General features: G+C 71.6%; 47 protein-coding genes and 1 tRNA gene (1 of these 48 only partly in view). 17 read left to right on the top strand and 31 right to left on the bottom strand.

The features are described 5' to 3' along the window. From FLP10_RS17330 to FLP10_RS17310, 5 genes are all read right to left on the bottom strand, one after another. Positions 1–285, bottom strand: a 285-nt coding sequence (locus FLP10_RS17330) for a ferritin family protein (protein WP_483923594.1), incomplete at its 3' end; no start/stop codon positions are given. Positions 286–500: 215 nt separating this feature from the next. Continuing rightward, the gene (locus FLP10_RS17325) at positions 501–977 is read right to left on the bottom strand and encodes an Lrp/AsnC family transcriptional regulator (protein ID WP_246150074.1); all 477 of its coding nucleotides are present in this window, start codon (positions 975–977) and stop codon (positions 501–503) included. Positions 978–1,118: 141 nt separating this feature from the next. Then, positions 1,119–2,594 (bottom strand): APC family permease, encoded by a 1,476-nt coding sequence (locus tag FLP10_RS17320; protein ID WP_149161991.1) that lies wholly within the window; start codon positions 2,592–2,594, stop codon positions 1,119–1,121. A gap of 96 nt (positions 2,595–2,690) precedes the next feature. Next, a complete protein-coding gene (locus tag FLP10_RS17315) occupies positions 2,691–3,881 on the bottom strand; it encodes an acyl-CoA dehydrogenase family protein (RefSeq protein ID WP_149161990.1) in 1,191 nt (396 codons plus the stop codon). Further along, a complete protein-coding gene (locus FLP10_RS17310) occupies positions 3,878–5,122 on the bottom strand; it encodes an acyl-CoA dehydrogenase family protein (RefSeq protein ID WP_149161989.1) in 1,245 nt (414 codons plus the stop codon). The genes FLP10_RS17315 and FLP10_RS17310 overlap by 4 nt, the downstream gene beginning before the upstream one ends. A 140-nt stretch (positions 5,123–5,262) precedes the next feature. Between FLP10_RS17310 and FLP10_RS17305 the strand changes: the two genes are divergently transcribed. Further along, positions 5,263–6,654, top strand: coding sequence for an LLM class flavin-dependent oxidoreductase (locus FLP10_RS17305; protein ID WP_149161988.1), 1,392 nt, complete (start codon positions 5,263–5,265; stop codon positions 6,652–6,654). Positions 6,655–6,685: 31 nt separating this feature from the next. Here FLP10_RS17305 and FLP10_RS17300 read toward each other — a convergent pair whose 3' ends face one another. Further along, positions 6,686–8,485, bottom strand: coding sequence for a DEAD/DEAH box helicase (locus tag FLP10_RS17300; protein ID WP_246150073.1), 1,800 nt, complete (start codon positions 8,483–8,485; stop codon positions 6,686–6,688). Between the two features lie 91 nt (positions 8,486–8,576). Between FLP10_RS17300 and FLP10_RS17295 the strand changes: the two genes are divergently transcribed. Further along, positions 8,577–9,395, top strand: coding sequence for an SGNH/GDSL hydrolase family protein (locus FLP10_RS17295; RefSeq protein ID WP_149161987.1), 819 nt, complete (start codon positions 8,577–8,579; stop codon positions 9,393–9,395). Here FLP10_RS17295 and FLP10_RS17290 read toward each other — a convergent pair. Further along, a complete protein-coding gene (locus tag FLP10_RS17290; protein ID WP_149161986.1) occupies positions 9,389–10,795 on the bottom strand; it encodes a D-alanyl-D-alanine carboxypeptidase family protein in 1,407 nt (468 codons plus the stop codon). The genes FLP10_RS17295 and FLP10_RS17290 overlap by 7 nt on opposite strands. A 10-nt stretch (positions 10,796–10,805) precedes the next feature. Next, on the bottom strand, positions 10,806–11,612 hold the full coding sequence (locus FLP10_RS17285; RefSeq protein WP_149161985.1) for a TrmH family RNA methyltransferase: 807 nt from the start codon (positions 11,610–11,612) through the stop codon (positions 10,806–10,808). A 156-nt stretch (positions 11,613–11,768) separates the two neighbouring features. Between FLP10_RS17285 and FLP10_RS17280 the strand changes: the two genes are divergently transcribed. Next, positions 11,769–12,551 carry a Sir2 family NAD-dependent protein deacetylase gene (locus FLP10_RS17280; RefSeq protein ID WP_149162338.1) on the top strand — a complete coding sequence of 261 codons (783 nt, stop codon included), beginning with the start codon at positions 11,769–11,771 and terminating at the stop codon, positions 12,549–12,551. Between the two features lie 4 nt (positions 12,552–12,555). On the opposite strand, the gene FLP10_RS17275 is transcribed toward FLP10_RS17280, so the two are convergent. Together FLP10_RS17275 and FLP10_RS17270 are read right to left on the bottom strand one after the other, a co-directional pair. Further along, entirely contained in the window at positions 12,556–13,644 is a 1,089-nt protein-coding gene (locus tag FLP10_RS17275) for a glycosyltransferase family 4 protein (RefSeq protein WP_149161984.1), read from the bottom strand. Continuing rightward, the gene (locus FLP10_RS17270; RefSeq protein WP_149161983.1) at positions 13,641–14,531 is read right to left on the bottom strand and encodes an alpha/beta fold hydrolase; all 891 of its coding nucleotides are present in this window, start codon (positions 14,529–14,531) and stop codon (positions 13,641–13,643) included. The genes FLP10_RS17275 and FLP10_RS17270 overlap by 4 nt, the downstream gene beginning before the upstream one ends. A gap of 88 nt (positions 14,532–14,619) precedes the next feature. Here FLP10_RS17270 and FLP10_RS17265 point away from each other — a divergent pair, with 88 nt between their 5' ends. Continuing rightward, positions 14,620–15,318, top strand: coding sequence for an exonuclease domain-containing protein (locus tag FLP10_RS17265; protein ID WP_149161982.1), 699 nt, complete (start codon positions 14,620–14,622; stop codon positions 15,316–15,318). Between the two features lie 128 nt (positions 15,319–15,446). On the opposite strand, the gene FLP10_RS17260 is transcribed toward FLP10_RS17265, so the two are convergent. From FLP10_RS17260 to glgA, 3 genes are all read right to left on the bottom strand, one after another. Then, positions 15,447–15,701, bottom strand: a complete 255-nt coding sequence (locus FLP10_RS17260) for a type B 50S ribosomal protein L31 (RefSeq protein WP_149161981.1) — start codon at positions 15,699–15,701, stop codon at positions 15,447–15,449. Positions 15,702–15,827: 126 nt separating this feature from the next. Beyond that, entirely contained in the window at positions 15,828–16,613 is a 786-nt protein-coding gene (locus FLP10_RS17255) for an ABC transporter ATP-binding protein (RefSeq protein ID WP_149161980.1), read from the bottom strand. A gap of 44 nt (positions 16,614–16,657) precedes the next feature. Beyond that, positions 16,658–17,854 carry a glycogen synthase gene (gene glgA / locus FLP10_RS17250; protein WP_149161979.1) on the bottom strand — a complete coding sequence of 399 codons (1,197 nt, stop codon included), beginning with the start codon at positions 17,852–17,854 and terminating at the stop codon, positions 16,658–16,660. A gap of 79 nt (positions 17,855–17,933) precedes the next feature. Between glgA and glgC the strand changes: the two genes are divergently transcribed. From glgC to FLP10_RS17235, 3 genes are all read left to right on the top strand, one after another. Continuing rightward, positions 17,934–19,181, top strand: coding sequence for a glucose-1-phosphate adenylyltransferase (gene glgC, locus FLP10_RS17245; RefSeq protein ID WP_149161978.1), 1,248 nt, complete (start codon positions 17,934–17,936; stop codon positions 19,179–19,181). Continuing rightward, complete coding sequence (gene serB, locus FLP10_RS17240; RefSeq protein WP_149161977.1) at positions 19,178–19,843, top strand: phosphoserine phosphatase SerB; 666 nt, start codon at positions 19,178–19,180, stop codon at positions 19,841–19,843. The genes glgC and serB overlap by 4 nt, the downstream gene beginning before the upstream one ends. Before the next feature lie 136 nt (positions 19,844–19,979). Then, on the top strand, positions 19,980–20,960 hold the full coding sequence (locus FLP10_RS17235) for an aldo/keto reductase (RefSeq protein ID WP_149161976.1): 981 nt from the start codon (positions 19,980–19,982) through the stop codon (positions 20,958–20,960). A 101-nt stretch (positions 20,961–21,061) separates the two neighbouring features. On the opposite strand, the gene FLP10_RS17230 is transcribed toward FLP10_RS17235, so the two are convergent. Further along, complete coding sequence (locus FLP10_RS17230; protein WP_149161975.1) at positions 21,062–21,772, bottom strand: beta-ketoacyl-ACP reductase; 711 nt, start codon at positions 21,770–21,772, stop codon at positions 21,062–21,064. Positions 21,773–21,904: 132 nt separating this feature from the next. On the opposite strand from FLP10_RS17230, the gene FLP10_RS17225 reads away from it, so the two are divergent. From FLP10_RS17225 to FLP10_RS17215, 3 genes are read left to right on the top strand one after another with little or no spacing between them, the layout of a single operon-like run. Next, positions 21,905–22,243 carry a DUF3099 domain-containing protein gene (locus FLP10_RS17225; RefSeq protein ID WP_149161974.1) on the top strand — a complete coding sequence of 113 codons (339 nt, stop codon included), beginning with the start codon at positions 21,905–21,907 and terminating at the stop codon, positions 22,241–22,243. Next, positions 22,240–22,470 (top strand): hypothetical protein, encoded by a 231-nt coding sequence (locus FLP10_RS17220; RefSeq protein ID WP_246150072.1) that lies wholly within the window; start codon positions 22,240–22,242, stop codon positions 22,468–22,470. Before FLP10_RS17225 ends, FLP10_RS17220 begins: the two co-directional genes overlap by 4 nt. Continuing rightward, positions 22,467–23,312 carry an SURF1 family cytochrome oxidase biogenesis protein gene (locus tag FLP10_RS17215; protein WP_149161973.1) on the top strand — a complete coding sequence of 282 codons (846 nt, stop codon included), beginning with the start codon at positions 22,467–22,469 and terminating at the stop codon, positions 23,310–23,312. The genes FLP10_RS17220 and FLP10_RS17215 overlap by 4 nt, the downstream gene beginning before the upstream one ends. 22 nt (positions 23,313–23,334) lie before the next feature. Here FLP10_RS17215 and FLP10_RS17210 read toward each other — a convergent pair whose 3' ends face one another. Then, the gene (locus tag FLP10_RS17210; RefSeq protein WP_149161972.1) at positions 23,335–24,933 is read right to left on the bottom strand and encodes an ABC-F family ATP-binding cassette domain-containing protein; all 1,599 of its coding nucleotides are present in this window, start codon (positions 24,931–24,933) and stop codon (positions 23,335–23,337) included. A gap of 128 nt (positions 24,934–25,061) precedes the next feature. On the opposite strand from FLP10_RS17210, the gene FLP10_RS17205 reads away from it, so the two are divergent. Further along, positions 25,062–26,195 carry a winged helix DNA-binding domain-containing protein gene (locus FLP10_RS17205; RefSeq protein ID WP_149161971.1) on the top strand — a complete coding sequence of 378 codons (1,134 nt, stop codon included), beginning with the start codon at positions 25,062–25,064 and terminating at the stop codon, positions 26,193–26,195. A 115-nt stretch (positions 26,196–26,310) separates the two neighbouring features. Here the strand turns inward: FLP10_RS17205 and FLP10_RS17200 are convergent, their stop codons facing one another. Beyond that, positions 26,311–26,874 (bottom strand): YceI family protein, encoded by a 564-nt coding sequence (locus tag FLP10_RS17200; RefSeq protein WP_149161970.1) that lies wholly within the window; start codon positions 26,872–26,874, stop codon positions 26,311–26,313. Positions 26,875–27,018: 144 nt separating this feature from the next. After that, entirely contained in the window at positions 27,019–28,197 is a 1,179-nt protein-coding gene (locus FLP10_RS17195) for a glycoside hydrolase family 3 N-terminal domain-containing protein (protein ID WP_246150071.1), read from the bottom strand. Between the two features lie 124 nt (positions 28,198–28,321). Here FLP10_RS17195 and FLP10_RS17800 point away from each other — a divergent pair, with 124 nt between their 5' ends. Genes FLP10_RS17800 through FLP10_RS17180 form a run of 3 tightly spaced genes read left to right on the top strand, consistent with a single transcriptional unit; the run spans position 28,322 to position 30,905 of the window. Then, positions 28,322–29,476: an aggregation-promoting factor C-terminal-like domain-containing protein gene (locus FLP10_RS17800; protein WP_246150070.1), complete on the top strand. Its 1,155-nt coding sequence runs from the start codon at positions 28,322–28,324 to the stop codon at positions 29,474–29,476. A gap of 55 nt (positions 29,477–29,531) precedes the next feature. Beyond that, positions 29,532–30,389, top strand: coding sequence for an oxygenase MpaB family protein (locus FLP10_RS17185; RefSeq protein WP_168209227.1), 858 nt, complete (start codon positions 29,532–29,534; stop codon positions 30,387–30,389). Between the two features lie 21 nt (positions 30,390–30,410). After that, positions 30,411–30,905: an Lrp/AsnC family transcriptional regulator gene (locus tag FLP10_RS17180; RefSeq protein ID WP_246150069.1), complete on the top strand. Its 495-nt coding sequence runs from the start codon at positions 30,411–30,413 to the stop codon at positions 30,903–30,905. On the opposite strand, the gene FLP10_RS17175 is transcribed toward FLP10_RS17180, so the two are convergent. From FLP10_RS17175 to FLP10_RS17165, 3 genes are all read right to left on the bottom strand, one after another. After that, complete coding sequence (locus FLP10_RS17175) at positions 30,902–31,477, bottom strand: hypothetical protein (RefSeq protein WP_149161967.1); 576 nt, start codon at positions 31,475–31,477, stop codon at positions 30,902–30,904. The two genes, FLP10_RS17180 and FLP10_RS17175, sit on opposite strands and share 4 nt — an antisense overlap. A 131-nt stretch (positions 31,478–31,608) precedes the next feature. Next, the gene (locus FLP10_RS17170) at positions 31,609–32,262 is read right to left on the bottom strand and encodes a TetR/AcrR family transcriptional regulator (RefSeq protein WP_210418441.1); all 654 of its coding nucleotides are present in this window, start codon (positions 32,260–32,262) and stop codon (positions 31,609–31,611) included. Between the two features lie 28 nt (positions 32,263–32,290). Next, positions 32,291–32,830 (bottom strand): GNAT family N-acetyltransferase, encoded by a 540-nt coding sequence (locus FLP10_RS17165; RefSeq protein WP_210418440.1) that lies wholly within the window; start codon positions 32,828–32,830, stop codon positions 32,291–32,293. A gap of 90 nt (positions 32,831–32,920) precedes the next feature. On the opposite strand from FLP10_RS17165, the gene FLP10_RS17160 reads away from it, so the two are divergent. Continuing rightward, entirely contained in the window at positions 32,921–33,496 is a 576-nt protein-coding gene (locus FLP10_RS17160; RefSeq protein ID WP_210418439.1) for a hypothetical protein, read from the top strand. 96 nt (positions 33,497–33,592) lie between these two features. Here the strand turns inward: FLP10_RS17160 and FLP10_RS17155 are convergent. From FLP10_RS17155 to rplU, 10 genes are all read right to left on the bottom strand, one after another. Then, a tRNA-Ala gene (locus FLP10_RS17155) sits at positions 33,593–33,665 on the bottom strand. Between the two features lie 80 nt (positions 33,666–33,745). After that, positions 33,746–34,132, bottom strand: a complete 387-nt coding sequence (rsfS, locus tag FLP10_RS17150) for a ribosome silencing factor (RefSeq protein WP_149161966.1) — start codon at positions 34,130–34,132, stop codon at positions 33,746–33,748. Between the two features lie 31 nt (positions 34,133–34,163). Next, entirely contained in the window at positions 34,164–34,847 is a 684-nt protein-coding gene (locus FLP10_RS17145; RefSeq protein WP_149161965.1) for a hypothetical protein, read from the bottom strand. A 725-nt stretch (positions 34,848–35,572) separates the two neighbouring features. Then, entirely contained in the window at positions 35,573–36,172 is a 600-nt protein-coding gene (gene nadD, locus FLP10_RS17140; protein WP_149161964.1) for a nicotinate-nucleotide adenylyltransferase, read from the bottom strand. A gap of 16 nt (positions 36,173–36,188) precedes the next feature. After that, positions 36,189–36,398, bottom strand: coding sequence for a hypothetical protein (locus tag FLP10_RS17135; protein ID WP_149161963.1), 210 nt, complete (start codon positions 36,396–36,398; stop codon positions 36,189–36,191). A gap of 66 nt (positions 36,399–36,464) precedes the next feature. Next, positions 36,465–37,727 carry a glutamate-5-semialdehyde dehydrogenase gene (locus FLP10_RS17130; RefSeq protein WP_149161962.1) on the bottom strand — a complete coding sequence of 421 codons (1,263 nt, stop codon included), beginning with the start codon at positions 37,725–37,727 and terminating at the stop codon, positions 36,465–36,467. Between the two features lie 9 nt (positions 37,728–37,736). Beyond that, a complete protein-coding gene (proB, locus tag FLP10_RS17125) occupies positions 37,737–38,555 on the bottom strand; it encodes a glutamate 5-kinase (protein ID WP_149161961.1) in 819 nt (272 codons plus the stop codon). Then, positions 38,552–40,081, bottom strand: coding sequence for a GTPase ObgE (gene obgE / locus FLP10_RS17120; protein ID WP_149161960.1), 1,530 nt, complete (start codon positions 40,079–40,081; stop codon positions 38,552–38,554). The genes proB and obgE overlap by 4 nt, the downstream gene beginning before the upstream one ends. 71 nt (positions 40,082–40,152) lie before the next feature. Continuing rightward, positions 40,153–40,410, bottom strand: coding sequence for a 50S ribosomal protein L27 (gene rpmA / locus FLP10_RS17115; RefSeq protein WP_149161959.1), 258 nt, complete (start codon positions 40,408–40,410; stop codon positions 40,153–40,155). Positions 40,411–40,431: 21 nt separating this feature from the next. Continuing rightward, complete coding sequence (rplU, locus tag FLP10_RS17110; RefSeq protein WP_149161958.1) at positions 40,432–40,740, bottom strand: 50S ribosomal protein L21; 309 nt, start codon at positions 40,738–40,740, stop codon at positions 40,432–40,434. A gap of 219 nt (positions 40,741–40,959) precedes the next feature. Between rplU and FLP10_RS17105 the strand changes: the two genes are divergently transcribed. Beyond that, positions 40,960–41,244, top strand: coding sequence for a DUF4031 domain-containing protein (locus tag FLP10_RS17105; protein ID WP_149161957.1), 285 nt, complete (start codon positions 40,960–40,962; stop codon positions 41,242–41,244). On the opposite strand, the gene FLP10_RS17100 is transcribed toward FLP10_RS17105, so the two are convergent. Then, positions 41,233–43,899: an Rne/Rng family ribonuclease gene (locus FLP10_RS17100; RefSeq protein WP_149161956.1), complete on the bottom strand. Its 2,667-nt coding sequence runs from the start codon at positions 43,897–43,899 to the stop codon at positions 41,233–41,235. The genes FLP10_RS17105 and FLP10_RS17100 overlap by 12 nt on opposite strands. A gap of 274 nt (positions 43,900–44,173) precedes the next feature. Between FLP10_RS17100 and FLP10_RS17095 the strand changes: the two genes are divergently transcribed. Beyond that, a protein-coding gene (locus FLP10_RS17095; protein ID WP_149161955.1) for a vitamin K epoxide reductase family protein crosses the window boundary here: on the top strand, positions 44,174–44,406 show its 5' end (the start). It continues 394 nt past the right edge of the window; only the first 233 of its 627 coding nucleotides appear in the window; the start codon lies at positions 44,174–44,176; its stop codon lies beyond the right edge, outside the window.

The following is a 44,406-nucleotide window of genomic DNA, read 5'->3' as shown; positions in this document are numbered from 1 at the left end:
GAGGGCGAGCACGAAGATCGAGCCGAACCGTCGGGCGAGGCTCGCGAGGAACCGCGTGCGCAGGTCGGCGCGCGGAATGCCGGTCTCGTCGCCGTCGAGCAGCCTGAGCCAGTGTGCCTCGTGCCGACCCTCGGCGGCGGCGAGCGCGAGCAGGATCTCGCGCTCCTCGCCGGTGCGGCGGGCGGCGAGTTCGCGGTAGACCGCGCCTTCGGCGCGCTCGTCGGCGAGGTATCGGCGCCATCTGGCGCGGTCGGCGGCGGTGCCCGCCGGACGTGGCTGATCCATGGTGCTCCCGACTGTCGCGGGACGGCACGGACGGATGCTCCGGATGGTCCGCCCCGTCACGTGAACGGGCCGCATCGGCGGCCCGTCTCCACGCTACCGATGCGACCGTCGGCGCACGTTCCGTTCGCCCGGATTGGCAGCATTTCGGGTCTCCGAACGGGCGGGCGCGGTGCCGCCGGGACGTCGGCTCCGAGACATCCGCCTCGCATCGCCCGTCAGCCGATGAGCTGCTGCCAGCCGTCGCCGTCGACGTGCTCGAAGATGAGGTTCGTCTCGGTGTGCGCGACTGCCGGATGCCCCGTGAGGTGCGCGAGCACGAACTGCCGCAGCTCTTCGGCGTCGCGTGCCGCCACGTGCAGCAGGTAGTCGTCGGCGCCCGCCATATGGAAGACGCCGAGCACGCCGGGCAGGTGCGGCACCTGGTTGCGGAAGGCGTCGATCTCGGCGCGGTCGTGCTTGACGAGGCGGATCGCGATGAGGGCCTGCAACGACACCCCCACCGAGGCCAGGTCGACATCGACGTGGAAGCCTCGCACCGTACCCTCTTGCTGCAACCGGCGCAGGCGCAGCGAGACGGTCGACTCGGCGACGCCGACCTCGTGCGCGAGCGCCGCGCCCGAGGCCCGCGCGTTCTGCGAGAGGGCGGTCAGCAGTGCACGATCGATGCGGTCGAGCTCAAGGGGCTGCGGCACGTGGGGTCTCCTTCGGTAGGAACTCGCAGGATGCTGCATCTTATCGACATCCGTCGAAGATGCTGCAGCTGCCATGGGCCGCGCGGCTGCGTCCGGAGCCGAGTCGGCGGCTCCGGACGCAGCGCGGCTTCGGCTGGGGGCCTACTCGAGCCGGGCCCCCGCGCGTCGCCGGGCGACGACGGGCCCGAGTGCGAACGCGAGCACGAACAGGGCGATGATCCCCCACGAGAACGGCCCGTATCCGTCCTCGGCGACGAGCACCGGCAGGTTGACGAACACCAGCACCGCGAAGACGCCGAGGCCGAGGAGCCCGAGGCCGGGCGCGATCGTCGTCTTCCACGGGCCGAGCTCGTTCGGCGTCCGTCGGAAGATCACGATGACCGCGACGCTCGTGAGCACGAGCAGCAGCACGATCCCGACCGACGAGATGCCGCCGAGCCAGGTGTAGAACTGTCCGATGGGGTCGAGCCCGAGCACGACGGCCAGGGCGATGAGCACGGCCACCGTGCCCGACGCCGCGAGCGAGGCGCGTGCGGGCGACCCGTGCCGGGCGTGCGCATCGCCGAGCGCGCGCGGCAGCACGCCGCGGCCCGCGAGGGTGAAGACGTACCGCGACACGATGTTGTGGAACGACAGGATGCACGCGAACAGGCTCGTGACGAACAGCACCTGGATAATGTGGCCGCCGACCGTGCCGAGGTACTGCTCGGTGGTGGTCGCGAGGATGGTTCCGGCGTTCTCGGAGGCGTTCTCGACGATGGTGCTCTGGCCGTTCGCCGAGATGAGCACCCAGCTCGAGAGCGTGTAGAACGCGCCGATGAGGATGAGCGCGATGTACGTGGCACGAGGGATGGTGCGCTCGGGATCGCGTGCCTCGTCGCGGAACACCGCGGTCGCCTCGAATCCGATGAAGCTCAGGATCGCGAAGAGGATCGCGAATCCGGGCGCGCCCGACAGGATGTGCGTGGGGTCGACGATGCCCGTCGAGAAGCCCTCGGGTCCGCCGCCCGAGAAGATCACGACCGCGTCGAGCGCGAGCACGATGAGCACCTCGGCGATGAGCAGGACCGCGAGCACGCGCCCCGACAGCTCGATCTTGAAGTAGCCGAGCGCGCTCACGACGGCGAACCCGATCGCGGCGTACACCCACCACGGGATGTCGGGCGCTCCGTACGACTTCAGCAGTTCGTTGGCACCCGGACCGAACAGGCCGAACACCCCGGCCTCGAGGGCGATATACGACAGCAGCGCGGCGAATGCGGCGCCGAGACCGGCGCCTCGCCCGAGCCCTTTGCCGACGTAGGCGAAGAAGGCGCCCGCCGATTTCACGAACGGCGTCGCGTTCGTGAAGCCCACTGCGAACAGCAGCAGCACCGCGGTCACGACGATGAACACGAACGGGAAGCCGGCGCCGTTGCCGTAGGCGATGCCGAGCGGCACCGGGCCGCCGATCACGCCGAGCGGCGACGCGGCAGCGACGACGATGAACACGATGCTCGCGACGCCGAGCGAGCCGCGGAGTCGTCGGAACTCGGGCGGGACGACGGCGGCCTCGGGCGCCGTCGTGGGGGCGTCGGGCGGTGCAGCGCTGCTCTCGGCGATGGTGGTGTCGGCCATGTCGGCCTCCTTCGGAGTGGTGGGACGGTGGGTTGGGGGCGGGTGGATGGAACGAGGCGCAGGGTGGTGCGACGGGCCGGGTGCGGATGCCTCGCCTCAGCCGGTTGCGGCCTTCGGCACGCCGATCGCCCACTCGTAGGGCGGTTCGGCGTCGTTGACGACCGCGTCGCCGACGATGCGGGCCTTGAACGCGGCGGGGTTGTGGCTTGCGACCGTGCGGGCGTTGCGCCAATGGCGATCGAGGGCGAGCGAGGTACTCGTCGCGCTGGCCCCGAGTGCGTCGAACAGTCGCGTGGCGGCGTCGAGCGCGAGGGGTGTGATCGTGAGCTGCGCCTGCGCCGAGGCGAGCTCGGCCGCGCGCTTGGCTGCGGATCGGGTCGCTGGGTCGGCGTCTCGTGCCTCGTAGGCCTGCTGCAGCACCGCGGCGGCGCGCCGCACGATCGCGTCGGCGGCGAATGCGTCCGCCTCGATGCGACCGACGATCTCGAGGATCTGCGGGTCGTCGCGGGTGCGTGCGGCGTTGCCATGGCTGAAGGTGCGGGCCCGGGTCGCGACCTGGTCGGCGGCGTCGCGGGCGGCCGCACGGGCGATACCGGCCTGCACCGCGACGAGCACGAGCTGGTACAGCGCGGTCTGATAGCCGAACCGCTCGGCGAACGGGTAGACGTGCTCGCGGCGCACCGGCGCGCCGGCGAAGACCGCGGTGCCGCTGCCGGTGAGCCGCTGACCGAACCCGTTCCAGTCGTCGCTCACCTCGACCGCATCGTGCGCGGTCGATACGAGCGCGGCGACCTCGACGCCGTCTGGGTCGAGCGCGGTCGCGTCGATCCACTCGGCGAAGATCGAGCCGGTCGTGTAGTACTTGCGACCGGTGATCGCATAGCCGTCAGCGCTCGGCGCCAGGCGGGTCGCGGTGTCGCCGAGCGCGACGTTGCCGATCTCGGTGACGGCGTTGCCGACGAGCTCGCCGGCGGCGAACCGTCGCAGCCACTCGTCGCGGTCGGGACTCGGCGGCGCGTTCAAGCGGTCCTCGACGAACGCGATGTGCCCGCGCAGCGCTTGCGGGACGTGGGGGTCGTGCGACGCGAGGTCGACGAGGAGCGCGAACAGCTCGGTCAGGTCGGCGCCGTCGCCGCCGAACTTGCGCGGCACGCGAACGCCCGTGAATCCCGCGCGCTTCAGCGCCGCGATCGCGTCGACCGGCAGTTCGCGATCGAGCTCGCGCTGCAGCGATCCGGCGCCGATCTCGGCGAAGACGTCGGCGTATCGGTGTGCGGGGGCGGTCATGTGTAGAGGCTCACGGGCTGCACGGTGCCGTTCAGGAAGTGCGCGCCGACCTCGATGCGCTTGTAGTCGACCGGGTCGTGCAGGCTGTGGGTCCGCAGGTTGCGCCAGTGCAGGTCGAGGGCGATGGCCGACTTCGTCGAGCTCGCACCAGTGAGCTCGAAGACCCGCGACGCGACATCGAGACCCACCTCGGTCGAGACGACCTTGAGCCGGGCGACCTCGATCTCGATGGCGGCGCGCTGGTCGGCCGTGGTGGCGTGCCCGCGGGCCACGACCTCGTCGTACCGGCGGTTCAGACGGTCGGCGAGCGCCTCGACCGCGGCGGTACGCGAGACCAGCTCGCCGAACAGCCGGTGCGTGATCGGGTCGTCGGCGTAGCGGTCGACCCCTGAGAGGAACCATGAGTTCGGCCGCGCGCGGGTGAGCGCGGCGGCCTGCGCGAGCGCGCCCTCGGCGACGCCGAGGTAGATGTTGCCGAACAGCAGCTGCACGCCGGGGGTCACGACCGACGAGAACGGTTCGTCGCGGTCGACGCCGATCACGTCGGCATCGGTCACGACCACGTCCGTGTACTCGACGCCGCCGCTCGCGGAGGCCCGGTACCCGATGTTGTCCCAGTCGCCCAGGTGGCGGATGCCGTCGCGCCCGGCGTCGAGCGCGAACACGACCAGCTCGCCGTCGTGCCGGCCGCCCTCGGCGATGGCGCCGGCGACGATCACGTCGGCGACCGCGGCACCCGTGGCGAACGCCTTCCGCCCGTTCAGCAGGTACCGATCGCCGTCGGCCACGAGCGCGAGATCGGGACTGATCGGATTGAACGAGTCGCTCCAGACCCAGTGCCCCGCGGCGCTTCGCGCGAGCACGTCACGAGTGTGCGAGGCATCCGTGCCGTAGAAGACCGCGCACGCCTGGTTCAGCCAGCTGTATCCGAGGATCTGGGCGACGGATGCATCGACGCGCGCGATGACGCGCGCGACCGCGAACGCGGTCTCCCAGTGGGCGCCGTGGCCGCCGAGGTCGGTCGGCACCACCAGGTCGGCCAGCCCGCTGGTTCGCAGCAGGGCCACAGGCGCGACCGGCAGGGCGTTCGACCGGTCGCGCTCGACGACGTCGACCGCGAGTGCGTCGGCGACAGTGCGGGCGACACCGGTCCAGTGCGCGAGTTCGTCTGCGTCGGCGTGGCCGCCCCACGGGGCGAACGTCTCGGTGCGGCGCTCGGCCGGCGATGGTGCGATGGTCATGGCGAGTGAGCGTGCAACACTCGGCGCGCGACCGCCACCCGCGCGAAACATGGTTGCGTCGCGTGACGCCATGTGTCGGATCGACCCGCGGTGCGGGGCCGGTTCGGCCACGATGGCCGGGTTCAGGAAGGCGGTCTCGTATGTCCTCTCGTCCCATCCGCTTCAATGCGTTCGACATGAGCTGCGTCGGTCACATCTCGAGCGGTCTGTGGCGTCATCCGGCCGATCAGGCCCAGCGCTACACCGACATCTCGTACTGGACCGAGCTCGCGCAGCTGCTCGAACGGGGCCGATTCGATGGCATCTTCATCGCCGATGTGCTCGGAACCTACGACGTGTACGGCGGCACGGCCGAGGCCGCGATCAAGCACGGGTCTCAGGTGCCCGTGACCGACCCGCTGCTCGTCGTGTCGGCGATGGCGGCTGTCACCGAGCATCTCGGCTTCGGCGTGACGGCGGGCACCGCGTACGAGCACCCGTACCCGTTCGCCCGCCGCCTCTCGACGCTCGACCACCTGACCAAGGGCCGCGTCGGCTGGAACGTCGTGACCGGCTACCTCCCCTCGGCCGCGCGCAATATGGGGCACGACGACCAGGTCGAGCACGACCAGCGCTACGACATCGCCGACGAGTACCTCGAGGTGCTGTACAAGCTGTGGGAGGGGTCGTGGGAGGACGACGCGGTCGTGCGCGACCGCGACTCCGGCGTCTTCACCGACCCGTCGAAGGTGCACGACATCAGCCACGAGGGCACGCACTTCAAGGTCCCCGGCATCCACCTGGTCGAGCCGAGCCCGCAGCGCTCCCCCGTGATCTACCAGGCCGGCGCTTCGAAGCGGGGCATCGCGTTCGCGGCCGAGAACGCCGAGGCGATCTTCGTCGCCGCGCCCTCCAAGCGCACCGTCGCGTCGCAGGTGCGCCAGATCCGCGACGCCCTCGAAGCCGCGGGACGCGACCGGTACGCCGCGCGCATCTACGCCATGGCGACGGTCATCGTCGATGAGACCCCCGACCAGGCTCGGGCGAAGGAGGCCGAGTACCTGGCGTACGCCGACGACGAGGCCGCGCTCGTGCTGATGTCGGGCTGGATGGGCGCCGACCTCTCGCAGTACGACCTCGACGACCCCATCGGCGAGGTGCAGAGCAACGCGATCCAGTCGCTCGTGACCTCGCTCAAAGAGGAGGCCGACGCCGGCGACGAGTGGACCGTGCGCACACTCGCCGAGCGCGGCAAGATCGGCGGCTTCGGCACCCGCATCGTCGGCTCGGCCGAGGAGGTCGCCGACCAGCTCGAGGAGTGGGTCGCCGAGACCGACATCGACGGCTTCAACCTCAGCTACGCGATCACACCCGGGACCTTCGAGGACATCGTCGAGTTCGTCGTGCCCGAACTGCAGCGCCGCGGCCGGTACCCGACCGAGTACCAGCCCGGGACGCTGCGACAGAAGCTGCACGGCCGAGGCGACCGGCTTCCCGACGAGCACCGCGGCGCGCGGTACCGGGTGGGCCAGACGGTCGGCGCCGAAGCCTGAGCGGGCGGACCCGCCGGCGCAGCACTCGCCCTCAGCGCCCGCCGAGCCGACGCCGCAGCAGGTCGATCCGAGCCTGCAACTGCGTGACCGTGGCGTGGGCCACCTCGGGTCCGCCGCAGACTCGGCGCAGCTCGGCGTGCACCTGCGAATGCGGCAGACCCATCTGGCGGGCGTAGAGCCCGACCAGGCTGTTCAGCAGCGATCGCTGCTCTTTCAGGGTGCGGTACAGCGCCACCGGCTCGGCCGCGGCCGGCTCGTCGACCGCGTGCTTGCGCCGATCACCGGCGCGCCGGGCCTGACGCGCCTGCCGGTGCCGCAGCAGTTCGGCGACCTGCTCGGGCTCCAGCAGCCCCGGGATGCCGATGAAGTCGAACTCCTCGTCGCTGCCGGGTTCAGCGAAGGTACCGAAGTCGGTGCCGTCGAACACCACCCGATCGAAGGTCGCGTCGCTCGCGATCGCCTGCCAGGTGAACTCCCCGGCCTCGTCGCTCGCGCGTTCCTCGCGGTTCGCGGCCTCGAGCAGGCCGTCATCGAGGCCGGGGTCGTCGTCGCCGTCGCGCCGGTCGAGAGCGTGATCGCGCTCGCGCTCGAGCTCGCCGGCGAGCGCCATCAGCACGGGCACGTTCGGCAGGAACACGCTGGCCGTCTCGCCGCGGCGCCTGGCGCGCACGAACCGGCCGATCGCCTGGGCGAAGAACAGCGGGGTCGCCGAACTGGTGGCGTAGACGCCGACCGCGAGGCGGGGAACATCGACGCCCTCGGAGACCATGCGCACCGCGACCATCCACCGGCTCGTGCCCTCGGAGAACTCCTCGATGCGCGCCGACGCCTCCTTCTCGTCGGAGAGCACCACCGTGACCCGTTCGCCGCAGATCGACTGCAGGATCTCGGCGTAGGCGCGCGCGACGGTCTGGTCGGTGGCGATGACGAGCCCGCCGGCATCGGGGATCGCCTGGCGCACCTCGGTGAGCCGACGGTCGGCGGCGCGCAGCACGGCGGGGATCCACTCGCCGGTGGGCTCGAGTGCGGTGCGCCAGGCCGACGACGTGACATCCTTCGTGTTGTCCTCGCCGAGCTTGGCCTCCATCTCGTCGCCCGCCTTGGTGCGCCACCGCATGTGCCCGGCGTAGACCATGAACAGCACGGGCCGCACGACGCCGTCGGCCAGCGCCCGACCGTAACCGTAGTTGTAGTCGGTGCGCGAGAGGCGTACGCCCTTCGCGTCGGGCTCGTACTGCACGAATGGAATGGGCGCGGTGTCGCTGCGGAACGGCGTGCCGGTGAGCGAGAGCCGCTTCTCAGCGGGTTCGAAGGCCTCGCGGATGGCGTCGCCCCACGAGAGCGTGTCGCCGCCGTGGTGCACCTCGTCGAGGATGACGAGGGTGCGGCCCGACAGCGTGAGCTCGCGGTGCAGCGCGGGGCGGATCGCGACCTGCGCGTAGGTGACGGCGACCCCGTGGTAGTGGCGTGCGGTGCGCCCGTGGGCGTTGCGGAATCCGGGGTCGAGCCGGATTCCGACCCGTGCCGCCGCATCGGCCCACTGCCGCTTCAGGTGGTCGGTGGGGGCGACCACGGTGATGCGGTCGATGATGCGGCGGGCGCGCAGTTCGGCGGCGATGCGCAGGGCGAAGGTGGTCTTGCCGGCGCCGGGCGTCGCAGCCGCGAGGAAGTCGCGCGGCAGTTCGTCGAGGTATTGCTCGAGCGCCTCGGCCTGCCAGGCGCGCAGCTTCGACGCGGTGCCCCACGGTGCGCGCGCGGGGAACGACGGGGACAGGTGCTCAGCGGCGGAGGTACCGGGCAGATGGCTGCCGGAGGGGGTCGCTGTGCTCACTTCACAGCACTGTAGACCACCCCGCCGACACGCTCGTGCGTCCGTCCACCTGCAGGTGTGGGGCATCCGAAGGTCGTTGCACAATGGAGAGATGGTCACCCAGCAGCATCCCTGGTCCCGCTACGTCGCGATCGGCGACTCGTTCACCGAGGGCATCGGCGATCCCGAGCCGAACGTGCCCGGCGGCCATCGAGGCTGGGCCGACCGCGTGGCCGAGGTGCTGTCGCGCGGCACCGAGGACTTCGCGTACGCGAACCTCGCCGTGCGCGGCAAGCTCATCCAGCAGATCATCGACGAGCAGCTCGAGCCCGCGGTGGCGCTGCGCCCCGACCTGATCACCATCTCAGCCGGCGGAAACGATGTGATCCGCCCGGGCACCGACCCCGACGAGATCTCGGGGCGCTTCGAGTACGCGATCGAGCGGCTCTCCCGCGATGGTGCCACGATCGTGCTGTTCACCGGCGTCGACGTCGGCTTCTCGCCGGTGTTCCGAGGCATCCGCGGCAAGGTCGCGATCTACAACGAGAACCTGCGGTCGATCGCGGCGAAGTACGACTGCATCGTCGCCGATCAGTGGGCGCTTTCCGAGATCCAGGATCAGCGGTTCTGGGCCCCCGACCGCCTGCACCTGAACCCGCTCGGCCACCACACGGTCGCACGCATGGTGCTCGCCGCGCTGAACGTCGAGAACGACCTCGTGCCCTCGACGCCCGAGCCGCTGCCCGACGTGAGCTGGCGGCAGGCGCGCGCAGAAGACCTGGTCTGGGCGAGGGAGCACCTCGTGCCCTGGGTGCTGCGACGTCTCCGTCACCAGTCGTCGGGCGACTTCGTGACGGCGAAGCGCCCCACCGCCGGACCCTATGCCGACGCGAGCGAAGAGGCGGTCGCGGGCGGAGCCGACGCTCAGTAGCAGGCGAGCGTCACCGACCCCGACGACGCCGCCGGCCTGGGTCGGGTGCCCTCGGCCGCGTCGAGCTCGTCGGGGTTGGTGAGGCGCCACCAGTCGCCCGGGTCGGCGAGCGCGCCCTCGAGCACGAGCGGCACGGTCACGGTGGCGTCGCCTGCACGCACTGTCGCGGTGCCGACGCTCTGGCCGTCGGCCGCGGTCGCGAGGGCATCGGCGGTCACCTCGACCTCGACGGGCGTGTCGCTCCACACGACGACGGATGCCCCGTCACCCGCGCGTGCGACCGCGGTGTCGCCCCAGGGCTGCGCGTAGGACGCGAGCTCCTGCCCTGCGGTGAGCGCAGTGACCTCGTGGAACCCTGGCGCGACGCTGTCGAGCAGTGCGCCGATCGCCTCGTCGAGGACGGCGTGCGTCTCACCGCCCAGCACGACGCCGACCACGGTGACGGTGTGCGATCCCACGGGGTAGTCGGCCGAGAACAACAGATTGGCCGCGTCGTCGGTGGTGCCGGTCTTGATGCCGTCGACGCCGTGGGTGCCGAGCATCTTGTTCGAGTTCGTCACGGTGCCGACGCCAGGGATCTCGGCACTCTGCATGGCCACGATCTCGGCCAGCACGGGGTTCTCGAGCGCGAGCACGCCGAGCTGCACGAGATCGCTCGGAATGCTCGTGTTGTCGAGCGAGAGGCCCGACGAGTCGGCGATCGTGGTGTGCACGAGCCCGTGGGCGTCGAGCCAGCCGCGTGCGGCGTCGACGAGCCCCTGCTCCGAGCCGAACGCCCAGTTCGACAACGAGATCGCGTAGTTGTTGCCCGAGGGCAGCAGCATCGTCTCGAGTGATTGCTTGAGGGTCAGCGATGATCCGGCTGGCACCGGCGCGACCGATCCGTTCTGCGCGACCATGTCCCAGTAGACGTCGACGTCGGCGTCGGTGTACTCGATCGACGGCCCTTCCTCGCCCGGGGCGATGGGGTGCTGGTCGAGGATGACGAGCGCGGTGATGACCTTCGTGATGCTCGCGGTCGGCAACGGCGTCTGGTCGGCGCTCTGCGCGAGCGGGCCCGGGAACCCGACCGCCGAGATCGCCCACGTGCCGAACTGCGGCCCGGCGATCGCCTGCGCCGGCGCCACCACTGGCGCGGGCTGCGAGACCTCCGGGCTCGCCACGGGCAACGGCGCGTTCAGCGCGTTCGACGTGTACACGCCGCCCCACAGGCCGAGCCCGACCACCACGAGCAGGATCGCGACGGCGACGGTGCGACGGCGGCGGAAGATCCGGCGGCGTCGAGCGGCAGCGCGCCGCCGTGCCAGGTCCACGTCGTCGTCGAGCGGATCGGCGGTGACCGGACCGGCGCCGATCGCGCGGGCCGACCCGGGCGGCGGCGTGATCGTGGGGCGTGACATCCGTTGCAGCCTAACCGTCGACCGCGAGCGCGTAGAGCACCACCGCCGCGCTCGCCGCGACGTTCAGCGAATCCACACCGCGCGCCATCGGGATGGTGACCACCTGGTCGGCGGCGGCGAGCGCATGCCTGCTGAGCCCGTCGCCCTCGGCGCCGAAGACGAGCGCGAGCCGGTCGGGCGCCTCGTGGGCGAGCGTGCGCAGCGGCACCGCGTCGTCGGCGAGCGCAAGCGCGCAGATGCGGAACCCGTGGTCGTGCAGCAGCGACACGGCGTCGGCCCAGCCGGGCAGCCGTGTCCACGGCACCTGGAAGACGGTGCCCATGCTGACCCGCACGCTGCGCCGGTACAGGGGGTCGGCGCAACGCTCGCTGACGAGCACGGCATCGGCGCCGAGGGCTGCGACGCTGCGGAAGATGGCGCCGACGTTGGTGTGGTCCACGATGTCCTCGAGCACGACGACGCGGCGGGCGTCGCGGAGCAGGTCGGCGGGGTCGGGCAGGGCGGGCCGTTCGAAGGCGGCGAGGGCGCCGCGGTGCACACGATAGCCGGTGATCGCCTCGAGTTGGGCCGGGTCGGCGACGTGCACGGGCACGTCAAGGGGTGCCAGTACGGGTTCGAGGGCGGGCAGCCACTTCTCCTCGGTGAGCACCGACCTGGGCCGGTGGCCCGCGGCGACGGCGCGGGTGATGACCTTCGCCGACTCGGCGATGTAGAGGCCACCCTCGGTCTCGACCCGGCTGCGCAGGGCCACGTCGGTCAGCCCGGCGTAGTCGGCGACGGCGTCGGATGTCGCGTCCGCGACCCGTTCGATGTGCATGGATGTCCCTCCGGCTCTCAAGCCTGCCAGGCGACGAAACATTCCGGAAAAGCTCGACGTTTACTATCGTGACGCTGTCGAAGGAGGCTCGACGTGACCACTGCGATCCCGGTGCAGGCTGCGCCCGACGAACTGCTGGGCGATGCCATCGATGTGATGCGAGGTGCGCGGGTGGCCGTGCTGACGGGTGCGGGGGTGAGCACCGACTCCGGTATCCCCGACTACCGGGGTGCGGGTGCGCCGGTGCGCACGCCGATGACGATCCAGACGTTCCTGGCCTCCGAGCACGCTCGCAAGCGCTACTGGGCGGGCAGCCACCTCGGCTGGCGCAACTTCAGGTCGGCGCGGCCGAATCGGGGGCATCTCGCGCTCGCCGAACTCGAGGCGGGCGGAGTGGTCACCGGCGTGGTCACGCAGAACGTCGATGGTCTGCACCGCCGTGCGGGCAGCCGGCGGGTCGTGGAACTGCACGGGGCGATGGACCGGGTCGTGTGCCTGCAGTGCGGGCAGGTGTACGCGCGGCATGCGATCGCCGATCGGCTGACCGCGCTCAACCCCGATATCGACTTGGAGCAGGCGATCCGGCTGGCTCCCGACGGTGATGTCGAGGTCGACGATGTGGATGCGATGCGGCTGCCGACGTGCACGGTGTGCGGCGGCGTCCTGAAGCCCGATGTGGTGTTCTTCGGCGAGTTCGTTCCCGGTGAGACGTTCGAGGCGGCGGCGTCCGTGGTGTCGGGCAGCGACGTGCTGCTCGTGGCGGGTTCGTCGCTGGTCGTGAACTCGGGCATGCGGCTCATCGAGCTCGCGCGCCGGCGACGCATGCCGATCATCGTGGTGAACCGCGGTATCACGAAGGGCGACAGCCGTGCCGCGGTGAAGCTCGACGCGGGCGCGAGCGAGGTGCTCGACCGGATGTCGGCGGCGCTCGTCGGATGACGTGTCAGCGCCGGCGCCGGTTCCTCGTGCCGGCGACGGTCTGCTGCATGAGGTCGAGCAGCCGCTCGGCCGACCGCGCCCACGTGTAGCGGGCCGCGACCTCGATCGAGGCGGCCGAGCGCTGCTCCCACTCCCCCTCGGCCTCGAGGGCTCCGAGCTGCGCGACGAGCGACGACGCATCGGACGGGTCGAAGAACCGGGCGGCGTCGCCGCCGATTTCTCGGAAGATCGGGATGTCGCTGACCACGACCGGCGTGCCCACGCGCATCGCCTCGACGAGGGGGATGCCGAATCCCTCGGCCCGTGAGGCGTGCACGAGCGCGGTGGCGCCCGAGAGCAGTTCGGCGTACTCGGCGTCGGTGACGCCGTCGTGGAACACCAGGCGCGCCTCGGGTGCGAGCCGGGTGAGGCGGGCGCGTTCGGCATCCGAGATGCGGCTGCACAGGTGCAGCTCGTGGTCGGGCAGCTCGCCCGCAGCTCGCACGAGCGTGTCCACGTTCTTGTACGGCATGTACGAACCCATGTAGACCAGCCGGCGGCCGCTCGGGCGCGTCCGCGGCAGCGGCGGGGCCGGCAGGTCGTCGGCGGCGTTCGGCACGACCGTGACGGGACGCTTCGTGAGCCGGTGCTCGCGCATGAGGCCGGCCGTGGTCTCGGACACCGTGACGACGGCGTCGGCGCGGTTCAGCAGCACCCGCTGCGGCCACCAGGCGAGGTGGTAGACCCGCCAGAGCACGCGCACGAACCACGGCAGGTCGCGCGGAGGGGTGCGGTTCTCGTAGTAGATGAGGTCGTGCAGAGTGAGCAGCAGGGCGTAGTCGCGCCCCCACGAGCCCATCGTCTGCATCGGCGAGAACACGATGTCGGGCCGCAGCCTGCGCACCTGCCGGGCGACGAACGGCTCGCGGGGGCTCGTCGGCCCGCTGACCAGCTGCCACGGCAGGTCGGGCAGCAGGTCGAGCTGGCGGTGGTCGTTGATGAGCATGGTGACCGGATGCCGCTTCGCGAGCTCGCCTACGATGCCGGCGGTGAACCGGCTGATGCCGTCGTGCTGCCCGATGCGGGTGTACCGGCAGTCGACGACGACCCTCACGCGCCGGCTCCGGCGCCGAGGAATTGCCGGATGTGGGTGGCGGCCTCGTCGGGCGCCTCGTAGTGGATCAGGTGGCCGACGTCGCGGACGACTTCGAGCGAGGCATCCGGGAACTGCTCGACCAGCCGGCGTTGCGCCTCGATCGGGGTGATGTCGTCGCGGTCGGCGGCGACCAGCAGCGTCGGCACGCCGATGCGGGGCGCGTACTCGCGCACGTCGTGGCTGACCGACGCGCGGAACGCCTGCAGCACCGCGTCGCGGTCGGCGAACGCCGAGAAGTACCGGTCGTGCTGGTCGTGGATGAACCGGCGCAGCGGCTTCTCACGGGTCTTGGCCATCGTCACGCTCATGACCCGCACGATCGCTCCGTTGCGCAGCAGGGCGAAGCCGGCGCGCTCGGGAAGCGCTGCCGCTGCCCGGTAGTAGCCGACGGCGAGCCGCGTCATGACCCCGCGCGGACCTTCGAGCGCCGGGGCGCCGATCGGGTTCACGAGCACGAGCCGTCGCGGCGCCAGCCCGGCGGCGACCGCAGCCGCCGCGATGATCGAGCCGAACGAGTGGCCCAGCAGGTCGAAGCCGCCGGCCAGGTCGAGTTGTTCGACGAAGGCGCGCAACCACGCCGTGTACCCCGCGATGTCGTGGGCGGCCGCGAGCGGTGCGGATGCGCCGAAGCCGGGCAGGTCGGGCGAGATCACCCGGAACCCCTCGAGGTACGCGACGATCGGCTCGAGACCGTGATGGTCGCCGCGGAACCCGTGCACGAGCACCAGCGCTGGGGCCGCGGGGTCGCCGTACTCCCACCAGGCGGTCTCGGTTCCGAGCACGCTCGCCCGATGCTCCCGAACCGGGATACGTGCGAGCGGGGCGGCGTAGGGCGACGGAATCATCCCGTTCAGTGTACGGCCGGGCCCCTGAGCGAGCGCCGCACGACGGGCCGCCGCAGCCGTGACGGTGGTCGCGGATACCGTGAGCGGCATGAACCCGAATTCAGCAGGCTGGGCCGAGCGGCTGGCCGTCTTCGACCTCGAGACCACCGGCATCGACGTCGACGTGTGCCGCATCGTCACGGCGCACGTCGGGGTCATCGGCCCCGACGGCGACGTGCTCGAACAGCGCCGGTGGCTCGTCGATCCCGGCGTCGAGATCCCCACCGCCGCTACCCTCATCCACGGCATCTCGACCGAGCGCGCTCGCGCCGAGGGCGCCGCAGCGGTCGTCGCCGTGGCCGAGATCATCGCCGCCCTCGCCGACGTGGCCGCCCGCGGCCTGCCGATCGTGGCGTACAACGCCGCCTACGACCTCACGGTGCTCGCCCGCGAGGCCGAACGCTACGGGCACGCGCCGCTGGCGGGCCCGCCGCCGATCGTCGACCCGCTCGTCATCGACAAGGCCGTCGACCGGTACCGGCGCGGCAAGCGCACGCTCACCGCCGCAGCGGCGCACTACGGCGTCGAACTCGTCGACGCGCACGACGCCGGCGCCGATGCAGTCGCCGCCGGCCGGGTGGCGCAGGCCATCGCTCGCGCCTACCCTGAGGTCGCGGCCACGCCGCTCGAAGACCTGCACACCCTGCAGGTCGGCTGGTGCCGCGACCAGGCGGCCAGCTACCAGGCGTGGCGACGCGCGAACGGCGAGCCCGAGTTCGTCGCGGTCGGCGACTGGCCGCTGCGCTGACGACCCGGTCGGCGCTCACCGCCGACCGGTGCCCGACAGTCCGGTCGGCGCGATGCGGCACCGTCCGCTGCGCCCGGCGACACGACGAAGGGGCGGGCGACCAGGTCGCCCGCCCCTTCGTGAACGGCCTACTTCGAGGAGCCGAAGCCCTTGAAGCGCTGGTTGAACTTCTCGACGCGGCCGGCCGAGTCGAGGATGCGCTGCTTGCCCGTGTAGAACGGGTGCGACTCGCTCGAGATCTCGACGTCGATCACCGGGTAGGTGACCCCGTCGAGCTCGATGGTCTTGTCGCTCGTCGCGGTCGAACGCGTGAGGAACGTGGCACCCGACGCGAGGTCGCGGAAGACGATCGCGTTGTACTCGGGGTGGATGTCGGTCTTCATGAAGACTTCCTTGCTGATCGGAATATGCGATGGAGAAACCCGCCCTGCTGCGGCGCGGCGCGGCGGGAAGACGAGGTGGCCCTCGGGCCAGCTATCGAGTCTAGCAGAATCGACGCTCAGACGCCGCTAGGCAGCGCGGGCGGCGTACCGGCCGTTCGTCTCGGTCAGCTCGATCGGCAGCCCGAACGTGGCGGTCAGGTGCTCGGCCGTGAGTGCCTCGGCGAACGGCCCGGCCGCCTGGATCTTGCCGTCGGCGAGCAGCAGCGCGTGCGTGAACCCCTGCGGGATCTCTTCGACGTGGTGGGTCACCATGACGATCGCGGGCGACGCACCCGACGAGGCGTAGCCGCCGAGCAGCCCCACGAGTTCTTCACGTGCGCCGAGGTCGAGGCTCGCTGCCGGCTCGTCGAGCAGCAGCAGCTCGGGGTCGGTCATGACCGAGCGGGCGATCTGCACGCGCTTCTGCTCGCCGTCGGAGAGGCTGCCGAACCTGCGGTCGGCGAACTGCTCGAGGCGCCACTCCTTCAGCACGCGCTGCGCGCGGCGCAGGTCGATCTCTTCGTACTCTTCGTTCCACCGGCCGGTGACCGAGTAGGCGGCGGTGAGCACGACGTCGAGCACCGTCTCGTTGCGCGGGATCTTGCGGGCCATCGCGGTCGACGCGAAGCCGATCATCGGGCGCAGCTCGAACACGTCGACCTTGCCGAGCGATTCGGCCAGCACCTCGGCCTCGCCCTTCGTGGGGTGCATGGCGGCGGCGGCGATCTGCAGGAGGGTCGTCTTGCCGGCCCCGTTCGGGCCGAGGATCACCCAACGCTCGTCGCTGGCGACCGTCCAGTCGATCCCGTCGAGGATCGTGTTGCCGTCTCGGACCACCGACACATCGCGGAACTGCAGAACCGTGCTCGCCATACGTCCATGCTATCCGGGCGATACGACCCCGCCGTGCACTCCGGTCAGCCGCGACCGCGGCCGAGCACCCGCTCGTACACCTCGACCGTGCGTTCCGCGATCGAGCTCCACGCGAAGTGCTCCTCGGCGCGGCGGCGTCCGGCCGCGCCCATCGCGGCCGCCCGCTCGGGATCGGAGGCGACGACGGCCAGCGTCTCGGCGAGATCGGCGATGAACCGGTCGGGGTCCACCGGCGTGCCGGTGCCGTCGTCGACCTGCTCGATCGGCACCAGCACGCCGGTGACGCCGTCGTCGACGACCTCGGGGATGCCGCCCGTGGCCGTGCCGACCACGGGGGCGCCGCAGGCCATCGCCTCGAGGTTCACGATGCCGAGGGGTTCGTAGATCGACGGGCACACGAACGTCGTGGCCGCCGTGAGCAGTGCGGTGAGCTCGGGGCGCGGCAGGTGCCGGTCGATCCACACCACGCCCTCGCGTTCGGCGGCGAGCTCGGCGACGAGCCCGCTGACCTCGGCCATGATCTCGGGAGTGTCGGGTGCGCCCGCGCACAGCACGAGCTGGATGCCCGGCGGCAGCAGTCGCGCGGCGCGCAGCAGATACGGCAGCCCCTTCTGGCGGGTGATCCGGCCGACGAACACGATCGAGGGGCGATCGGGGTCGACGCCGAGTGCGCGCACCGCGTCGGGGTCGTGGTTCGGCGCCCAGTCGTCGAGGTCGATGCCGTTGTAGACCACCTCGACCCGATCGGGGTCGATGCCCGGATAAGCGCGCAGGATGTCGCGGCGCATGCCGGCACTCACCGCGATCACCGCGTCCGCCTCCTCGAACGCGGTGCGCTCGGCCCACGACGACACCCGGTAGCCGCCGCCCAGCTGCTCGGCCTTCCACGGGCGCAGCGGCTCGAGGCTGTGCGCCGTGACCACGTGCGGGATCCCGTGCAGGCGCTTCGCGGTGGCGCCGGCGAAGTTCGCGTACCACGTGTGCGAGTGCACGAGGTCGGCGCCCGAGGCATCCTGGGCCATCTCGAGATCGACGCCGAGCGTCGCGATCGCCGCGTTCGCCTCGGCGAGGCCCGACGGGGTCGCGTACGCGAAGGTGCCCTCCTCGTCGCGCGGAGCGCCGAAGCAGCGCACCCGCACTTCGATGCTGCGCCGCAGCGCGCGTACCAGCTCGCCGACATGGACGCCGGCGCCTCCGTAGACCTCGGGCGGGTATTCGCGGGTGAGCAGGTCGACGCGCATGCCCACACGGTAGCGCAGCGTGCGTCACGAGGTGTCGATCCCTGCCGTGCACGACGCCGCGGCTGACTACGCTGGAGGCATGGCATCGCGCAAGGTCTTCGGCATCGTCCTCGCCGGCGGAGAAGGCAAACGACTCATGCCCCTCACCGAAGACCGCGCCAAGCCCGCGGTGCCGTTCGGCGGGCAGTACCGGCTCATCGACTTCGCGCTGTCGAACCTGCTCAACTCGGGCCTGCGGCAGATCGTCGTGCTCACCCAGTACAAGTCGCACTCGCTCGACCGGCACGTCTCGCAGACCTGGCGGCTGAGCGGGCTGCTGAACTCCTACGTCGCCTCGGTGCCGGCGCAGCAGCGGCTCGGCAAGCGCTGGTTCTCGGGGTCGGCCGACGCGATCCTGCAGAGTCTCAACCTGATCTACGACGAGAAGCCCGACATCATCGTGGTCGTCGGCGCCGACCACGTGTACCGCATGGACTTCAGCCAGATGATCGACGCCCACGTCGAGTCGGGTGCCGAGGCCACGGTCGCCGCGATCCGCCAGCCCATCTCGCTCGCGAACCAGTTCGGCGTCATCGACGTCGACCCGAAGCATCCCGACCGCATCCGACGGTTCCTCGAGAAGCCGAACGACCCGGTCGGCCTGCCCGACTCGCCCGACGAGGTGCTCGCTTCGATGGGCAACTACGTCTTCGACGCCGATGCGCTCGTCGACTCCGTGCTGCGCGACGGCGAGCAGACCTCGTCGAGCCACGATATGGGCGGCGACATCATCCCGTCGTTCGTCGACCGCGGCGCGGCGGGGGTCTACGACCTGAAGCGCAATGACGTCCCCGGCGCGACCGACCGCGATCGCTACTACTGGCGCGACGTCGGAACCCTCGACAGCTACTACGAGGCCCATCAAGACCTGATCTCGGTGCTGCCGGTGTTCAACCTCTACAACCGCGAGTGGCCGATCTTCTCGCAGCAGCTGAACTCGCCGCCCGCGAAGGTGACCCGCGACGCGCGCGGCGCCCTCGGCACCGTGATCGACTCGATCGTCTCGCTCGGCTCGGTGATCTCGGGTGCGCACATCGAGCGCAGCGTGCTCGGTCCGTGGTCGGTCGTCGGCTCCGGTGCGCATGTGGTCGACTCGATCCTGTTCGACCGAGCCCGCATCGACGAGGGTGCCCACGTGAAGCGCGCCATCCTCGACAAAGAGGTGGTCGTCGAGGCGGGCGCCGAGATCGGCGTCGACCGCGCCGACGACCTCGCGCGCGGATTCATCGTGACCGACAGCGGACTCACCGTGGTCGGCAAGGGCTCGCGCGTCCGGGCCCGCGCGTGAGCGGCGCGATCGCCGCCGGCTCCGCCGGCCCGCTCGTCGTGCTCGACGCCGATTCGACCCTGATCCGCGAGGAGGCGATCGAGCTGCTCGCCGACGCGGCCGGGTCACTCGAGCTGGTCGCGGCGGTCACCGAGCGGGCGATGCGCGGCGAGCTCGACTTCGCGCAGAGCCTGCGCGAGCGGGTGGCCACGCTCGCCGGCCTGGATGCCTCGGTGTTCGCGCAGGTGCGCGAGCGCATGACCCCCACCGACGGCGTGCAGGAGCTGATCGACACCGTGCACCGCGCAGGCGGGCGCGTCGGGGTGGTCTCGGGCGGATTCCACGAGTTGCTCGACCCGCTCGCCGAGCGCCTCGGCCTCGACTTCTGCCGGGCGAACCGGCTCGAGCTCGATACATCCGGCCGTCTGACCGGGCGCGTCGACGGGCCGATCGTCGACGCCGAGGCCAAGGCCGCCGCACTCGTCGAGTGGGCCGAGCTGGCGGGCGTGCCCCGCGGTCGCACCATCGCCGTCGGCGACGGCGCGAACGACCTGCGCATGCTCGCCACCGCAGCGCTCGGCGTCGCGTTCTGCGCGAAGCCCGTGGTGCGCGCGCAGGCGGATGTCTCGATCGATCGCCCCGACCTCTCGCAGGTGCTGGCGCTGGCGGGCCTGCGCGGCTGAGTCCGGAGCATCCGGCTCCGTGGTCTCAGGCCGACGGATGTCACATCGAACGCGCTCGCCCGGTCTCTCGTGGTGACGGCGCACCGCGCCGCAAGGGTGGGCGCTCGCGGCGCCCCGCGACGAAAGGACCCGACGAATGCACCAGCGACTTCTCGGCGACGGACTCCGCGTCTCGGCCATCGGCCTCGGCGCGATGGGCATGAGCGCCTACTACGGTCCAAGCGACGAACAGGAGTCGATCGCGACTCTGCGCCACGCCGTCGACTCGGGCGTCACCTTCATCGACACGGCCGAGGCGTACGGCCCGTTCGCCAACGAGCAGCTCATCGGTCGGGCCCTGAAGGGGCGCTTCGACGAGATCACGATCGCGACGAAGGCGTCGGCCGAGACCGACGACGACGGCACGATCCACGGTCGCAACGGCACCCCCGCCTACATCAAGCGAGCCGCCGAGCGATCACTGCGCCACCTCGGCACCGAGGTGATCGACCTCTACTACCTGCACCGGGTCGACCCCGCCGTCCCGATCGAGGAGAGCGTGGGGGCGATGGCCGAACTCGTGCAGGAGGGCAAGGTGCGCCACCTCGGCCTGTCGGAGGTCTCGGGGCGCACGATGCGTCGCGCGCACGCGGTGCACCCGATCGCCGCCGTGCAGTCGGAGTTCTCGCTGTTCGCCCGCGACATCCTCGACAACGACGAGAAGGCGACCGCCGACGAGCTCGGCATCGGGTTCGTCGCGTTCTCGCCGCTCGGGCGAGGCGTGCTCACCGACGGCATCCGCAGCCTCGACGACCTCGCCCCCGACGATGACCGCCGGTACCTGCCGCGCTTCCAGGCCGACGCGTTCGCCGCGAACCGACGGCTCGTCGAACGCGTCGAGACCATCGCCGCCGAGTTCGGCGCGACGGTCGCACAGGTCGCCCTCGCCTGGGTGCTGTCGGAGGGCGTCGTGCCGATCCCGGGCACGCGTCATCGCGCGCGACTCGACGAGAACGCCGGCGCCGCCGACCTCACCCTCGACGACGAGACGCGCCGGCGGTTGGCCGAGGCGTTCCCGCCGTCGGAGATCGTCGGCTCGCGCGACGGCATCGATGCGCCGGCGGGCGTGGACCGCTGAACTCTCGACGCGCCGGCCGGTCACGCGCGCTGCGCCAGTTCGGCGGCGTCCGCGCCACTCGCGCTGGTGCAGAGGGCGCCGAGGTGGCGCAGAGCGCCGGGCTAGTGCCCCATGCCGAGGCCGCCGTCGACCGGGATGACCGCACCCGAGATGTAGGCGGCGTCGTCACCCGCGACCCAGGTCACGACCTTCGCCACCTCGGACGGCTCGGCGAACCGGCCCGCCGGGATGCTGCGCAGGTATTCCTGCTGCTGCTCGGCGGGCAGTTCGTCGGTCATGTCGGTGCGGATGAAGCCCGGCGCGACGACGTTCGCGGTGATGCCGCGGCCGCCGAGCTCGCGGGTGATCGAGCGGGCGATGCCCACGAGACCCGCCTTCGACGCCGCGTAGTTGACCTGGCCGGGCGAGCCGTAGAGGCCGACGACGCTCGAGATCAGCACGATGCGGCCGAACCGGGCCTTCAGCATGCCTTTCGACGCACGCTTGATGACCCGGAACGCGCCCGTGAGGTTCGTGTCGACGACGGTTTCGAAGTCGTCCTCGCTCATCCGCAGCAGCAGGGTGTCGCGCGTGATGCCGGCGTTGGCCACGACGACCTCGACCGGGCCGAGCTCGGCCTCGATCTCGGAGAACGCCCGGTCGATCGACTCGGCGTCGGTCACGTCGGCCCGCACCGTCAGCGCGCCGGCGGGACCCTCACCCGAGCGGGCGGTGACCGCGACGCGGTGACCCTGCGCGAGGAACTCCTCGGCGATCGCATACCCGATCCCCCGGTTTCCCCCGGTCACCAGCACCGTGCGGCTCGTCGTCATCTGGCAGGCTCCACTCTCTCGGCTCGGCCTCCCAGTGTAGGGGGTGGTCGGGTGGCTCTGGGCGGGCGATGACGCGCCCCGATGGACGTAGGCTTGAGCGGAAGGAGTGCCGCGCCGACGCGCGGCGAGCACATGAAGTCGCAGCAGCACACGATCACCTCGCTGCCGCCCTCCCCCGAGGAGGAGCGCCGCGCGCGGATGGTGAAGTACACGATCGCGATGTCGATCCGGGTCGTGTGCATCGTGCTCATGCTCTTCGTGCAGGGCTGGTGGCTTGCGGTGTTCGCCGCCGGAGCGATCTTCCTGCCGTACATCGCGGTCGTGCTCGCGAACGTCGGCTCCCAGCGCGGCGGCGAGGTCGCCGCGCCCACGCTCGCGCTGACCGACGGGCGCCCGGCTCCGGCGCACGAGGCGGATGCCGCGGCCGACGCCGATCCGGCTGCTCCCGCCGAGCCGGGAGCAGCGCTGTGATCGGGCTGCCGGGATCGGTTCCGGCGGCCGGGACGTGTTCGAGGGCCGGATGCTCCGCGGCCGCGACCTGGCGCATCGACTGGCGCAACCCGCGCATCCACACCGGCGACCGGTTCAAGACCTGGCTCGCGTGCGACGAGCACGTCGACTACCTGCGGGGGTTCCTCGAGGCGCGGTCGTTCCCCGTCGAGGCGTCGGCGTTCGATTCCGCAGAGGCCGGCACATGAGCGAATGGGCCTTCCTCCGGTCAGGGCGCTGGGCCGGCTACCTCGCCCTCGTGATCGTCTTCGCGATCGTCTGCTGTGCGCTCGGCACCTGGCAGCTCAATCGTCGCGCCGAGGCGCTCGCCGAGGTCGCGCGCATCGACGCCAACTACGACGGCGCGTCGATGCCGATCACCGACGCGCTGCCCGACCTCGCCGCGTTCGACGTCGACCAGCGCTGGCAGAAGGTCGAGCTGTCGGGCGAGTACCTGCCGGGCGACGAAGTGGTCGTGCGCAACCGTCCCTACCAGGGCAGCTCGGGATACGAGGTCGTCACGCCGTTCCGACTCGACGACGGCACGATCTTCTTCGTCGACCGCGGCTGGGTTCCGCAGGCAGACGAGGGCGGCCCCGCCGAGTACGCGCCGGCGCCCACCGGGCACGTCGAGCAGGTCGCGCGGCTGAAGGCCGGCGAGCCGCGCATCGCGGGCCGCACGACGGTCGGCGACGAGGTCGCCACGATCGATCTCGCCGAGCTGAGCGAGCGGGTCGGCGAGCCGAGCTACACCGGAGCGTACGGACTGCTCGTGCACGAGACATCCGCTCGTGATCACGCGCCCGTGGCCGCGCTGCGACCGGTGCGCGACGAAGGTCCGCACCTGTCGTACGCGTTGCAGTGGTTCGTGTTCGCGCTGCTCGGCTTCATCGGCCTCGCCTGGGCGGCGAATCAGGAGCGCAAGGGCCTCGCCGAGGCATCCGTCTCCGTCGAGCGCACTGAGCGCACCGAGCGCGCGACCAAGCCCGCGCGTGAACCGCGCACGCGCAGCGACGCCGACATCGAGGACGAGATCCTCGACCGGCGTTAGCCGCAGCGGCGGCCACGCCGTGTCAGGCCAGCTCGATGAGCTCCTGGTACTCGGCCGACCAGTGGTCCTCCACGCCGTCGGGCAGGATCAGTACCCGCTCGGGGTTCAGTGCCTCGACCGCACCCGGGTCGTGCGAGACGAGCACGACCGCGCCCTCGAAGTGCGAGAGCGCATCGAGGATCTCGTCGCGGCTGGCGGGGTCGAGGTTGTTCGTGGGCTCGTCGAGCAGCAGCACATTGGCCCCTGAGACGACGATCATCGCGAGCGCGAGCCGGGTCTTCTCACCGCCCGAGAGCACGCCCGCGGGCTTGTGCACATCGTCGCCCGTGAACAGGAACGAGCCGAGCACCTTGCGCGCCTCGGTCTCGGTGAGGTTCGGCGAGGCGGACACCATGTTCTGCAGCACCGTGCGCTTCACGTCGAGCGTCTCGTGCTCCTGCGCGAAGTACCCGATGCGCAGGCCGTGGCCGGGCTCGACGAGGCCGGTGTCGGGCGCGTCGACGCCGGCCAGGATGCGCAGCAGCGTCGTCTTGCCCGCGCCGTTCAGGCCGATGACGACGACCTTCGAGCCGCGGTCGATCGCGAGGTCGACGGCGGTGAAGATCTCGAGCGAGCCGTACGACTTCGAGAGGTCGCTCGCGGACAGCGGGGTGCGGCCGCACGGGGCGGGCGTCGGGAACCGCAGCTTCGCGACCCGGTCGACGGCGCGCACCTCCTCGAGGCCCGAGAGCAGTTTCTCGGCGCGCGCGACCATCTGGTGGGCGGCGGCGGCCTTCGAGGCCTTCGCCCCGAATCGGGCGGCCTGCTGCTGCAGCGCCGACGCCTTCTTCTCGGCGTTGGCGCGCTCTTTGCGACGGCGCTCCTCGTCGGCGGCGCGCTGGCGCAGGTAGTGCTTCCAGCCCATGTTGTACTGGTCGATCACCGACCGGTTGGCGTCGAGGTAGAACACCCGGTTCACGACCTCGCCGACCAGTTCGACGTCGTGCGAGATGACGATGACGCCGCACTTGGAGTTCTTCAGGAACTCGCGCAGCCACACCACCGAGTCGGCGTCGAGGTGGTTCGTCGGCTCGTCGAGGATCATCGTGTCGGCATCGCTGAACAGGATGCGGGCGAGCTCGATGCGGCGTCGCTGACCGCCCGAGAGGGTCTTCAGCGGCTGGTCGAGGATGCGCTCGGGCAGGTTCAGGTTCGAGGCGATCGAGGCGGCCTCTGCCTCGGCGGCGTACCCGCCGAGCGCGGTGAAGCGGTCAGTGAGGTTGCCGTACTTCTTCATCGCTTTGGCTGCGACGGCCGGGTCGTCGCTGCCCATCAGTTCGGATGCCTCACGCATGCCGATCACGAGCGAGCCCAGGCCGCGCGCATCGAGGATCCGGGTGCGGGCGAGCATCTCGGGGTCGCCGCTGCGAGGGTCCTGCGGCAGGTAGCCGATCTCACCCGAGCGGTCGATACGGCCGGCCGTCGGCAGGGTCTCGCCGGCGAGGGTCTTGGTGAGCGTGGTCTTGCCGGCGCCGTTGCGCCCGACGAGGCCGATCTTGTCGCCCGCGGAGACCCGGAAGGACACGTGCTCCATGAGCAGGCGCGCGCCGACGCGGATCTCGAGGTCGTGGACGGCGAGCACGGCGGTTCCTCCGATGCGGCGGGTGGAGTGGGCGTGCCGAACGGCACAGCCTCCCATTCTATCCCGGCGAAGCGAGGTCGGATTCCGGATGCGCCGTGCATGTCGGCGGCCTCGGGCAGACTCGCAGCATGACGACGGATGCCACGAGCATTGCCGCGGGTGCACAGCTGCGCGCCGCCCGACTCGCCGCTCACGGGCTCGGCTCAGGCAGCGGTGGCGTGGGCGAGGGCGGGTTCGCCACGCCCGCCGAGGCGGTGGACCGACTCGTCTGTCTGCAGGCGCAGGATCTCGCTGCGGCTAAATGGGTGCTCGGCGCGCGCGTCCCCGGCTCGACCGAGGCCACGATCGATGCCGCGGTCGACGAGGGGTCGCTGCTGCGATCCTGGCCGATGCGGGGAACCCTGCACTTCGTCGACCCTGCCATGCTGCGTCCCATCCTGCGCGTGACCTCGGCGCGCCTGCTGCAGCGCTCGGCGAAGACCATGCGCGACGAGGGCATCGACGAGGCCGTGGCCGCCGCGGCCCGTGACGTCGCGATCCGCGAGCTGCAGGGCGGCCGCTCGGCGAGTCGCGACGAACTCCAGGCGGCGTGGTCGGCGGCGGGCATCGGCACCGAGGGCCAGCGGGGCTATCACCTCATCTGGCGGCTCGCGAACGAGGGGGTGCTGTGCGGAGGACCGATCGACACGAGGGCCAGACAGCGGTTCGTGCTGCTCGACGAGTGGTCGCCGCGCCGGCCCGGCGAACCCGACGATCCCGACGAGATCCTCGCGATCATGTTCGCCGGCTACGCGCGGGGGCACGGCCCGGTCTCGGTGCGCGACTTCGCGTGGTGGGGCGGCCTCACCCTCACCCAGGCCCGCGCCGGGCTCGCGGCCGCGGGCGACACGGTGACACCGTACGACGACGAGCGCTACGTGGCGGCCGACGCGATCCCCGCGCAACGTCGCGCGGTCGGCCGGCACGTGCTCGCGCCGTTCGACGAGTACTTCCTCGGCTACGGCGATCGCACCGCGTTCTGCTCGGCCGACGATGCCGCACGGGTCGTGCCCGGCAAGAACGGCCTCTTCCTGCCGATCCTGGTGGCCGACGGCGAGGTCGTCGGCACATGGCGCCGGTCGCGCGAGCGGCGCGGCGAGACCGGCGTCGAGGTGCGCTTCTTCCGGCCGGGCGTCGAGCTTCAGGCATTCCGGCCCGCGTTCGAGCGCTGGGCGGAGTTCTGGGATACGGGGCTCGGCGAGCTGACGGTCGCGGGCGACTGATACCACGCCCCGGCGGGCGGACCCAGCGCGTGCTCCGATACGGAGGGCGTCCTCACGCCGCGACGACGAAGGGTCGGATGCCCGTGGCATCCGACCCTTCGCGACGCGCGATGCGCTACTGCTGCAGCGCAGCCTGCAGCTCGAGCGTGATCGTGACCTGGTCGCCCAGCAGCATGCCACCGGTCTCGAGAGCCGCGTTCCAGGTGAGGCCGAAGTCCTCGCGGTTCACGACGGTCTTCGCACTGGCGCCGGCCTTGTAGTTGCCGTACGGGTCGCCGCCGAAGCCGCCGAAGTCGAAGTCGAACGTCACGGGCTTGGTGACGCCCTTGATGGTGAGGTCGCCGTCGACCTTGAACTCGCCGTCGACGACGCGCACGCCGGTCGAGACGAAGTCGATGGTCGGGAACTCATCGGCCGAGAAGAAGTCGCCCGTGCGCAGGTGGCCGTCGCGGTTGGGCTCGTTGGTGTTGATCGAGGCGACCTCGGCCGACGCGGTGACACTCGACTGAAGCGGGTCCTCGGCGGTGACGAAGGTGGCCTCGAAGCGCTCGAACTTGCCCTTGACCTTGCTGATCATGAGGTGGCGGATGCTGAAGCCGACCTCGCTGTGGGTCGGGTCGATGACCCAGGTGCCGGCGCGGTAGCCGGGGATCTCGATGGTCGTGGCGGTGGTCGTCATGTCTGGGTGTCTCCAAGTCGTGCGTTCGGTCACGGGCGACGCTCGGATGGGCCGCGCACATCGCGACTTCGCCGAGCGTCATTCATTCGAACGCATGGAGCCCCCCGATGTATTCCGCCCTCCGCGGAATCGGTTCGGAACGCGTCAGTCGAGCGCCGATCGCCGCAGTGCCAGCACGTGCGCAGCGGCCTCGTCGAGCCGTGTCTCGGGAACCCGGCCCGACCGCACCGCCTCGGCGATCGCGCTCGCGAGGCCGGGCACCGAGATGCCGAACTCCGACGGGTCCGCGGGCAGAGCGTAGAGCAGCAGGTCGGCGCCCGAGGCGACCGCGCGCACTGCGTTCTCGTTCGGATCGGCGTACTCGGGCAGCCCGTTGTGCTGCAGCATGAGCAGGTCGTCGGTGACGACGACACCCTCGAACCCGAGCTCGTCGCGCAGGATCTCATGCCACCGCGGCGAGAGCGACGCCGGCTCGGGGGCGACGGCCGGATACACGAGATGACCGGTCATGACGAGCTCCGCGCCCGCATCGATGCCCGTCGCGAACGGGATCGCCGCGCCCGCCCGCCACTCGTCGAGCGACAGCGGCGCCGTCGGCACGCTCGAGTGGGAGTCGCCGGGTGCGGCGCCGTGTCCCGGGAAGTGCTTGAGCGTGCTCGCGACGGTGCCGTGCTCGCCCGTCACCGCCGCCGCGACCCGGTCGGCCGCCGACCGCGGGTCGGTGCCGAGCACGCGCTCGAAGATGAACGAGTCGGGATCGTCGGTCACGTCGGCCACGATGCCGAAGTTCACGTCGACGCCGGATGCCTCGAGCAGCGCCGCGCGCTGCGCGAATGCGTCCTGCGTCGCCTGGGGCGGCAGGGCACGCAGCTCCTCGGCGCCGGGCAGGTCATCCCACGGCAGTCGGGTGACGATGCCGCCCTCCTCGTCGATGCCGATGAGCGTGCGGGCCTCGGGATCGACCTGCACCGCGGCGGTGAGGGCGGCGAGCTCGTCGGGCGTGGCGGGCATGTTGTCGCCCATGAGCAGGAGCCCAGCGGCGCCCTGCTCGACGAACGCGCGCATGGGGGCCGGGTCGACGCCCGGAACGTGACCCATGATGAGGCTCGCCGCCTTCTGCTCGAGCGTCATCGCGTCGAGCCTCGCGTCGACCCACGCGGTCAGCGGGTCGACGCTCGTGGTGGGGCTCGGCTGCGCCGATGGGGTGCTCGGCGTCGGCGTCGAGGTCGGAGTCGGTTCGCCGGCCGACGCGCAGCCGGTGACGAGGCCGGTGGCCACCGCCGCGATGATCGCGGCGACGACGCGGGCGCGGTTTCGTGGCACGTGCACCGAGTGTACGCTGCGTGTCCCTCCCGGCGTCCGCGCGGGCCGTGGGTAGACTCGCCGCGCCCGACCGGACCGGACACGACCGACCGGCACGACCGGGTACGGCCGGCGAGGAGGCGCGATGAGGGCGACACGGTCGCAACGGACGACCGCGGCGGTGGCCGTGACGGTCGCCGCGCTCGTGATCGCGCTGGGCTCGCCGTCGGCCGCCGTCGCCGACGAGTACCCGTCATGGGACGAGGTCGAGGCGGCGAAGGCCGACGTCACGTCGCGCGAAGCCGAGGCGAACCGCATCGAGGCGCTCATCGGCGATCTCGAGGTCGAGGCGGGCCGCCTGGGCGATGCGGCCGTGGTCGCGGCCGCCGAGAGCCGGGCGGCCGACGAGGCGCACCTCGCGGCGGTCGCCCGTGCCGACACGCTGCACGCCCGGGCCGATGCCGCCGAGCAGGCGGCCGACGCATCGGCCGGACGGTTCGCCCGCGTCGCGGCACTGCTCTCGCGCGACGGCGGCGTCGACCCGACGCTGCGCCTGCTCATGCGCACCGGCGCCGACCGCCCCGCCGCACGGACCGACCGCCTGCTGTCGGACCTCAGCCGCACGACGCGGCTGGCCGACCTGAACGCGGCCGCCGCAGCCCGCGCCGCAGCCGACCGCGCCTCGGCGGCGGCGCTCACGGCGCAGGCGGATGTCGCGGCATCCGAACGCGACAGGCTGGCACGCGAGGCCGCCGACCGGGCCGATGCGGCGCAGGCCGCCCACGAGGCCGCCGAAGCCCGCGTCGTCGCGCAGCGCGCGACCGTCGAGACGCTGTACGCGCAGCTCGCAAGCCTGCGCGACCGCACCGCCGACCTCGAACGGCGGTACCGCATCGGCGAGCAGGCCCGTGCCGAGGCTGCGGCCCGTGAAGCCGCCGCGGCCGCGGCGGACGCGGGCCTGTCGACCGCTCCCCCACCGCCCGGCGTCGTGGTCGATCCCGGTGCCGCGAAGGCGTACGCCCGCGGCGCGGTCGGCGCGTACGGCTGGGGCGACGGCGAGTTCCGCTGCCTCGAGCTGCTGTGGACGCGGGAGTCGAGTTGGCGCGCCGACGCGTACAACGCATCGAGCGGCGCGTACGGCATTCCGCAGTCGCTGCCCGGCGCGAAGATGGCCTCGGCCGGCGACGACTGGCGCACCAACGCCAACACGCAGATCAACTGGGGGCTCGCGTACATCTCGGCGCGGTACGGATCGCCGTGCGGCGCCTGGGCCCACTCCGAGGCGGTGAACTGGTACTGACCGAGCGCGGTCGCGGGTGCTGACACCTCGGCGGTCGACCCGTCAGACTGGATCCGTGCCAGTCCGCACCGATGAGGCCCGCGCGGGCGATCCCGGGGATGCCCCCGCGGGTTCGGCGCTGCCGTCGGACGCCGACCGGGCGGTCTTCCGTCGGCACGCCGGCGACGCCACGCTGCTGGTCGGCGGGGCGGCAGCGATCCTGCTGCAGCTCGCCGACCCGCGCGTCGCGCGCGGGGTCGCCCGCCACAGCGGGTTCCGCGAGTCGCCGATGCGTCGGCTTCGGGCGACGCTCGAGTACGCCTATGCGATCGGCTTCGGCGACGACCGTGCGGTCGCCGCCGTCGTGCGCGAGGTCAACGCCCGACATGCCCCTGTCCGCGGGCGGCCGGATGCCTCGGAGCCCGGGTACAGCGCCTTCGACGCCGATGCGCAGCGCTGGGTCGCCTCGACGCTCGCCGCGGTGGCGCTGCGCGTGCACGAGCGGGTCTCCGGGCCTATGCCCGAACCGGTCGCGGACGCGATCGTGCGCGGATACGCACCGCTCGCCGCACGGCTTCAGGCCGGTGGTGCCGGCTGGCCCGCGACGCGAGCCGAGTTCGACGGCTGGTGGGAGGAGCGGGTGGCCGGACTCGAGGTCGGCGACGACGCCCGCCGGCTCGCCCGCGATCTACTCGTGCACGCCCGGCTGCCGGCGCCGCTCCGCCTGACGCAGGCTCCCGTTCGGATCCTCACGGCGGCCCTGCTTCCGCCGGCGATCCGCGACGCCTACGGCTTCCGATGGACGCGACGGATCGCCCGGGTCGCCGACGGATGGTTCCGGGCGATCGCGATCGCCCGTGTACTCATCCCCGACCCGGTGCGCCGCATTCCGCTGCGGATCTCGCTCCGGCGCGTGGCCGCGCGCACCGGATAGGCTGGCCCCGATGCGAGGACGATGATGACCGAACACGCGCACCGGGGGGAGCCGCTCGACGCTGTCGATCGGCGCATCGTCGCGGAACTGAGCCGCGACGGGCGGTTGTCGGTGCGCACGCTCGCCGACCTCGTGCACATCTCACGCACGGCGGCCCACAACCGACTGCAGCATCTGCAGCAACGAGGGGTGATCACCGGATACGGCGCGCAGATCGACCGCCGCTCGATCGGGCTCGTGGTCTCGGCCCTGGTCGTGGTGCGGGTCGCCGACGTGCCCTGGGAGCAGATCGCCCGTCAGCTCGCCGCGCTGCCCTTCGTCGAGAAGGTGCAGGCGGTGTCGGGCGACATGGACCTGATCCTGACCGTGAGCGCACCCGATCACGAGCAGCTGAGCCAGGCCATTCTGCGCGACATCCACGACCTGCCCGGGGTGGTGTCGACGAGGTCGCACCTCATCCTCGACGAGGTGACCGGCTCGCCCCCGGCGCAGTCGCTCGGGATCTGGAAAGCCTAGAAGAACTCGTCGGGCGTGCCGGCCGCGCGCTCCACGTCTCGCGTGTCGACGCCGGCGCCCTTGAGCTTGGAGACCGCGACGCGCAGGCCCGACTCCATCTGCGCGGCCCAGGCGTCGGACTCGCGTGCCGACGCCTCGGCGGCTCTGGCCCGCTGCTCGGCGGCTTCGGCGGAGTCGCGTGCGTCGCGCACCTGGCGCAGCGCGAGCGAGATGCCGTAGTACGCAGCGACGATCGTGGCGATCGGCGCGGCGATGACCGCGAGCGCGCTGATGGCGGCACCCGTCGGGCTGAACGCGATGAGCAGCGCGAACGCGAGGAAGAGTACGACGATCGCCACCAGCACCACGAGCATGAAGCGGAGATCGCGCTGCCAGCCTCGTCGCGCCTCGGCCGCCGACGGATCGGACGCCTCGACCGGGGCCGCACTCGTGACCGGGGCCGCCGCGGCGACGGCGGGCGGAACAGCCGGCTCGGGGTCGGCCGCATCGAAGCCGCCGATCTGGTCGTCCGCCGTGGACATCACCGCCTGGACGTCGATGTCATTGGTCGAACGTGCCGATGCACTGGCCATCCGTATCCCCCGCCTTTCGATCGGAAACAACCTGTCAATTGTCTGTCGCGGCGCGACGGAGGGTCAACCCGGCGCGCCAGTGGGCCGGGGATCGGGGACACATTCGACGACGCACGCCGTATGCCCGCCATTCACACTCCGGGCGTCGATGGACCGGATGCATCCCCCCTGGCGGGCGCGCGGGCGGCCAACGCAGCAAGCGTGGTGTCGCGCACCAAGGACGGCGCGTCGACCTCGTCGAGATCGCCCCGATGCACCGCCGCCGATGCGCCGTGCAGAATCGACTGGATCACGGTGAGCTGCCAGTCGATCGGAACATCGCTACGGAACTCGCCCACCGCGCGGCCGCGCTCGAGCAGGCCGCGGACGCGCGCGGCGGGCTCATCGTGGGCGCGGCGGAGCTGCTCGGGGGGCAGTTCTCGAGCCCCGGCGACGACGACGGCGCCGAACCGGTGGGTCAGGTGCCAGGTGGCCTCCAGCAGGCGGCCGAGCACCTCGCGCGGATCGCCGTCGAGGTCGAGTTGCGCCAGCGCCTCGTTCGTCTGGGCGATGGCCCGGTCGGTGACCGCCCGGATGAGCGTCGCCCGGGACTCGAAGTGGCCGTAGAGGGTCACCCTGCCGACGTCAGCGGCTTTGGCGATCTGGTTGATGCTCGCGTCGGGGTTGACCGCCAGCAGCCGAGTGGCGGCGTCGATGATCGCCTCGATGTTGCGGAGGGCGTCGGCGCGCTTGGTCCGGTCGGAAGACCCCTCCCCCGTGAGTGCACTCATTGCGACTTCGGTCACTGCCACCTCCTCGCGTGCGCAGCCAGATTCAGGTCTGCCGTGCTCGGGCGGCCGCGGCACTGACGAACCGGTGGCAGTCGACGGCCACCCCGCCGTCGGGCGTCGGCGCATGGTGGACGAACGGGCCCTCGTCGGCCCAGCCCTGCCGCTCGTAGAACCGCCGGGCGCCGTTGTTGCCGGTCGCGACCGCGAGCCACGCCCGGCCGTACCCTGCTGCGACGATGGCCTGTTCCTCGGCGCCGAGCAGCACGGCCCCGATGCCGCTGCCACGTGCGGCACGGTCGAGGTAGAGCTGATCCACCTGGTCACCGTCGATCATGACGAAGCCGGCGACCGCGTCGGCTCGCGTCGCGACGATCGTGTCGTCGACGCGATCGTGAGCACGCTCGGTGAACGAGCCCGACGTGCGAGCTGCGACGAGGGCCGCCGGGACGTGACCGAGGTGCGCGTCCGCCCACCCCTCTCGCCAGATGCGGGCGACCGCGTCGACATCGGCGGCCGCCATGGGCCGGAGCGCGACGGACGATGCGGCACGCTCGCTCGGCGCGCGCCGAGATGACTCCGTCATGCGATCCCTTCCACGAACTCGTACATCATAGTACGGTTTGATAACTCGAACACATGTGTCCAAGAAAGTAGGTTCGAGATGGATGTCACGATGGCGGCACGACGCGACAACTCGTCGGAGCACACGCGCAGCGCCCTGCCGTTGCGCACGGTGTGGCCGGCGACACTCGGCATGCTCGTCGCGGCGGCGACGGCGTACGGGCTCGATGACGGGCGAGAAGTCGCGCCCGTCGTCGCGGCATCGGGGCTCGTCTACCTCGCGGCGTCGGCCAGCGGGCGGCGATGGGCGGCATGGGTCGCCTTCGGCGTCAGCTTCGGGCTGATCACCCTCGACAAGTTCACCGGGTTCGAGGCCACTCCATGGCTCCTCGGCCTTGCTGCGGTGCTGGTGGTGGTGGGGCTCGCTGGCGGCCATACCCGGCCATGGTCGTCGCTGCCGTTGCAGACCGCCGCAATGCTCGTCCTGGGCGCGACCGCCCTGCTCGCCGTCCGCCTCGATGCGACCGTCGGCGGGCTGCTGGTCGCCGCAGCGCTCCTCGGCCACGCGGCCTGGGACATCCATCATCACCGCACCGGTCGCGTCGTGGACCGGTCGTTCGCCGAGTTCTGCGCGGTCCTCGACATCCTCGTCGCCGCGCTCGTCACGACCATCGCATTCACCCGCTGACCCCGCGGCGACGACCTCGTCGAGGGCCCGGGCCCTACAACGAACACGCCCTGCACACCGAACACGGTGGACAGGGCTGAAACTTCGACGAAAGGGTGGATCTGAGGGGACTCGAACCCCTGACCCCCTGCATGCCATGCAGGTGCGCTACCAGCTGCGCCACAGACCCGTTCGGGATGCTGCCCGCTCTCGCGCGGCAACGAATTCACTGTACACCAGCGACCCGGCTCCGATGAAATCGAGCGGGCCTCACTCGCCCGGTCGCTCGACCGCGGCGAGCAGGGGCGCGACCTCGATCGGCGGGCAGTCGAGCCAGAGCCGCTCGAGGCCGTAGTACAGGCGGTCTTCACGGTGGAAGACGTGCACGACGAGGTCGCCGAAGTCGAGCAGGATCCAGCGAGCGTGGTCGCGGCCCTCGCGGCGGGCGGCGTGCACGCCGTGCTCGGCAAGGGCCTCCTCGATTGCATCGGCGATCGCGAGCACGTTGCGCTCGGTCGCCCCTGTCGCGAGCAGGAACACGTCGGCGAACGGCGTCGGAACCGAGACGTCGAGTGCGACCAGGTCTTCCCCGCCCTTCGCGTCGGCCGCGCGCGCGGCGCTGGCGAGCAGGTCGAGGGCGCGGTCGGATGCCGTCATGCGTTCGCTTTCGGGGTCGAGGTGACGCGCGTCATCCGAACAATCCGGAGACCGCGCCGACGATGAGCGTCGTTACGACGCCGAGCGCGAGCACGCCGGCGGTGAGCGCGAGGATCAGCGGCAGGTTCATGCCGTCTTTCTTCGGTGGTGCGACCACGGTACGCGGGCCGGCCTGCGTCGAGATGGCGCTGGTGGCCGCGACCGGGCGGACGCCGGCCGTCGCGGCGTCGTCGCTGTCGAAGAGGTGGTCGATGTCGGACGAGTCGACCTGGCTCGGGTGAACCCCGGTAGCCGCGTAGCTGCGCGGGAGGTCGATCGAACCGGTCACGATGATCTCGCCCCCCTCGGCGAGCGGGGTGCCGAGCGGCCCCTGGTCGGGCAGCGTCGGCAGGATCAGTGCGTTGGTCGTGGTGGGCACGCCGTGCGAAGAGCGCCCGCGTGAGAGCACCTGGTCGTACGGCGTCGCGTCGTCGTCGACGAGGTGGAGCTGGTCGGTCCAGTGACCGGCCGGCTTCGGCGCCACGACCGGCTCATCGGCGCGCACCGCCTGAGCCGCCTGATGCGGCGCCGGCTCGCGGGTCGGCACCGGCGCGGCGCCATCGGCCGGCGTGAAGAGGTCGTCGTCGTCGTCGTGCGCGTCGGCCTGCTGCGCATCGATGAGCGCACGCAGTTCGCGGCGGGTGAGGGTGCGCTCGGGCGTACGACCGCCCGACACTTGGGAGGCGCCGCCGGCAGGCGCGGGCGCCGCTGCGGCCGGTGCGACCTGAGCGGGCTGCGGTGCGGGACGCGGCGGCTGGCCGGCACCGGGTACGCCCGACGCTGGGCGCTGCGGAAGCTGCTGAGCAGGTACCCGGGGCGCCGCGCCCTGGGGCGCTGGAGCATTCGGCAGCGGCACGCCGGGGCGCTGGCCTTGGTATGCGGACGGCGCCGGCTGGCCACCAGGCTGCGCCGGCGCGGACCGACCCGGGATCGGCTGCGCAGGAGCAGGAGCAGGAGCAGGAGCAGGAGCAGCAGGAGCCGGCCGCGCCTGCTGCGGAGCCGGCGGCAGGCCGGTCGGCGCGCCGAACGGGGCCGAAACGGGGCCTCCACCCGGGCGGGCCGCGTACCCGTTGGGTGCGGGCGGGGCCGATGCCTGACGGGGCGCGCCGCCGTTCGGCGAGCCGCCATTCGGCACTCCCCCGCCGGGCGCACCGGTGAACGGCGCATTCGACGGAATGCCGACGGGCGCCGCGTTCGGCTGTTGGGCGACCGGCGCCGGAGCGGGCGGCTGCGGGAAGGTCGGTGCGGGCGCCTGCAGCGGGAACTGCGGCGCAGCCGGAGGAGCGGCAGCCGGAGGAGCGCCGGCCGGAGCAGCAGCCGGGGTCGCCGCAGGGCCCTGCTGGGCCAGTCGCTCGCGTTCGCGAGCCTCACGCCTCGTGAGAGGCGGTTCCTGCGACGACGTCATTCGACACTCCGGTAGAGGTGGTGCTTGGAGATGTACTGGACGACCCCGTCGGGAACCAAGTACCACACCGGGTAGCCCCGGCGAACCCTGTCCCGGCAATCGGTCGACGAGATCGCCAGCGCCGGCACCTCCAACAAGCTTACGTGCTGCTCGGGCAATCCCGAAACGTTGAGCACATGTCCCGGCCGACTCACAGCGACGAAGTGGGCGAGCTCCCACAGCTCGGTTGCGTTGCGCCAGGAGAGGATCTGCGCGACCGCATCGGCACCGGTGATGAAGAACAGTTCGGCGTCGGGTCGCTCGGCCCGGATGTCTCGCAGCGTGTCGATCGTGTAGGTCGGCTTGTCGCGATCGACGTCGACCCGACTGACCGTGAAGCGGGGGTTCGAGGCCGTCGCGATCACCGTCATGAGGTAGCGGTGCTCGGCGGGCGTGACGACCGTCTTGTACGACGGCTGCCCCGTGGGCACGAACACGACCTCGTCGAGCCCGAACGACTGGGCGACCTCGCTGGCCGCCACGAGGTGTCCGTGGTGGATGGGGTCGAAGGTGCCGCCCATCACACCGACCCTCGGTCGGCGGGCGTCGCCGGTCATCGCGCGATCAGCTCGCTCAGTGGCCCGGGTGCTCGTTCCCGCCGTGCCGGGCCGCGTACGCCGCGGCCTTCGCGCGGTGACGGTTGGCGACGTCGCGGTACGAGTAGGTGACGATCGCCAGGGCCAGGAAGATGACGAATGCGACCAGACCGTACACGAACGGCTCCACAGGGAGCTCCCTCGCGTTCACCGACTCCGAGGCGAGGACAGCGGTCACCAGGCTCATTCAGCCGTTCCTTTCGAGTTGCTGCGCGACAGCCGCTGCCGTCGCGCCTTCCACAGTCTAGTGGGGTCAGGCGCGCACGTGCCCTGCGCCGCGCACGAGCCACTTGGTGCTGGTGAGCTCGGGCAGGCCCATCGGCCCCCTGGCGTGCAGCTTCTGCGTCGAGATGCCGACCTCGGCGCCGAACCCGAACTCGCCGCCGTCGGTGAACCGGGTGGATGCGTTCACCATCACGGCGGCCGCGTCGACCTCGTTCAGGAACCGCTCGGCGTTGCCGAGGTCGTTGGTCACGATCGACTCGGTGTGCTTGGTCGAGAACCTGCGGATGTGTCGGAGCGCGTCGTCGATCGAGTCGACGACGCCGACCGAGATCTCGAGACCCATGTGCTCAGTGGCGAAGTCGTCATCGCTCACCGGCAGCACCTCGGGCCGGATGGCGCGGACGCGCTCGTCGCCGCGGATGAGCACACCGGATGCCGCGAGCCGATCGAGCACCGTCGGAAGCAGTCGTTCGGCCGACGCACGATGGACGAGCACCGTCTCGAGTGCGTTGCACACGCTCGGACGCTGCACCTTCGCGTTGTGCACCAACTCGACCGCCCAGTCTTCGCGGGCGCTCTCGTCGAGGAACATGTGCACCACGCCGGCGCCGGTCTCGATCACGGGCACCTTCGCCTCGTCGACGACGGCGCGGATGAGGCCCGCGCTGCCCCGCGGGATGAGCACGTCGACGTATTCGCGCGCCTGCATGAGGTGCCGAGCGCCGTCGCGCCCGAAGTCGTCGACCGTCTGCACCGCATCGCCCGGAAGGCCCACCGAGTCGAGCGCTGCGCGCAGCACCTCGACGAGCACGCGGTTGGTGTGCTCGGCGGCGGTGCCCCCGCGCAGCACGACCGCATTGCCGCTCTTCAGGGCGAGCACCGCGATGTCGATCGTGACGTTCGGGCGAGCCTCGTAGATCGCGCCCACGACGCCGAGCGGCACCCGCACCTGGTCGATGCGCACCCCGCTCGGCAGCGAACGGCCCGAGACGGTCTCGCCGACGGGGTCGTCGAGCTGCACGACCTCGAGCACCGCGTCGGCGAGCGAGTCGATGCGCGCCTCGTCGAGCCGCAACCGGTCGAGCAGCCCGTCGGTCAGCTCGCGCTCGCGCCCGGCCTCGAGGTCGTCCGCGTTGGCCGCGACGATGTCGGCCGCGCGTTCGCGCAGGATGCGGGCCACGGCTTCGAGCGCGGCATCCTTCTGGGCCGTGGTCGCGGTCGCGAGTCGCAGCGACGCCTCCTTCGCGGCGGCGAGCCGGGCGTCGAGGACGGCAGTGTCGGTGAGGGCCATGCGCCAAGCCTAGGCGAGCAAGGCGGACTCCTCGGGCGTGTGACGAACGGGTGCCGGCTCGAACCAGGTGCCGAGCTCGCCGCCGTCGAGGGCGTCGTGAACGAGCTGCGTCGCGGTGATCAGCACCGCGGTTCCGGCTGCCGCGGCGATGCGCGCGGCCGAAACCTTCGTCTCGGCGCCGCCGGTGCCGACGCCGGCTCGACCGGCGTTGCCGATCTCGACCCCGGCGAGGTCGTCGCCGTACGGCACGACGGGGATGCGCTCGGCACCCGGCAGGTGCGGGGGCTTCGTGTACAGCGCGTCGACATCGCTCAGCAGTACCAGCAACTCGGCGCCCACGAGCTCGGCCACCAGGGCGGCGAGCCGGTCGTTGTCGCCGAACCGGATCTCGTGCGTGGCGACGGTGTCGTTCTCGTTCACGATCGGCAGGATCCGCAGGCCGAGCAGCCGCTCCATCGCGCGCTGCGCGTTCGAGCGGTGGGTCGGGTTCTCGAGGTCGCCGGCCGTGAGCAGCACCTGCCCGGCGACGATGCCGTACCGACGCAGCGAGTCCTGGTAGCGGAAGATCAGGATGTTCTGCCCGACCGAGGCCGCCGCCTGCTGCGTTGCGAGGTCGGTGGGCCGCGAGTCGAGCTCGAGGTACGGCATCCCGGTGGCGATGGCGCCGGATGACACGAGCACGACCTCGGCACCGCGGCCATGGGCGGCGGCGAGGGCGTCGACGAGCGGAGCGATCTGGCCGGCGTTCTCGCCGCTGATCGACGAGGATCCGACCTTCACGACGATGCGCGTGGCCCGCGGGATGTCCGATCGTACGCGCGGGGTCATCCCTCGCCGTCCTCCTCGTCGTCGTCGTGGTCGGCGGCCCAGATGCCGGCCTCGCGCTCGCGCTCGAGCTCGGCGCGCGCCTCGGCCTTCGCGTCCATGCGGTCGAAGTACGCCTCGCGGCGCTCGGCGCGCGTGGCGCGGCGGTTCTCGTCGAGGCGGGTGTCGGCGCCGCGCGGTGCGGTGATGAGCTCGGCCGTCGATGTGAGGGTCGGCTCCCAGTCGAACACCACGCCCGAGCCGGGGCCGATGACCACGGTGGAGCCGGCGACCGCCCCGGCGCGCACCAGCGCGTCCTCGACGCCGAGGCGGGCGAGCCGGTCGGCGAGGTAGCCGACCGCTTCGTCGTTCGTGAAGTCGGTCTGGGCGACCCACCGCTGCGGCTTCGCCCCGAGGACCCGGTACAGGGTGCCGTAGCTGCCGCCCTCGGCGCGCACGGTGAAGTCGACCGCGTCGACCGCCTTCGGGCGCATCACGATGCGCTCGGCGACCGGCGCCGCGGCCGCTTCACGACGGGCCGTGTCGACGACCTCGCCGAGTGCGAAGCCGAGCTGCCGCAGTCCCTCGTGGCTGACCGTCGAGATCTGGAACACGCGGTAGCCGCGGGCTTCGAGCTCGGGGGCGACGAGGTCGGCGAGGTCGCGCGCCTCGGGCACGTCGATCTTGTTGAGCGCGATGAGCTGGGGACGCTCGAGCAGCGGGGTCTGCCCCTCGGGCACCGGGTACGCGGCGAGCTCGCCGAGGATGACGTCGAGATCGCTGACCGGGTCGCGCCCCGGGTCGAGCGTCGCGCAGTCGAGCACGTGCAGCAGTGCGGAGCAACGCTCGACGTGGCGCAGGAAGTCGAGACCGAGCCCCTTGCCCTCGCTCGCGCCCTCGATGAGCCCCGGCACGTCGGCCACGGTGAACCGGTGGTCGCCCGCCTGCACGACCCCGAGGTTGGGATGCAGGGTGGTGAACGGGTAGTCGGCGATCTTGGGGCGCGCGGCCGACATCGCGGCGATGAGGCTCGACTTGCCCGCCGACGGGTATCCGACCAGCGCGACATCCGCGATGGTCTTCAGCTCGAGCGTCACCTCGCCCTCGAAGCCCGGCGTGCCGAGCAGCGCGAACCCGGGCGCCTTGCGCTTGGTCGTGGCGAGCGCCGCGTTGCCGAGTCCGCCCTGACCGCCCTCGGCGACGATGAATCGCATGCCGGGTTCGGTCAGGTCGGCGAGTTCGGCGCCGTCGGCGTCCTTGACGACCGTGCCGACCGGAACCGGCAGCTCGATGTCTTCGCCGGTCGACCCCGACCGGTTGTCGCCCATGCCCGGCTGCCCGTTCGGCGACGTGCGGTGCGGGCGCCCGTGGTACGCGAGCAGCGTGGTCACCTGCGGTTCGGCGACGAGCACGATGTCGCCGCCGTCACCGCCGTTGCCGCCGTCGGGGCCGGCCAGCGGCTTGAACTTCTCACGGCGCACCGACACGCAGCCGTTGCCTCCGTGTCCGGCCTTCACGAACAGCCGGACCTCGTCGACGAAACTGACCATGTCGATGCCTCTCCTCTGATGAAACGCGTGAGGGCGAGCCGAAGCTCGCCCTCACGACATCGATCGCCCGATTACTCGGCGACCGCCACGATGTTGACGACCTTGCGGCCGCCCTTCGCGCCGAACTGCACGGCGCCCGCCTCGAGGGCGAACAGCGTGTCGTCACCGCCGCGGCCGACGCCGGCCCCGGGGTGGAAGTGCGTACCGCGCTGGCGGACGATGATCTCGCCGGCCTGCACGACCTGGCCGCCGAACCGCTTCACGCCGAGGCGCTGCGCGTTCGAGTCACGACCGTTGCGAGTGGAGCTCGCACCCTTCTTGTGTGCCATGTCTTCGTCTCCCTCTGGCCGTTACTTGATGCCGGTGACCTTGACGCGCGTGAGGTCCTGGCGGTGCCCCTGGCGCTTCTTGTACCCGGTCTTGTTCTTGAACTTCTGGATCACGATCTTCGGGCCCCGGAGGTCGCCGAGCACTTCGGCGGTGACCGTGACCTTCGCGAGCGACTTCGCGTCGGAGGTGATCTTGTCGCCGTCCACGAGGAGGACCGGCGTCAGCTGGACGTTGCCGTCCTTGTCGGCCTGCACTCGGTCCATCGTGACGATGGTGCCGACCTCGACCTTCTCCTGTCGGCCTCCGGCGCGCACTACTGCGTAAACCACTACTCGTACCTATCTCTGGGGAGCCTTGCGGCCCCGACTGCCTGATGGGGTTGTCACTGCGCGGAAGACCCCAGCGGGAATGAGGGTCGTCACTGCCAGAAAACTGTGCGTGCCCTCCGGGATAAGCCGGTGGCACCAACGGTCGAGTCTACCGGATGCCCGGAGGCCGGTCAAACGCGCGACACGCCCTGCCGAACGCCCCCAGCATATGCTCAGGGCATGACCGTGCTCATCGACCCGCCGCTCTGGCCGCGCCACGGCACGGTCTGGAGTCATCTCGTCAGCGACGCGTCGATCGCCGAGCTGCAGGCATTCGCCCGCCGTGCGGGTCTCCCCGAGCGAGGGTTCGATCTCGACCACTACGACGTGCCCGCCGAGCGCTACGACGAGCTGGTCGCGCTCGGCGCCGAGCCGGTCGACCCGCGACAGCTGGTGCGCCGGCTCGCCGCGAGCGGCCTGCGGGTCACGCCGCGCGAGCGGCGTGCCCGCCGGTCACTCGGCTGAGTCGTCGTCGCTCGGCTCGGGGCGCACGATCACAGGCGCCGCACCCGCGGTGCTGAGCGCCGTCGTCGAGACGCGTCGGCTGCGCGACCGCCCCTCGCCCTGCGCCTTCGGCGCGGGCAGCGCGTCGAGTACCGAGCCGAGCAGCTCGTCGGGGTCGACCGCGGGCTTCGGGCGCTCGCGACGGACGGGGGTGTCGGGAAGGTCGAGCACCGGGACAGCGGGCGCTGCCTGAGCGGCGTCGGAATCGAACTCGCGGGCCGGCGCCTCGGCAGCCGGAACCGCATCTGGACCCGCGGCCGACACGGGGTCGGCGACGTCGGCCCGCCCGCCCACGGGTGCCGCGGCGTCGGCCGATGTGGCGCGGCGGTGGCGGCCGCGACGGCGGGAACCGCGCGGCTCGGGCGACGACTCCCCCGAGGCATCCGCCGTCGCCGCGGGCGCGACCTCGGCGACCTGCGCCGCGGGCTCGTCGCCGGCCGGCCGGCCGGGCTCCCCGTGGGCGATCGTGGAGGCCGCGATCTTCGCGAGCGCGTTCTTGGCGTCTTCGGTGATGGCGTGCGTGCCGGCGTGCGCCTTGACCTCGGCCGCAGGTGCGGCGGTCTGCTGCTGCTGCGCACCGCCGCCGCGGCTGCGCCGACGCTCGACCTGCTGTTGCGGGGCACGGTGCTTCATGATCGGCTCGTGGTGCACGATGATGCCGCGGCCCGCGCAGACCTCGCACGGCTCGCTGAACGACTCGAGCAGCCCGAGGCCGAGCTTCTTGCGGGTCATCTGCACGAGGCCGAGCGAGGTGACCTCGGCGACCTGGTGCTTGGTGCGGTCGCGCGACAGGCACTCGACGAGTCGGCGCAGCACGAGGTCGCGGTTCGACTCGAGGACCATGTCGATGAAGTCGACCACGATGATGCCGCCGATGTCGCGCAGCCGCAGCTGGCGCACGATCTCTTCGGCCGCCTCGAGGTTGTTCTTCGTGACGGTCTCTTCGAGGTTGCCGCCCGACCCGACGAACTTGCCGGTGTTCACGTCGACGACCGTCATCGCCTCGGTGCGGTCGATGATGAGGGAACCGCCCGACGGCAGCCAGACCTTGCGCTCGAGCGCCTTCTCGATCTGCTCGGTGATGCGGAACTCGTCGAACGCGTCGCGCTCGCCCGAGTAGGCCTCGACGCGTTCGAGCAGGTCGGGCGCGACCGAGCCGAGGTACCGCTCGATCGTCTGGCGCGCCTCGTCGCCGGCGATGATCATCTTCTGGAAGTCCTCGTTGAAGACGTCGCGCACGATCTTCACGAGCAGGTCGGGCTCGGAGTGCAGCAGCGCGGGCGCCTGCACCTTCTCGAGCGCGGCCGAGATGTCGGCCCACTGGGCGGTGAGCCGGTTCACGTCGAGGGTGAGCTGCTCTTCGGTGGCCCCCTCGGCGGCGGTGCGCACGATGACGCCGACGTTCTCGGGGAGCACTTCCTTCAGGATCTTCTTCAGTCGCGCCCGTTCGGTGTCGGGGAGCTTGCGGCTGATGCCGTTCATCGACCCGTTCGGCACGTACACGAGGTAGCGGCCGGGCAGCGACACCTGGCTGGTGAGGCGGGCGCCCTTGTGGCCCACCGGGTCTTTCGTGACCTGCACGAGCACCTTGTCGCCCGGCTTCAGCGCGAGCTCGATGCGGCGGGGTTGGTTCTTCTCGCCGTTCTCGGCGGCGGCCTCCCAGTCGACCTCGCCCGAGTAGAGCACGGCGTTGCGCCCGCGCCCGATGTCGACGAACGCGGCTTCCATGCTCGGCAGCACATTCTGCACGCGGCCGAGGTAGACGTTGCCGATGAGCGACGCGTCTTGATTGCGCGCGACGTAGTGCTCGACGAGCACCCCGTCCTCGAGCACGCCGATCTGGATGCGCCCGCCCTTCTGGCGCACGACCATCTGCCGGTCGACCGATTCGCGACGGGCGAGGAACTCGGCCTCGGTGATCACCGCGCGACGGCGGCCGGCGTCGCGGCCGTCGCGTCGACGCTGCTTCTTCGCCTCGAGGCGCGTGGAGCCCTTGACCTTCTGCGGCTCGGTGATGAGCTCGGGCTCGCGGGGCTTGCGCACCTTGACCACGGTGTTCGCGGGCTCGTCGCCCGACTGGCGGCCCTCTTCGCCGCTGCGGCGGCGGGCGCGGCGGCGCACGGTCGACGACGCGTCGTCGCCGCCGCGGTCGCCGCGATCGCGATCGCCCTGGTCGGCGCGCTCAGCGCGCTCGAGTCGGTCGGGCACCGCGATCACCGGCGGCGCGCGGAAGATCAGCGACGTGGTCGTGAGCGCGGACGTCTCGATCGGCACGAGGTGCACTGCCGGTTCGGATGCCTCGGGCTCGACGTCGCCCTCGGTCGGCGCGGAGGCGTCGCCCGATGGCTCGTTCGCCGGCTGCGCCGCGGCGGCGTCAGCGGGCTCGGCATCGGGCACGGGCGCCTGCGACCCGACCGGCGTCGGCACGCCGTCGGTCACGACCGCCTCAGCCGGGGCATCCGTCGCCTCGCCGTCGGTCGACGTCGTCGGCCGTGGACCGACCGACGCACCACCCCGACCGCGGCCGCGCCGCCCGGTGAAGAATCCCCCACGTCGCTTCGGTGCGCCTGCGCCGGTCTCTGACCCGCCGGCGTTGTTCTCGTTGCCTTCCACCATCCCTGGTGCACTCCTACACCGGGTTCGGCAGCCGCGCCGTCGAACCCGTACTCCTCGAGCGAGGTCGCGCCTGGCGCGATCCCGCCAATCCTTCACTACTGCGACCGGCCGTCGGCCGGATCGCCACGTCTCGCGGTGTCGTCACCGCAGTGCGGATGCGGTGCATCCTTGAAAGCCTTCGTTGGCGTCGCGCCGGGCGCGGCCCGGACGACTCCCTCGATTATCGCATGCTTCGCGCAGCCGCCGTCGGAACCGGCATGCCAGAATACGAACCATGCCCGACGCCCCCGCCCCCGCTCGCCGCCTCGGACTCGGCATCGCCCTCCTGATTCTGGGCGCACTCGGCCTCCTGGCCGCATGGGATCTCTCACTCGAGAAGGTGCTCACGCTGGCCGACCGCGATCACGTGCCATCGTGCAACGTGGGCGTGCTCGTGGGCTGCAGCGTCAACCTCGACAGCTGGCAGGGCGGCGTGTTCGGCTTCCCGAACCCCTTCATCGGCCTGAT

The organism is Agromyces intestinalis, assembly GCF_008365295.1.
Taxonomy (GTDB): Bacteria; Actinomycetota; Actinomycetes; order Actinomycetales; family Microbacteriaceae; genus Agromyces; species Agromyces intestinalis.
Note: the sequence above shows the minus strand (reverse complement) of the source record. Positions and strands in the feature narration are given on the sequence as shown.

Coding starts and splice junctions, on each gene's coding strand:
- FLP10_RS17320 (WP_149161991.1), bottom strand. CDS start 2,594: ATGGCCGACACCACCATCGCCGAGAGCAGCGCTGCACCGCCCGACGCC.
- proB (WP_149161961.1), bottom strand. CDS start 38,555: ATGACCCCGCGCGTACGATCGGACATCCCGCGGGCCACGCGCATCGTC.
- glgC (WP_149161978.1), top strand. CDS start 17,934: ATGGCATCGCGCAAGGTCTTCGGCATCGTCCTCGCCGGCGGAGAAGGC.
- FLP10_RS17290 (WP_149161986.1), bottom strand. CDS start 10,795: ATGTCACGCCCCACGATCACGCCGCCGCCCGGGTCGGCCCGCGCGATC.
- FLP10_RS17105 (WP_149161957.1), top strand. CDS start 40,960: ATGACCGTGCTCATCGACCCGCCGCTCTGGCCGCGCCACGGCACGGTC.
- FLP10_RS17165 (WP_210418440.1), bottom strand. CDS start 32,830: ATGACGGAGTCATCTCGGCGCGCGCCGAGCGAGCGTGCCGCATCGTCC.
- FLP10_RS17205 (WP_149161971.1), top strand. CDS start 25,062: ATGACGACGGATGCCACGAGCATTGCCGCGGGTGCACAGCTGCGCGCC.
- FLP10_RS17270 (WP_149161983.1), bottom strand. CDS start 14,531: ATGATTCCGTCGCCCTACGCCGCCCCGCTCGCACGTATCCCGGTTCGG.
- FLP10_RS17160 (WP_210418439.1), top strand. CDS start 32,921: ATGGCGGCACGACGCGACAACTCGTCGGAGCACACGCGCAGCGCCCTG.
- FLP10_RS17200 (WP_149161970.1), bottom strand. CDS start 26,874: ATGACGACCACCGCCACGACCATCGAGATCCCCGGCTACCGCGCCGGC.
- FLP10_RS17285 (WP_149161985.1), bottom strand. CDS start 11,612: ATGCACATCGAACGGGTCGCGGACGCGACATCCGACGCCGTCGCCGAC.
- FLP10_RS17175 (WP_149161967.1), bottom strand. CDS start 31,477: ATGGCCAGTGCATCGGCACGTTCGACCAATGACATCGACGTCCAGGCG.
- FLP10_RS17315 (WP_149161990.1), bottom strand. CDS start 3,881: ATGACCGCCCCCGCACACCGATACGCCGACGTCTTCGCCGAGATCGGC.
- FLP10_RS17230 (WP_149161975.1), bottom strand. CDS start 21,772: ATGACGACGAGCCGCACGGTGCTGGTGACCGGGGGAAACCGGGGGATC.
- FLP10_RS17800 (WP_246150070.1), top strand. CDS start 28,322: ATGAGGGCGACACGGTCGCAACGGACGACCGCGGCGGTGGCCGTGACG.
- FLP10_RS17225 (WP_149161974.1), top strand. CDS start 21,905: ATGAAGTCGCAGCAGCACACGATCACCTCGCTGCCGCCCTCCCCCGAG.
- FLP10_RS17100 (WP_149161956.1), bottom strand. CDS start 43,899: ATGGTGGAAGGCAACGAGAACAACGCCGGCGGGTCAGAGACCGGCGCA.
- FLP10_RS17135 (WP_149161963.1), bottom strand. CDS start 36,398: ATGAGCCTGGTGACCGCTGTCCTCGCCTCGGAGTCGGTGAACGCGAGG.
- obgE (WP_149161960.1), bottom strand. CDS start 40,081: ATGGTCAGTTTCGTCGACGAGGTCCGGCTGTTCGTGAAGGCCGGACAC.
- FLP10_RS17295 (WP_149161987.1), top strand. CDS start 8,577: ATGGTCACCCAGCAGCATCCCTGGTCCCGCTACGTCGCGATCGGCGAC.
- FLP10_RS17130 (WP_149161962.1), bottom strand. CDS start 37,727: ATGGCCCTCACCGACACTGCCGTCCTCGACGCCCGGCTCGCCGCCGCG.
- FLP10_RS17310 (WP_149161989.1), bottom strand. CDS start 5,122: ATGACCATCGCACCATCGCCGGCCGAGCGCCGCACCGAGACGTTCGCC.
- FLP10_RS17265 (WP_149161982.1), top strand. CDS start 14,620: ATGAACCCGAATTCAGCAGGCTGGGCCGAGCGGCTGGCCGTCTTCGAC.
- FLP10_RS17180 (WP_246150069.1), top strand. CDS start 30,411: ATGATGACCGAACACGCGCACCGGGGGGAGCCGCTCGACGCTGTCGAT.
- FLP10_RS17235 (WP_149161976.1), top strand. CDS start 19,980: ATGCACCAGCGACTTCTCGGCGACGGACTCCGCGTCTCGGCCATCGGC.
- FLP10_RS17305 (WP_149161988.1), top strand. CDS start 5,263: ATGTCCTCTCGTCCCATCCGCTTCAATGCGTTCGACATGAGCTGCGTC.
- nadD (WP_149161964.1), bottom strand. CDS start 36,172: ATGACCGGCGACGCCCGCCGACCGAGGGTCGGTGTGATGGGCGGCACC.
- FLP10_RS17255 (WP_149161980.1), bottom strand. CDS start 16,613: ATGGCGAGCACGGTTCTGCAGTTCCGCGATGTGTCGGTGGTCCGAGAC.
- FLP10_RS17215 (WP_149161973.1), top strand. CDS start 22,467: ATGAGCGAATGGGCCTTCCTCCGGTCAGGGCGCTGGGCCGGCTACCTC.
- FLP10_RS17280 (WP_149162338.1), top strand. CDS start 11,769: ATGCGAGGTGCGCGGGTGGCCGTGCTGACGGGTGCGGGGGTGAGCACC.
- rpmA (WP_149161959.1), bottom strand. CDS start 40,410: ATGGCACACAAGAAGGGTGCGAGCTCCACTCGCAACGGTCGTGACTCG.
- FLP10_RS17260 (WP_149161981.1), bottom strand. CDS start 15,701: ATGAAGACCGACATCCACCCCGAGTACAACGCGATCGTCTTCCGCGAC.
- glgA (WP_149161979.1), bottom strand. CDS start 17,854: ATGCGCGTCGACCTGCTCACCCGCGAATACCCGCCCGAGGTCTACGGA.
- rsfS (WP_149161966.1), bottom strand. CDS start 34,132: ATGACGGCATCCGACCGCGCCCTCGACCTGCTCGCCAGCGCCGCGCGC.